48 protein-coding genes (1 of these 48 cut by a window edge) are annotated in these 57112 nt (G+C 72.5%); 26 read left to right on the top strand and 22 right to left on the bottom strand.

All coding sequences use genetic code 11. The annotated features are described in order from the left end of the window. The 7 genes from ACGFIO_RS22085 to ACGFIO_RS22055 all read left to right on the top strand — a co-directional run. Positions 1–1122 carry the 3' portion of a peptidase gene (locus ACGFIO_RS22085; protein ID WP_392828171.1) on the top strand. The gene continues 18 nt to the left of window position 1, outside the view, so 1122 of the gene's 1140 nt are visible here — the last part of the coding sequence; the start codon falls outside the window, past its left edge; the stop codon is at positions 1120–1122. A gap of 95 nt (positions 1123–1217) precedes the next feature. Then, a complete protein-coding gene (locus ACGFIO_RS22080; protein WP_392828170.1) occupies positions 1218–4832 on the top strand; it encodes a DUF4132 domain-containing protein in 3615 nt (1204 codons plus the stop codon). Then, a complete protein-coding gene (locus ACGFIO_RS22075) occupies positions 4829–6892 on the top strand; it encodes a DUF4132 domain-containing protein (RefSeq protein ID WP_392828169.1) in 2064 nt (687 codons plus the stop codon). The genes ACGFIO_RS22080 and ACGFIO_RS22075 overlap by 4 nt, the downstream gene beginning before the upstream one ends. Further along, a complete protein-coding gene (locus tag ACGFIO_RS22070) occupies positions 6889–7998 on the top strand; it encodes an AAA family ATPase (RefSeq protein ID WP_392828168.1) in 1110 nt (369 codons plus the stop codon). The genes ACGFIO_RS22075 and ACGFIO_RS22070 overlap by 4 nt, the downstream gene beginning before the upstream one ends. Before the next feature lie 3 nt (positions 7999–8001). Next, positions 8002–10323 (top strand): DUF5682 family protein, encoded by a 2322-nt coding sequence (locus ACGFIO_RS22065; protein WP_392828167.1) that lies wholly within the window; start codon positions 8002–8004, stop codon positions 10321–10323. A 205-nt stretch (positions 10324–10528) separates the two neighbouring features. After that, on the top strand, positions 10529–11599 hold the full coding sequence (locus ACGFIO_RS22060; protein ID WP_392828503.1) for a VWA domain-containing protein: 1071 nt from the start codon (positions 10529–10531) through the stop codon (positions 11597–11599). A 201-nt stretch (positions 11600–11800) separates the two neighbouring features. Further along, the gene (locus tag ACGFIO_RS22055) at positions 11801–13813 is read left to right on the top strand and encodes a hypothetical protein (protein WP_392828166.1); all 2013 of its coding nucleotides are present in this window, start codon (positions 11801–11803) and stop codon (positions 13811–13813) included. Between the two features lie 84 nt (positions 13814–13897). On the opposite strand, the gene ACGFIO_RS22050 is transcribed toward ACGFIO_RS22055, so the two are convergent. Together ACGFIO_RS22050 and ACGFIO_RS22045 are read right to left on the bottom strand one after the other, a co-directional pair. Further along, positions 13898–14824, bottom strand: a complete 927-nt coding sequence (locus ACGFIO_RS22050; RefSeq protein WP_392828165.1) for a phosphotransferase family protein — start codon at positions 14822–14824, stop codon at positions 13898–13900. 19 nt (positions 14825–14843) lie between these two features. After that, positions 14844–15608, bottom strand: a complete 765-nt coding sequence (locus tag ACGFIO_RS22045; protein ID WP_392828164.1) for a GNAT family N-acetyltransferase — start codon at positions 15606–15608, stop codon at positions 14844–14846. A gap of 118 nt (positions 15609–15726) precedes the next feature. Here ACGFIO_RS22045 and shc point away from each other — a divergent pair, with 118 nt between their 5' ends. Both shc and ACGFIO_RS22035 read left to right on the top strand, forming a co-directional pair. Continuing rightward, positions 15727–17727 (top strand): squalene--hopene cyclase, encoded by a 2001-nt coding sequence (shc, locus tag ACGFIO_RS22040; protein WP_392828163.1) that lies wholly within the window; start codon positions 15727–15729, stop codon positions 17725–17727. A gap of 86 nt (positions 17728–17813) precedes the next feature. Continuing rightward, on the top strand, positions 17814–18848 hold the full coding sequence (locus ACGFIO_RS22035; RefSeq protein ID WP_392828162.1) for a polyprenyl synthetase family protein: 1035 nt from the start codon (positions 17814–17816) through the stop codon (positions 18846–18848). Here ACGFIO_RS22035 and ACGFIO_RS22030 read toward each other — a convergent pair. Beyond that, the gene (locus ACGFIO_RS22030; RefSeq protein WP_392828501.1) at positions 18823–19539 is read right to left on the bottom strand and encodes a copper homeostasis protein CutC; all 717 of its coding nucleotides are present in this window, start codon (positions 19537–19539) and stop codon (positions 18823–18825) included. The genes ACGFIO_RS22035 and ACGFIO_RS22030 overlap by 26 nt on opposite strands. Before the next feature lie 229 nt (positions 19540–19768). Further along, positions 19769–20818, bottom strand: a complete 1050-nt coding sequence (locus ACGFIO_RS22025; RefSeq protein ID WP_392828161.1) for an aldo/keto reductase — start codon at positions 20816–20818, stop codon at positions 19769–19771. Between the two features lie 70 nt (positions 20819–20888). Between ACGFIO_RS22025 and ACGFIO_RS22020 the strand changes: the two genes are divergently transcribed. After that, complete coding sequence (locus tag ACGFIO_RS22020; protein ID WP_392828160.1) at positions 20889–21446, top strand: TetR/AcrR family transcriptional regulator; 558 nt, start codon at positions 20889–20891, stop codon at positions 21444–21446. 12 nt (positions 21447–21458) lie between these two features. Here ACGFIO_RS22020 and ACGFIO_RS22015 read toward each other — a convergent pair whose 3' ends face one another. Both ACGFIO_RS22015 and ACGFIO_RS22010 read right to left on the bottom strand, forming a co-directional pair. Further along, a complete protein-coding gene (locus tag ACGFIO_RS22015; protein WP_392828159.1) occupies positions 21459–22457 on the bottom strand; it encodes a hypothetical protein in 999 nt (332 codons plus the stop codon). 108 nt (positions 22458–22565) lie between these two features. Further along, entirely contained in the window at positions 22566–23402 is an 837-nt protein-coding gene (locus ACGFIO_RS22010; RefSeq protein WP_392828158.1) for a helix-turn-helix transcriptional regulator, read from the bottom strand. 87 nt (positions 23403–23489) lie between these two features. Here ACGFIO_RS22010 and ACGFIO_RS22005 point away from each other — a divergent pair, with 87 nt between their 5' ends. Further along, positions 23490–24251 (top strand): SDR family NAD(P)-dependent oxidoreductase, encoded by a 762-nt coding sequence (locus ACGFIO_RS22005; protein ID WP_392828157.1) that lies wholly within the window; start codon positions 23490–23492, stop codon positions 24249–24251. Positions 24252–24392: 141 nt separating this feature from the next. Here the strand turns inward: ACGFIO_RS22005 and ACGFIO_RS22000 are convergent, their stop codons facing one another. Beyond that, a complete protein-coding gene (locus tag ACGFIO_RS22000) occupies positions 24393–25001 on the bottom strand; it encodes a DUF2238 domain-containing protein (protein ID WP_392828156.1) in 609 nt (202 codons plus the stop codon). A 76-nt stretch (positions 25002–25077) separates the two neighbouring features. Continuing rightward, positions 25078–26055 (bottom strand): helix-turn-helix domain-containing protein, encoded by a 978-nt coding sequence (locus tag ACGFIO_RS21995; RefSeq protein ID WP_392828155.1) that lies wholly within the window; start codon positions 26053–26055, stop codon positions 25078–25080. Positions 26056–26176: 121 nt separating this feature from the next. Between ACGFIO_RS21995 and ACGFIO_RS21990 the strand changes: the two genes are divergently transcribed. Next, entirely contained in the window at positions 26177–30331 is a 4155-nt protein-coding gene (locus ACGFIO_RS21990) for a carboxypeptidase regulatory-like domain-containing protein (protein WP_392828154.1), read from the top strand. 55 nt (positions 30332–30386) lie between these two features. On the opposite strand, the gene ACGFIO_RS21985 is transcribed toward ACGFIO_RS21990, so the two are convergent. Together ACGFIO_RS21985 and ACGFIO_RS21980 are read right to left on the bottom strand one after the other, a co-directional pair. Continuing rightward, positions 30387–30695, bottom strand: coding sequence for a response regulator (locus ACGFIO_RS21985; RefSeq protein WP_392828153.1), 309 nt, complete (start codon positions 30693–30695; stop codon positions 30387–30389). Positions 30696–30904: 209 nt separating this feature from the next. After that, positions 30905–31459: a TetR/AcrR family transcriptional regulator gene (locus ACGFIO_RS21980; RefSeq protein ID WP_392828152.1), complete on the bottom strand. Its 555-nt coding sequence runs from the start codon at positions 31457–31459 to the stop codon at positions 30905–30907. An 87-nt stretch (positions 31460–31546) separates the two neighbouring features. Here ACGFIO_RS21980 and ACGFIO_RS21975 point away from each other — a divergent pair, with 87 nt between their 5' ends. After that, on the top strand, positions 31547–32449 hold the full coding sequence (locus ACGFIO_RS21975) for an NADP-dependent oxidoreductase (protein WP_392828151.1): 903 nt from the start codon (positions 31547–31549) through the stop codon (positions 32447–32449). A gap of 3 nt (positions 32450–32452) precedes the next feature. On the opposite strand, the gene ACGFIO_RS21970 is transcribed toward ACGFIO_RS21975, so the two are convergent. Beyond that, positions 32453–32992, bottom strand: a complete 540-nt coding sequence (locus ACGFIO_RS21970; protein WP_392828150.1) for a CGNR zinc finger domain-containing protein — start codon at positions 32990–32992, stop codon at positions 32453–32455. An 84-nt stretch (positions 32993–33076) separates the two neighbouring features. Here ACGFIO_RS21970 and ACGFIO_RS21965 point away from each other — a divergent pair, with 84 nt between their 5' ends. Beyond that, positions 33077–34666, top strand: coding sequence for an aminotransferase class I/II-fold pyridoxal phosphate-dependent enzyme (locus ACGFIO_RS21965; RefSeq protein ID WP_392828149.1), 1590 nt, complete (start codon positions 33077–33079; stop codon positions 34664–34666). Here the strand turns inward: ACGFIO_RS21965 and ACGFIO_RS21960 are convergent. Further along, on the bottom strand, positions 34614–35024 hold the full coding sequence (locus ACGFIO_RS21960) for a PLD nuclease N-terminal domain-containing protein (RefSeq protein WP_392828148.1): 411 nt from the start codon (positions 35022–35024) through the stop codon (positions 34614–34616). The genes ACGFIO_RS21965 and ACGFIO_RS21960 overlap by 53 nt on opposite strands. A 203-nt stretch (positions 35025–35227) precedes the next feature. Here ACGFIO_RS21960 and ACGFIO_RS21955 point away from each other — a divergent pair, with 203 nt between their 5' ends. Continuing rightward, positions 35228–35743, top strand: coding sequence for a DUF3455 domain-containing protein (locus tag ACGFIO_RS21955; RefSeq protein ID WP_392828147.1), 516 nt, complete (start codon positions 35228–35230; stop codon positions 35741–35743). Positions 35744–35846: 103 nt separating this feature from the next. Continuing rightward, positions 35847–37010, top strand: coding sequence for a PP2C family protein-serine/threonine phosphatase (locus ACGFIO_RS21950; protein ID WP_392828146.1), 1164 nt, complete (start codon positions 35847–35849; stop codon positions 37008–37010). Here the strand turns inward: ACGFIO_RS21950 and ACGFIO_RS21945 are convergent. Continuing rightward, the gene (locus ACGFIO_RS21945) at positions 37004–37840 is read right to left on the bottom strand and encodes a hypothetical protein (RefSeq protein WP_392828144.1); all 837 of its coding nucleotides are present in this window, start codon (positions 37838–37840) and stop codon (positions 37004–37006) included. The genes ACGFIO_RS21950 and ACGFIO_RS21945 overlap by 7 nt on opposite strands. Before the next feature lie 117 nt (positions 37841–37957). Between ACGFIO_RS21945 and ACGFIO_RS21940 the strand changes: the two genes are divergently transcribed. Then, a complete protein-coding gene (locus tag ACGFIO_RS21940) occupies positions 37958–38842 on the top strand; it encodes an alpha/beta fold hydrolase (protein WP_392828143.1) in 885 nt (294 codons plus the stop codon). A 186-nt stretch (positions 38843–39028) separates the two neighbouring features. Here the strand turns inward: ACGFIO_RS21940 and ACGFIO_RS21935 are convergent, their stop codons facing one another. Both ACGFIO_RS21935 and ACGFIO_RS21930 read right to left on the bottom strand, forming a co-directional pair. Continuing rightward, on the bottom strand, positions 39029–39808 hold the full coding sequence (locus tag ACGFIO_RS21935; RefSeq protein WP_392828142.1) for a class I SAM-dependent methyltransferase: 780 nt from the start codon (positions 39806–39808) through the stop codon (positions 39029–39031). After that, the gene (locus ACGFIO_RS21930; RefSeq protein WP_392828141.1) at positions 39805–40155 is read right to left on the bottom strand and encodes a hypothetical protein; all 351 of its coding nucleotides are present in this window, start codon (positions 40153–40155) and stop codon (positions 39805–39807) included. Before ACGFIO_RS21930 ends, ACGFIO_RS21935 begins: the two co-directional genes overlap by 4 nt. A gap of 59 nt (positions 40156–40214) precedes the next feature. Between ACGFIO_RS21930 and ACGFIO_RS21925 the strand changes: the two genes are divergently transcribed. From ACGFIO_RS21925 to ACGFIO_RS21915, 3 genes are read left to right on the top strand one after another with little or no spacing between them, the layout of a single operon-like run. Then, positions 40215–42011, top strand: coding sequence for a glycoside hydrolase family 5 protein (locus ACGFIO_RS21925; protein ID WP_392828140.1), 1797 nt, complete (start codon positions 40215–40217; stop codon positions 42009–42011). 38 nt (positions 42012–42049) lie between these two features. Then, a complete protein-coding gene (locus ACGFIO_RS21920) occupies positions 42050–42244 on the top strand; it encodes a hypothetical protein (RefSeq protein WP_392828139.1) in 195 nt (64 codons plus the stop codon). 23 nt (positions 42245–42267) lie between these two features. Then, a complete protein-coding gene (locus ACGFIO_RS21915; protein ID WP_392828138.1) occupies positions 42268–43074 on the top strand; it encodes an SAM-dependent methyltransferase in 807 nt (268 codons plus the stop codon). Between the two features lie 61 nt (positions 43075–43135). Here ACGFIO_RS21915 and ACGFIO_RS21910 read toward each other — a convergent pair whose 3' ends face one another. Further along, positions 43136–43822, bottom strand: coding sequence for a hypothetical protein (locus ACGFIO_RS21910; protein ID WP_392828137.1), 687 nt, complete (start codon positions 43820–43822; stop codon positions 43136–43138). Positions 43823–43916: 94 nt separating this feature from the next. Between ACGFIO_RS21910 and ACGFIO_RS21905 the strand changes: the two genes are divergently transcribed. Then, on the top strand, positions 43917–44060 hold the full coding sequence (locus ACGFIO_RS21905) for a hypothetical protein (protein ID WP_392828136.1): 144 nt from the start codon (positions 43917–43919) through the stop codon (positions 44058–44060). A 24-nt stretch (positions 44061–44084) separates the two neighbouring features. Then, positions 44085–46235, top strand: a complete 2151-nt coding sequence (locus tag ACGFIO_RS21900; protein ID WP_392828135.1) for an esterase-like activity of phytase family protein — start codon at positions 44085–44087, stop codon at positions 46233–46235. Here the strand turns inward: ACGFIO_RS21900 and ACGFIO_RS21895 are convergent. The 3 genes from ACGFIO_RS21895 to ACGFIO_RS21885 are packed head-to-tail and all read right to left on the bottom strand — an operon-like array spanning position 46232 to position 48904. Continuing rightward, positions 46232–46672, bottom strand: coding sequence for a hypothetical protein (locus tag ACGFIO_RS21895; RefSeq protein ID WP_392828134.1), 441 nt, complete (start codon positions 46670–46672; stop codon positions 46232–46234). The two genes, ACGFIO_RS21900 and ACGFIO_RS21895, sit on opposite strands and share 4 nt — an antisense overlap. A 46-nt stretch (positions 46673–46718) precedes the next feature. Continuing rightward, a complete protein-coding gene (locus ACGFIO_RS21890; protein WP_392828133.1) occupies positions 46719–47288 on the bottom strand; it encodes a hypothetical protein in 570 nt (189 codons plus the stop codon). Beyond that, positions 47285–48904: an MFS transporter gene (locus ACGFIO_RS21885; protein ID WP_392828132.1), complete on the bottom strand. Its 1620-nt coding sequence runs from the start codon at positions 48902–48904 to the stop codon at positions 47285–47287. Before ACGFIO_RS21885 ends, ACGFIO_RS21890 begins: the two co-directional genes overlap by 4 nt. Positions 48905–48999: 95 nt before the next feature. Here ACGFIO_RS21885 and ACGFIO_RS21880 point away from each other — a divergent pair, with 95 nt between their 5' ends. Continuing rightward, the gene (locus ACGFIO_RS21880; RefSeq protein WP_392828131.1) at positions 49000–50355 is read left to right on the top strand and encodes a DNRLRE domain-containing protein; all 1356 of its coding nucleotides are present in this window, start codon (positions 49000–49002) and stop codon (positions 50353–50355) included. A gap of 69 nt (positions 50356–50424) precedes the next feature. Here ACGFIO_RS21880 and ACGFIO_RS21875 read toward each other — a convergent pair whose 3' ends face one another. Beyond that, the gene (locus ACGFIO_RS21875; protein WP_392828130.1) at positions 50425–50886 is read right to left on the bottom strand and encodes a GNAT family N-acetyltransferase; all 462 of its coding nucleotides are present in this window, start codon (positions 50884–50886) and stop codon (positions 50425–50427) included. Positions 50887–50973: 87 nt separating this feature from the next. Here ACGFIO_RS21875 and ACGFIO_RS21870 point away from each other — a divergent pair, with 87 nt between their 5' ends. Continuing rightward, positions 50974–51831: an aldo/keto reductase gene (locus ACGFIO_RS21870; RefSeq protein WP_392828500.1), complete on the top strand. Its 858-nt coding sequence runs from the start codon at positions 50974–50976 to the stop codon at positions 51829–51831. Between the two features lie 68 nt (positions 51832–51899). Continuing rightward, positions 51900–52961 (top strand): hypothetical protein, encoded by a 1062-nt coding sequence (locus tag ACGFIO_RS21865; RefSeq protein WP_392828129.1) that lies wholly within the window; start codon positions 51900–51902, stop codon positions 52959–52961. Positions 52962–53153: 192 nt separating this feature from the next. On the opposite strand, the gene ACGFIO_RS21860 is transcribed toward ACGFIO_RS21865, so the two are convergent. Together ACGFIO_RS21860 and ACGFIO_RS21855 are read right to left on the bottom strand one after the other, a co-directional pair. Continuing rightward, complete coding sequence (locus ACGFIO_RS21860) at positions 53154–53540, bottom strand: BLUF domain-containing protein (protein ID WP_392828498.1); 387 nt, start codon at positions 53538–53540, stop codon at positions 53154–53156. Between the two features lie 123 nt (positions 53541–53663). After that, complete coding sequence (locus ACGFIO_RS21855; RefSeq protein WP_392828128.1) at positions 53664–54071, bottom strand: SgcJ/EcaC family oxidoreductase; 408 nt, start codon at positions 54069–54071, stop codon at positions 53664–53666. 436 nt (positions 54072–54507) lie between these two features. Between ACGFIO_RS21855 and ACGFIO_RS21850 the strand changes: the two genes are divergently transcribed. Further along, positions 54508–56868: a family 16 glycoside hydrolase gene (locus tag ACGFIO_RS21850; RefSeq protein WP_392828127.1), complete on the top strand. Its 2361-nt coding sequence runs from the start codon at positions 54508–54510 to the stop codon at positions 56866–56868. Positions 56869–57112: the final 244 nt, after the last annotated feature.

Here is a 57112-nt window from a genome sequence, read left to right as displayed (position 1 = left end):
GCCGCCGTCGGCATCGCCAGCGCCCTCGCGCTCGTCGTCGCCGTTCCCCCCGCCGCCGCCCTTCCCCCAGCCGGCGCCGCCGCTCCCGACCGGACGGTCCCGGCCGTCCAGTTCCCCGAGCGTTACCAGAAGCAGATTCCGCTGCAGAAGGCCGCGAGCGCGATCCGCGGCGAGATCGAGCGCGGCGGATACGCGGCCGGATACGCCGGCGTCGAACTCGCCGACGACCACGTGGTGCTCTGGTGGAAGGGCGCGCTGCCGGCCACCATGGCCGACGTCGTCGCCGCGGCCCGGGCCGGCGCACCGGTCACCGTCAGCGCCGCCGCGCACTCGCTGGCCGAGCTGCGGGCCGCCGGTTCCTCGCTCCGCGGGAAGGTGCCGGGCGCCCGGGTCAAGTACGCGGTCGACGGCAGCAAGGTGGTGCTGGCCGTGGCCTCGGCGTCGGCGCTGAAGAGCACCCCGAAGGCCGACGTGCCGGTGTCCGTCGAGGTCACCGGGGCGAAGGTGGAGACCAGCCGCCGTGACGACTGGGCGCCCTGGATCGGCGGCGCCGACGCGATCATCGGCAACGCCCGCTGCACCGGCGGATTCGCCGTCCGCAACGGCGCCAACCAGCAGTTCCTGCTGCTGGCCGGGCACTGCGGCGACAACGGCAACCAGGTCCGCGACGGCGTCGGCGAGACGATCGGCACCTTTACCGGCGACAACCCGACCCACGACCTCGCCCTGGTGTCCACCGGCTCGGTCGACAACCAGATGTACGTGGGCGGACTGGACAGCAACGCGATCCTCAACGTCGACGGCTGGGACTGGGTCTTCGCCGGCGAATACCTCTGCCAGTCCGGTGGCTCCTCGGCCCGGGACATCGGCGGGCCGGTCTGCAACCTGCGGGTCGAGAAGTTCAACACCGACCCGGGCGACGCGGTCGAGGCGCGGCAGGTCGACGGTCAGGTGGCGGTGCGTGGCGGCGACAGCGGCGGCCCGGTCTACTCCGGCTCGGCCGGCGGCGGCGCCATCGCCAAGGGCATCAACCAATACACGTACGTCGGCAACAACAACATCCTGGGCTTCCAGGACTTCGGCACGGCCACCCGCGACTACGGCATCTGGATCGCGGACTGAGTTTTGTCACACCCGGACGCTAACGTTCGCGACACCGGTGCCGGCGGCTTTCGTCCGGCACCGGTGTTGTCACGTTGGCCGGACGAAGGTGGGGCATGCGCAGTTTCGAGTTCGTCGAGGGCGGGTCGGCGAAGTTCTGGGAGATCCGGCGGGACGGTGCGGATGTCACCGTGCGGTTCGGGCGGGTCGGCACCAACGGCCAGACCAAGCTTAAGACCTTCGACGACACGGCCAAGGCCGAGGCGCACGAGACCAAGCTGATCGCCGAGAAGACCCGCAAGGGGTACGCCGAAACGACCTCCGCCCCGGCTGCCGCGCCCGCCGGCCCCACGCCCGGTCCCGGTTCTGACTCGCCGCCGACCTCGGGCGCCGAGCCGACCTCGGGCGCCGAGCCGGTCTCGGGCGCCGAGCCGGTCTCGGGCGCCGTGCCCGATTCCGCTTCCGGCGGCGTGCCCACCGATGCGGCGGGCCCGGCTCCCGCGCCGGTCGCGCGGGATGAGGACACGTTCGTGTTCCCACCGGCGTGGCACCGGCACCGGTATGCGCGACGGGACGGGCACGGTGTCAGCTCGTTCGAGCCCGACCCCAAGGCGGCGGCCGCGGTCGCCGAGATGACCTCCGTCTTCAAGCCCGAGACGGCCGGTCCGGAGTTCGCCGCCGCCCGGGCCGCGGCCGCCGCCCTCGACTGGCGGAACCGCGAACGCACGGTCGCGTTCGCCGACGACTGGATCGCCCGCTACGGCCTGCGGTTCGCCGCCGAGGCCGCCGTCCGGGTGATGACCGCGGTGGTCGTCGACGCCAAGGTGCCGGTCGTCCGGGAACTGCAGCCCGGCACCACCCGCCAGAGCCATTGGATCGACGGCCCGATGCTGATCGCCTTCCGGGTACGCCACGCCCTGGCCTCCGCCCCGGACGACGAGTACGCCTCGGTGATCGCCGCGCTCACCCCGCTGCGGGCCGGGCACGCCTACGCCCGTGCGGTCACCTCGGTGCTCGTGCCGACCCAGACCGGCTGGGTCGAGGAGGACGTGGCCGCCGCCGCCCGCGACCACGATGCCTACCGCGCCACCTTCCTGCTCGCCGCCGTCGGCTCCGCGGAGCAGTTCGCCACCCTGCTGCCGGATGTGCGGTTCTGGCCGGTGGTCGGCACACTCGCCCTGCCGACCACGCTGGCCGACGTGCTCGGGCCGGCCGTCGCGCCCGCCCTGTTCGCCTGGTTCGCCGAGGACTACGCCGACGCGGACGCCAAACGCCGCATCCTGAGCGTGCTCGCGGCGCTGCCGGGCGACGAGGTGATGCGCGGACTGATCGAGCGCGCCGATCAGAAGTTCGTTGCCCCGGCGCTGACCGACGCGGCCGCCCGCTATCCGGCCCGGGCTCTGCGGTGGCTGGCCGAGGGCGCGGGCAACCGTACCGTGGCCGATCTCCTGCGGGCCCACGTGCTCGCCCACCCCGAGGTGATCGACCCGGTCCGGCCCATGCTGAGCTCAACCGCGGCCGGGCGGGTGGAGGCGATCCGGTCGGCCGAGACCGTCCCCGAGGCGCCGGCCGGCGCGGTGCCGCCGCTGCTCGCCGACCCGCCGTGGCGCAACCGTGCCGAGGCGGCCAAGCCGGTCGTGATCGCCGGGCTGGAGTGCACCGACGCCCCGGCGATGAGCTGGGCCGGCGACGAGCGCGAGGCCTGGTTGAACACCCACCTGCACCGCTACCGCCCGGAGGGTTCGTGGGATGACGTGGCCCGGCGGGTGCAGACCGGCGAAGCCCGGTGGCACGAGCACCAGACGTTCATGGTCGAGGCGCCCGACCGGGTGGTGCGGCCGATGCTCGCCGGCTGGCGGCTGCACGACACCTGGAACGCGGGCAGCTGGATGCGGGTCGGCGTCGCGCGTTTCGAGCTGGACGCGTTCGCCTTCACGCTCGACGTCGCGCGGCGGTCGCCCACCGACGCGAAAGAGCTGCTTCTGCCGTACGCGGCCCCGGAGGTCGCGCTGCTGATGGCCGGCTGGCTGGCCCGGCTCAAGACCGCGCGCGGTGCGGCGCTGGCGTGGCTGGTGCGGCATCCCGGGACGGCGGCCCGGGCGCTGGTCCCGGCCGCGCTGCAGAAGCCGGGCACGGCCCGCCGGCAGGCCGAGAACGCGCTGTTCGCCCTGCATCACCAGGGCCACACCGCGTCGATCACCGAGGCCGCGGCGAGCTACGGCGAGGAGGCCGCGGCGGCGATCGCGGCGCTGCTCGCCACCGATCCGGCCGCCCTGCTGCCGGCCCGGCTGCCGCCGGTGCCGGCCTGGGTGACGCCCGGGCTGCTGCCGCCGGTGCTGGTGCGTGGCCGGGCCGGTGCGCTGCCCGGCGCCGCGGTCACCGCGCTGGCGCAGATGCTGGCCATGTCCCGCCTCGACGACCCGTACGCAGGCTTGGAAACCGCCACCGCCGGCCTCGACCCGGACAGTCTGGCCGAGTTTGCCTGGGGCCTGTACCAACGCTGGCAGAACTTCGGCGGCAACGCCAAGGAGAACTGGGTCCTGGACGCGCTCGGCCTGGTCGGCGACGACGAGACCGTGCGCCGGCTGACCCCGCTGATCCTGGCCTGGCCGGGTGAGGGCGGCCACGCCAAGGCGGTCACCGGCGTGACCGTGCTGGCCACCATCGGCACCGACGTCGCCCTGATGCACCTGCACGGCATCGCCCAGCGGGCCAAGTTCCGGGGCCTGAAGTCGGCCGCGGCCGAAAAGATGGACGAGGTCGCGGCCGTGCTCGGGCTGACCGCCGAGCAGCTGGCCGACCGGCTGGTGCCCGATTTCGGGCTGTCGGCTGACGGGAGCATGACGCTCGACTACGGGCCGCGGCAGTTCACCGTCGGCTTCGACGAGGCGCTCCGGCCGTACGTCATGGACAACAGCGGCAAACATCTCAAAGCCCTGCCCAAACCGGGTGTGAAGGACGACCCCGAGCTGGCCCCGGCGGCCTACAAGGCGTTCGCCGGCCTGAAGAAGGACGTGCGCACGGTGGCGGCCGACCAGCTGCGCCGGCTGGAACGCGCGATGGTGACCGGGCGGCGGTGGAGCGGTGCCGACTTCCGGCGGCTGTTCGTCGGGCATCCGCTGGTCTGGCACATCGTGCGCCGCCTGGTCTGGGGCGTCTACGACACCGAGGGCACGCTGACCGGCGCCGTGCGGGTGGCCGAGGACCGCACTTTCTCCACAGTGGAGGATGGTGAGACCGTGCTGCCCGACGATGCCGTCGTCGGTGTCGCGCACCCGCTGGAGCTGGCCGGCACGCTGCCCGACTGGGCCGAGATCTTCGCCGACTACGAGATCCTGCAACCGTTCCCGCAGCTGAGCCGGCCGACCTTCGGGCTGACGCCGGAGGAGGTCACGAGCGGCCGGCTGACCCGCTTCGAGGGCGCCACGGTCCCGACCGGTAAGGTGATCGGCCTGGAACGCCGCGGCTGGACGCGGCAGGATCCGCAGGACGGCGGCCACCAGGGCTATATCGAGCTGGAACTGGCCTCCGGCCACACCGTGGTCGTTCTGCTCGACCCGGGCATAGCGATCGGCGCGATCGAGATCTTCCCCGAGCAGAAGCTGGCGGAGATCTTCCTGTCCCGCGGCGGCGACCACTGGGGGCAGCCCGGCGGGCGACTGTCGCTGGAGACACTCGACCAGGTCGCTGTGTCCGAGGTCATCCGCGACCTGGCCGAGGTGACGCCGTGAGCCCTGCGGTGCCGCCGATGCTGGCCGACCCGCCCTGGCTCGCCCGCCGGGCCGCCGCACCGGTGGTCCTCGCCGGCCTGAGCTGCGCCGACCCGGCCACCATGGAGTGGGCCGCCGGCGAGCGGGCGGAATGGCTGGCGCAGCGGGCCGACGATCCGCTGCACCGGTCGTGGGACATGCTGATCCACCGCGTCCAGTGCGACGTGGCGTCCTGGGACGAGCAGATGTCGTTGTTCGTGCACGGCCCCGAGGATGTCGTCCGGCCGGAGCTGGCCGCCTGGCGCCCGGAACCGGGCCTGGACGGGCTTTACATCCTGCGCCGGGTGGCCGCCCGCTTCGAACAGGACGCCCTGCCGCCGGTGCTGTACGCGGCCCGGCGCCGGCCCGCCGACTTCGGCCCCCTGCTGGTGCCGTTCGCCGCGCCGGACCTGGCGCGGGTGATGGCCGAGCTGCTGGGCCGCAAGACGTCCGGTGGTGTCGCGCGGGCCTGGCTCGGGCGCCACCCGGGCCTGGCCGCCCGCGCCCTGGTGCCGGTCGCCCTGCGCAAGCCCGGTGCCGCCCGCCGCCACGCTGAGCAGGGGCTGCTCGTGCTGCACGACGACGGTCACGCCGGCGCCGTGCGGGCCGCCGCCGCCGGGTACGGCGACGAGGCCGTGGCGGCGATCGAGACGTTGCTCGCGTCCGATCGCACGGCTCCGATGCCGGTGGTTCCCCGGTGGGCCGCCCCGGGAACGCTGCCACCGGTCGAGGCGCGTGGCGGGGGCGCTCTGCCCGACGAGGCCGTGAGCCACCTGCTCCGCATGGTCGCCGCCTCCCGCCTCGACCAGCCCTACCCGGCGCTGAAGGCCGTGACCGCCGACCTGGACCGGGCCGGCCTGGCCGCGCTCGCCTGGGAACTCTTCAGGCGCTGGGACGGCCACGGCGCGGACAGCCGGGACGGCTGGGCGATGCACGCGCTCGGGCTGCTCGGCGACGACGACACGGTCCGCCGGCTGACCCCGCTGATCCTTCAGTGGCCGGGTCGCAACCATCATGCCCGGGCCGTCACCGGCGTTTCCGTGCTGGCCGCCATCGGGTCCGACCTGGCGCTGCTGCACCTGTACCGGATCTCCCGGACGGCCACCTACCCCGGCCTCAAGACGGCCGCCGGGCAAAAGATGGACGAGTTGGCGGCCGCCCTCGGGCTGACCGTGGAGCAACTGGCCGACCGCTCGGTGCCCGACTTCGGGCTGAACGCCGACGGCAGCATCACCCTCGACTACGGGCCGCGGCGGTTCACCGTCGGGTTCGACGAGCAGCTGCGACCGTACGTGCGGGATGCCGCCGGCAAGCACCTCAAGGCCCTGCCCAAACCGGGTGTCAAGGACGATCCGGCCGCCTACCAGGCCTTCACGACGCTGAAGAGGGACGTGCGTAAGGTCGCCACCGAGCAGCTGCGCCGCATGGAACGCGCCATGGTGAAGCGGCGCCGGTGGAGCGCCGCCGAGTTCCGCCGGCACTTCGTCGAGCACCCGCTCATGCTTCACCTCACCCGCCGCCTGGTCTGGGGCGTCTACGACCGGTCCGGGGCCATGACCGGCGCGGTCCGGGTGGCCGAGGATCTCAGCCTGGCCACCGTGGACGACGCCGAGACGACCCTGGCCGATGACGCCGTCGTCGGCATCGCGCATCCGCTGGAACTGGGCGACCGCCGGCCCGACTGGGCCGAGGTGCTGGCCGACTACGAGATCCTGCAACCGTTCCCGCAGCTCGCCCGGCAGACCTTCACCCCCACGGCCGAGGAGGCCGAGGCCGGTCGCCTCCTCCGTTTCGACGGCGCCGCCCTGCCCGACGGGCGGGCGCGCGAGCTCGAGTTCCGCGGCTGGACCCGCGACCAGAACCTGATCACCTTCGAGGTCGGTGCCGAGCGCACGGTGGTCGTCCGGCTAGGGTCCGACGCGTCGCTGGAACAACAGATCCTCGACATCGCCCTGACCGGGGACCCTCGGCTCCCGGTCACCTCGGCCGACCCGGTCGCCCTGTCCGACGTCATCCGCCACCTTTCGGAGGTCACCCCATGAGCCCGATCGAGGTCACCGCGCCGGTCGAGGAGGTGCAGCGGCCGCCGGCCGAGGTGCGGTACGCCGACGAGCTGGCCCGCCTCAAGGCCCGCGACGACGCCGCGCGACCGCCCGGCTGGGCGCTGAGCGTGCAGGCGGCCCGGCGGTTCGTGATCGGGGACGACCGGCTCGGCGTGACCCGCAAGTTCGTCGGCGACCCGTCGCTCATCGACCGGGCGCTGATCACCCTGGCCACCAGCCGCGGGCTGATGCTGGTGGGCGACCCGGGCACGGCCAAGTCGCTGCTGTCCGAGCTGCTCGCGGCCGCGGTCAGCGGCGACTCCACGCTGACCATCCAGGGCGGCGCGGCGACCACCGAGGACGCGATCCGGTATTCGTGGAACTACGCGCTGCTGGTCGCCGACGGGCCGTCCACCCGGTCGCTGGTCCCGGCGCCGCTGCTACGGGGCATGGCCGAGGGACGAACGGTCCGCTTCGAGGAGATCACCCGGTGCCCGCTCGAGGTGCAGGACTGCCTGCTCTCGCCGCTGTCCGACCGGGTGCTCGCGATCCCCGAGCTGACCGGGCCGGAGGCGATGGTCTTCGCCCGCGACGGCTTCAACATCATCGCCACCGCCAACACCCGCGACCGCGGCGTCAACGACATGAGCTCGGCCCTCAAGCGGCGGTTCAACTTCGAGACGGTGTTCCCGATCGCCGACTTCGACACCGAGCTGTCGCTGGTCGCCGACGAGGCCGGCAAACTGCTGCAACGCTCCGGGGTGACCGCCGAGCCGCGCCGCGACGTGCTTGAGGTCCTGGTCACCACCTTCCGCGAGCTGCGCGGCGGGGAGACCGCGCGGGGCGACTCGATGGAGCGGTTGTCGGCGGTGATGAGTACGGCCGAAGCGGTTTCCGTCGCGCACGCGGTCGGCCTGCGCGGCTGGTTCCTGCGCGGCGAGCCCGGCAACGCCGAGGACGTGGTCGCCTGCCTGGCCGGCACGGCCGCCAAGGACAGCCCGGAAGACCTGGCCAAACTCCGCCGGTACCTGTCCCAGCCGGTCGACTGGCGGCCGGGCCGGCAGTGGCAGGCCCTGCGCCAGGCCCGGCACCTGCTCCCGGGCTGAGCCGTGCCGGTCACCTTCATCGGCGTCCGCCACCACAGTCCCGCCTGCGCGCGGCTGGTCGCCGACACCATCGACGCGCTCCGCCCCGCCTACGTCCTGATCGAAGGACCGGCCGACCTCAACGACCGGGTCGGTGAGCTGCTGCTCGGCCACGAACTGCCGGTCGCGGTGTTCACCAGCTACCGCGACGACGAGCGGCGGCACGGCTCGTGGACGCCGTTCTGCGACTACTCGCCCGAGTGGGTGGCGCTCACGCACGGCTCGGCGGCCGGCGCGGAACTGCGGTTCATCGACCTCCCGGCCTGGCATCCGGCCTTCGCCGGGCGGGCCAACCGGTACGCCGACGCCGAACTGCGCTACGCCGAGGTGATAGCGCGGCTGTGCCGCGGCTTCGACGTGGACAACATCGACGTGCTGTGGGACCACCTCGTCGAGATCGCCCCGCCCGAGGGGCTGGCCGAGCGGCTGGCCACCTACTTCGACCTGGTCCGGGGCGAGTCCGCCGCGGCCGAGTCGGACACCGCGCGCGAGGAGTACATGGCTTCCTGGGTGCGGGCGGCGGAGTCCGAGGCCGGGGACCGGCCGGTGGTCGTGGTCACGGGTGGGTTCCATCGGCCGGCGCTGGTGTCGCTGTCGGCGTCGGGCCCGACGGCCTGGCCCGCGGTGCCACGGCTGCCCGAAGGCGCGCTGGGCGGCAGTTACCTGGTGCCGTACTCGTTCCGGCGGCTCGACGCGTTCGACGGATACCAGTCCGGGATGCCGTCGCCCGGTTACTACCAGGAGCTGTACGAGTACGGGGCCGAGGTGGCGGCGCGGCACCTGGTCGAGGCGGTCGCGGGCCGGCTCCGGGACCGGAAGCAGCCCGTCTCCACAGCCGACCTGATCGCGGCGCGGGCCACCGCCGACGGGCTGGCGGTCATCCGGGGCCACGCGTCCCCCGCCCGCACCGACGTGCTCGACGGTCTCGCATCGGCACTGGTGAACGAAGCTCTGGACGTACCCCTGCCGTGGTCCGACCGGGGAACCCTGCGGGCCGGCAGCCATCCCGTCGTGGTCGAGATGGTCGCCGCGCTCAGCGGAAGCCGCGTCGGGCGCCTGCACCCCCGCACGCCCGCGCCGCCCCTGGTCCACGACTTCGACGCCGAGCTGGACCGGGCCGGCCTCGACATCGTGGGCGACGTCGACCTCGACCTGACCCGCCCCGGCGACCGCTCCCGCAGCGTGATCCTGCACCGGGTACGAATCCTCGCGGTACCCGGCTTCACCCGGACCGCCGGCCCGTCGGTCGGGCTCGACCCGTCGCTGCGCGAGCGGTGGACCCTGCGGCCCGACCCCGGCCGCCTGACCGCGGTCATCGAGGCCGGCGCGCACGGCGCGACACTGGCCGACGCGTGCGCCGGCGCCCTGGCCGAACGGGCCGCCGCGGCCGGCCGCGACGTCGACGCCCTGGCGGCGATCCTGTTCGACGCCGCCCTGTGCGGCCTGACCGACGTTTCCGACCGCGCGCTGGCCGACATCGACGCCGGGGTGGCGGCCGCACCTGACCTCGGTGCGCTGGGACGCATGCTGGCCGTGATGCTCACCATGTGGCGGCACGACCGGGTCTTCGGTACGGCTCGCAGTGGCGCCCTGGGCCGGGTGGTCGAGGTCGCCGTCCGCCGCGTTCTATGGCTGGCCGAAGGAGTGCGGGGCCCGGCCGCGCCGGCCGACCTGGGGCGGATAGCGGCACTGGCGGCCTGCCGGGACGCGTTGCGCCACGCGGCGTCGGCGTTGTCCCTGGATGTAGGGGCGGCGCTGGAAACCGCGGCCCGGGTCTCCGCGGACACCTCGGCCCCACCCGACCTGCGGGGCGCGATGTTCGGCCTCCAGTGGGCCCTGGCCGACCTGGTCACCGACCTCGATCCGGTCCGGACGGTGCGCGGTGCCTTCGTGGCGGCGACGGCGGGGGACTGGCTGGCCGGGCTGTTCGCGCTCGCCCGCGAGGAGGTGCTGCACCACGAGGACGTGATCGGCTTGCTCGACGAGCTGATGTCCGGGCTGGGCGCGGACGACTTCCTGGTCGGGTTGCCGGCGCTGCGGCAAGCGTTCGAGTTCTTTCCGCCGCGCGAGCGCGAGATCATCGCCGGGCGGCTGCTGGCTCGGCGCGGGCTCAGCGGCAGCGCGCGCGGCCTGCTCCGGGGGACCGCCGACCCGCAGACCGTGGCGGCCGGCATGCGCCTGGACGAGCGGGTGGAGCACCTGCTGCGGGCGGCCGGACTGATCACCGAGAGCTCTGCTGTACGAAACAGTGTCGTTCAGTCGGTGGGGTCGGAGGGGGTGGCGTGAGTTCTGGTGTACGAAACTGTTTCGTTCAGTTGGCGGGGGTCGGTGGGCGTGGCGTGAGTTCTGGTGTACGAAACTGTTTCGTTCAGTCGGTGGGGTCGGAGGGGGCGGCGTGAGCTCACCTGTACGAAACAGTTTCGTACAGTCGGCCGGGACCGATCCGGACCTGGAGCGGTGGCGGCTGGTGCTCGGGGCGCCCGCCTCGGCCATGGGCGACCTCGGCGCCGACGGTGTGGCCCGGGACGCGGCGCTGAACTGGCTCTACGGCCGCGACGGCGAGCACGATCGGCGCGACGTGCGGCCGGGCGCGGCCGGCAAGGAGGGTGGCGACGGTCCCTCGGTGGTGACCACTGTGGACTGGCTCGACGATATCAACCGTCTGTTCCCCAAGGAGACCATCGAGCGGCTGCAGCGCGACGCGGTCGAGCTCTACCAGATCAACGACATCGTGACCGACCCGGCGGTGCTGGAGACGATCGAGCCCAATCCGTCGCTGCTGCGGGCCGTGCTGCAGACCAAACACCTGATGAACCCCGAGGTGCTGCGGCTGGCCCGGCGGATCGTCGAGGCCGTCGTGCGGGACCTGCTGGCGAAGATGGCCGTCGAGGTGCGGGCGGCGTTCAGCGGGACGCGGGCGCGGCGGCCCAGCCGGTGGAAGCAGGCCCGGGACTTCGACATGCGGCGTACGCTGCGAGCCAACCTCGGGCACTTCCGGCCGGAGGAGAAGCGGCTCTACATCGAGACGCCGCACTTCTTCTCCCGGACGCGACGGCATGTCGAGCAGTGGCAGGTGATTCTGCTGGTCGATCAGTCGGGGTCGATGGTCGACTCGGTGATCCACTCGGCCGTCACGGCGGCGTGTCTGTGGGGGCTGCCGGGTGTGCGTACCCATCTGATCGCCTTCGACACCGACGTGGTCGACCTGACCAGCGACGTCGACGACCCCGTCGAGTTGCTGATGAAGGTGCAGCTCGGTGGGGGGACTGACATCGCGCGGGCGGTGCGGTACGGCGCCGGGCTGATCGAGCAGCCGCGGCGGGCGATCGTCGCGGTGATCAGCGACTTCTACGAGGGCGGGTCGCAGTCGGTGCTGATCCGGGCGGTGCGGGAGCTGGTCGATCAGGGTACGAAGGTGCTGGGGCTGGCGGCGCTCGACGAGCAGGCCAGTCCGGCGTTCGACCGGGACATGGCCCAGAGCCTGGCCAACGTGGGCGCCTCGATGGGTGCGATGACGCCGGGCGAGCTGGCGGCGTTCGTGGCCGAGCAGGTGACCAGGTGAGCGCGGCTCTGATGAGGGTGGCTGAGCGGTCCGGGCGGGTGGCCCGGTGAGCGCGGCTCTGATGAGGGTGGCTGAGCGGTCCGGGCGGGTGATCCGGTGAACGCGGCCGAACGGTCCGGGCGGGTGATCCGGTGAGCGCGGCGGAGCGGTCCGGGCGGGTGACCCGATGAGGGCGGCCGAGCAGATTGGGTGGGTGACGCGGTGAGGGCGGATCTGCTGGCGTTGACCGAGGCGACGCTGGCCGAGCTGACCAATCGGGGGCTGGTCAAGCGCGCGGCCCGTGAGCTGGAACGTTCCACACCGGAGCTGACCGAGGACGAGGACGGGACGGTGCGGGCGGCGTTCCCGGACGGGGTGACGACGGCTCTGCCGGTCGGCGGGTTCGAGAGTGCCACCTGCGGATGCGGTGCTTCGGGCACCTGCCGGCATCTGGTCGGTCTGGTGCTGGCCTACAAGCGGATGCCGCCGGCAGCGGGGGCGGCGGACATGGACGCGGCGGGGTCCGTGGACGCGCCGGGATCCGTGGACGTGGCGGGGTCCGTGGACGCGGCGGACGTGACGGGGTCCGTGGGTGCGGCGGAGTGGTCACCGGGGGAGTTCACCGACGAGGAGCTGGTCGCCCGGCTCGGCGAGCGTCTGGTGGCGACGGCCCGGCGGGCGGCGGGAGCCGGGTATGTGGCCCGGGTGCGCCGGGGGCGGGAGGCCGACCCGGTGCCCAGTGTGGAGCTGCCCACGGCGACCGTGCGGTTCCTCGTACCCAAGGATCTGGGGTTTGCCACCACCGACACGGTCGCGGGGGTGCGGGACGACGTGATCGCGCTGGCCGTGTGGGCGTTCCGGGTGGCCGACGAGCGGGTGCCCGAGCTGGCCGACGCGCAGGTGCAGGTCGGTGGGGAAGCGGCGCCGGCCGGCGGGCCCGCGCTGGAGGCAGCGGTCGCGCTCGCGTCGACGGTCCTGCTGGAGGGGGCGGTCCAGCTCGGTGCGGGGCTGGCCGGGGAGATCGCGGGGGTACGCCGTGAGCTCGACGCCGCGCGCCTGCGGTGGCCGCTGCTCGCCCTCGACGACCTGGCCGGGCAGCTGGAGGCGTACCGGGACCGCGGCGCCCGCTACCGGCCCGAGGCACTCGCCGACCACCTCGCCGAACTGGTCGCGCGGCACCGCGCCGTCACCGGCCCGGGCGCCGAACTCCGGTCCCGGGTGCTCGGCACCGACGAGGCGGCCGAGACACCGCTGCGGCGGGCCCGGCTGGACGGGGTGGGTGCCCGGGTCAGCGCGGCCGGCGACGAGCGCGTGGTCGACCTGTTCCTCGCGCACGCTGACAGCGCCACCGTGCTCGTGCTGCGGCGGGCGTACCCGGCGGAGGAAGCCGGACCACAGCTTGCCGCACGTCGCGTCGCCGGGGTGACCGTCGGCCTGCTCGCGTCCGGCGCCGTGGTCACCGAGGCGGCGGCCCGCAGTGCCAGCCGCGCCGTCCGGCTGGGCGCGCGCCGGCTGAGCCGCACCGAGGCGATGGCCTCCCGCGGCTCCTGGCAGCATCTGCCGCCGGCCCTGCTCGCCGCCTCCCTCGACGCGCTCGCGGCCGAGCTCGACGCCCTGCCGCCCCGCCCGATCCGCGCCCGTGTGCAGGCCGAACTGGTCCGCGTGATCCCGGTGGCGTCGGTCCGCTCGATCAGTTACGCCCCCGGCGCCCAGCGTCTGGACGCGGTCATCGCCGACGCCACCGGCACCACCGCGGTCGTCCAGGCCACCCACGAGTCGTGCGCCCCGGGCCGCCTCGACAGCATGGCCGAGGCCCTGTCGGCCGGGCCGCGCTTCGTCTCGGGCACGGTCCGCCGCGGCGGTGGCGGCATCCTGATCGACCCGCTGGCCTTCGCCACCGCCGACGGTGTGGTGGTTCCCGACCTGGCGGCCGCCGCCCGCGGCACCGATCCCGGCGCCGGCCTGGCGCCGCCGGCCGACCCGCTGGCGCAGGTTATCGACGAGGCGGTGGCGCTGCTGGCCGAGGTCGCGCACCGGGGGCTGCGGCACGTGCCGTCGACGATGGGTACGCGCCTGCACGCCACGGCCGGCCGCCTGTCGAAACTGGGCCTGCGTCACGCCGCCGCGGCCGTTGAGGGGCTCAGTGACCTGCTCGGCCCCGACCCGGGTGATCCGGCCGTGTCGGCCTGGGTGGACGCCTACCTACGCACGAGCCTGGCCGCCGAGCTGCTGTAGGCCGCGTTTCGTAATCCACCCGGGGCTGCGGCGTGGGCCCAGGGCGCGCCTGACGCCAGCCACACTCTGGACCTCGCCTCGCACTCAGCCGGACTGCGGAACACGGTCTGACGCGACGAACCGGGCCTCGAGATCGTCGACCCGCTGGGCCGGCGTGCGGTGGTCGGGCAGCGGAACGCCCGCCTCGGCCCGCCACCGGGCGTCGCCGAGGACGGTGCGCAGATGCCAGGCCATGATCCGGTCGAGGTCCAGGGGTGTGCCGGTGAGCCGCTCGTACTCCCGGACCGTGGCCGTCAGCAGTTCGATCCCGCCGTCGCCGGGCAGGCAGCGCAGGTCGAACTCGGGTTCGCCCGGTCCGGCCGTCTCCAGGTCGACGACCAGCCGCAGCCGCAGCGTCCCGGGATCCCACAGGTGGTTGTCGCCGTGGAAGTCGCCGTGCACGAGTACGGTCCGGCCCGGCGTGTCCAGCACCTGGTCGGCCCAGTCGCACCAGGATCGGACCCGGTTCCGCCGATCCGGGTCGACCAGTGCGCCGAAGCGGGTGCGCAGCACGTCCGTCGGCTCGGCCGTCGGCGGCGGGCCGGACACCGTCCCGAGCCGGGCGGAGCCGTGCAGGCCGGCCAGAACCGTGGCGAGGTCACGGGCGACCTGTGGCCGCGCGCGGGCGGTGATCCGGTGCCGGACGGCGAAGAACGGCACCGCCGACGACCGGCGGGTGATCAGCATCGCGGGGTCCTCGGCGAACGCCACCACGGTGGGCAGAGGCAGCGCCGTACGCAGTGCGTCGAGCAGCCGCGCCTCCCGGCTGATCCGTCGCGCGGGCGGTTCGGCCCAGGCGAACTTCACCACGTACCGGTCGTCGATCACCGCGGTGGCCCCGGACCACTCCGGATCGTCCTCCGCCAACGGTCCGCGCGGCACGATCGTGCCCTCGGCCAGGTCGGGCGCCACCCGGCGGAGCGCGGCCCGCAGGGCGTCCACTGTCGGTTCGGCCAGCCAGGTCAACGTCATCCGCCCAGCATGCCGCCGATCAGGGTGTCCAGAGCCAGGTCTCCCGCTCGTACCGTGGCTCGAAGCCGGCCCGGATCAGGTTGCGGGCCGAGGTGTTGTAGCCGTCGGGGACGACGCCGGTCTCGGCGACCAGCACCGGGCAGCCGGCCTCGGCGGCGGCGGCGACCCGGGCGGCGATGACGGCCGATTGCGCGCCGTGCCCGCGATGGGTGCTGATCGTGGCGCCGGAGAACAGGTGGGCACCGTCGGGGTGCAGCCGGACCAGGCCGGTGGCCACGATCTCGTCGCCGTCCCAGCGGGCGTAAGCGCGAAACACCGGCTGCTTCAGCGCGGCCACGCTGATGGCGATGTTGGCCGGCGTCGACAGGCCGAAGACGCGCCACATCACCTGGGACCAGCGTTCGTGGTCGGACGGCTCGACCAGGGTCACGGCGGGCGCGGGTGCGACGTCCAGCGACGGGCGCGCGGCCAGCTTGAGGGTGCGGCCGGCTGGGGTGAGCCCGTACTTGGCGGCGATGGCGGCCCAGTCGCCGGTGCGGGCGTGCGGGGGCAGCGCGAACCGCGCCTGCTCGACGCCCCGGTCGCGGAGATGGTCGACGATCGCACCGATCAGGTCGGCCGGGGGCGGTTCCTCGAACCCGACGACCTGGCACCAGAACGAGGCGTCCGGCCCCGGCCGGGTCAGCACGGCGACGCCGTCGAAGGTCACGGCCCGGGTGTCCAGCTCCGGCGGCCCGGCCCGGACCAGGTCGAGGAAGGCGTCGGCCTCGGATCGCTCAAACACATTCGAAGCGACGGGTACGCGTGAGCAGCGTTCACGTGACAGCCGCCACACGACGCGCCACGCCCGTCGCGATGGCAAAACCTGGGCTATTTGTCCGGATTGGACTAGCTTGGTGATCATGACGGAGCTGGTCGCGCCGCGGGTGTCCGTACCCGCCGTGCTGGCCCGGGCACGCGACCACCTGCTGGCCCGGCAGGACCCGGCCGGCTGGTGGCGTGGCCTGCTCGAGACCAACGTGACCATGGACGCCGAAGACCTGCTGCTCCGCGAGATCGTCGGGATCCGCCAGCCGGACGACACCGCCGCCACCGCCACCTGGATCCGGTCCCGCCAGCGGCCCGACGGCACCTGGTCGACCTTCCACGACGGGCCACCGGACCTGTCCGCCAGCGTCGAGGCGTACCTGGCCCTCCGCCTGGCCGGCGACCCGCCAGACGCGTCGCACCTGACCCGCGCGGCCAGCCAGATCCGCGCCGCCGGCGGCCTGCCCGGCACCCGCCTGACCACCCGCTGCTGGCTGGCCATGCTCGGCCTGTGGAACTGGGACGCCCTCCCGGCACCGCCGCCGGAGCTGATCCTATTGCCGCGGTGGGCGCCGTTCAGCGTCTACCGCTGGGCCAGCTGGACCCGGCAGACCGTCGTGCCGCTGGCCGTCATCGCCGCGCACCGCCCGATCCACCGGCTGCCGTTCGACCTGCGCGAGCTCGGCGTGGGCCGGCCGCACCCGGTCCGGCACAAGCTCACCCTGGCCGGCCGCCACCCGACCCGGCCGCTGCGCCGGCTGGCCCTGCGCCGCTGCGAGTCGTGGATCCTCGACCGGCAGGAGGCGGACGGATCGTGGGGCGGCACCCGGCCCGCCACCTGCTACTCGATCCTCGCCCTGCCCGGCGGCCACCCGGCCCGCGAGCGTGCCCTGAACGGGCTCGACCGGTTCACCGTCCGCTCGGCCGAGGGCCGGTGGGTCGAGGCGTGCCAGTCCCCGGTCCGCGACACCACGCTGGCGGTCATCGCGCTCACCGACGCCGGGGTGCCCGGCGACCATCCGGCCGTCGTCGCCGCCGCCAACTGGATCCTGGCCGAGGAGGTCCGGCGGACCGGCGACTGGGCCCGGCGCCGCCCCCACGGCCGGGCCGGGGGTTGGTCGTTCCAGTTCGACAACGACCTCTTCCCGGACACCGACGACACTGCCCACGCTGTTCTCGCCCTGCTCCGGGCCCGCACCACCGGCAACGCCCGCCGGGTCGACGCCGCGGTCCGGCGCGGCTGCGAATGGCTGATCGCGATGCAGTCGACCGACGGCGGCTGGGGCGCGTTCGACGCCGACAACACCAGCCGGCTGCCCCGTACGCTGCCGTTCGCCGACGCCGGCGCGGTCACCGACCCGCCGTCGGCCGACGTCACCGCGCACGTCGTCGAGGCGCTCTGCCACGGCGGCGCGGGCGGGACCACCGCCGTCCGGCGCGGCGTCGACTGGCTGCTGCGCGCCCAGGAGGAGGACGGTTCCTGGTTCGGGCGGTGGGGCGTCAACCACGTGTACGGTACGGGCGCCGTCCTGCCCGCCCTGGCCGCCGCCCGCGCCCACGTCGACGGCGACCGCGGCGACCGGATCACCGACGCCGTCGACGGTGGCGTCGCCTGGCTGACCGCCTGCCAGCAGCCCGACGGCGGCTGGGGTGAGGACCCGCGTTCCTACCGCGACCGGTCCTGGGTCGGCCGTGGCCCCGCCACCGCCTCGCAGACCGCGTGGGGCCTGCTCGCTCTGCTGGCCGGCACCGCACCGCCTGGCACCGCATCGCCTGGCACCGCTCTGCCTGGCACCGCTCTGCCTGGCACCGCTCTGCCCCACACCGCACCGCTCGGCGCCGCACCGTCCGGCATCGCACCGGGCGGCACCGCGTTGCCTCGCACCGCACCGGGCGGTACCGGACCGGCCGAGGCGATGGGCCGCGCCGCCGAGTGGCTGGCCGCCCACCAACGCCCCGGCGGAGGCTGGGACGAACCGCACCACACCGGCACCGCCGTACCCGGCCACCTGTACGTCAACCACCACCTCCACCGCGTCGTCTTCCCGATCTGTGCCCTGGCCCGCTACGCCGCCCGTCGTCCCGGCGCGGCCTGACCCAGTGGCAGCCCTGCGCGGTATCCAGGCCTCGGATACCGCCCAGGGTTACCACTGCCGCTCACCCATCGTCACGAAGGTCGTCCATGTCACTGCTGCTCACTGGCTGGCCCGGCGCCGCCCCGATCCGGGAACGCGTCGGCGCGGCGCTCGACGTGTTCCTGGCCGGCCGGACGCTCCCGTCGACCGAGGAGTTCCGCCCGCTCCCGGCCCTGGTGATCGCCGGCTCGGCCCGCGGCGGCCGGCGGACCCGGTCCCTGGCCTGCGCGGCCGGCGCTTTCACGGGCGGTGCCGACCCGCTGTCGCCGACGCTGGTCAAGGTGGGCGCGGCGCTCGAGCTCTTCGGGGTGTACGCCGAGATCCACGCCGGCGTACGCCACCGCTCCTCGGCCGTCCAACGCGAACTCGCCGCCGCCCTGGGCGATCCGGCCTTCGGCACCTCCGGCGCGATCCTGCTCGGCGACCTGTGCCTGGTGTGGAGTCAGGAACTGCTCGAATCGGCCGGCCTCCCGCCCGCCGCCCGTCCGATCGTCTCGGCCCTGCGCACCGAGGCCATCGCCGGTCAGTACCTGGACGCCGATGAGTCCCTGCCACCCTATGACGAGGCCCGCGCCTGGAAGGTCACCCGCCTCTCGGCCTCCGTCCCGCGGCCGCTGCAGCTCGGCGCGACCCTGGCCGGGGCGCCCCGGTCGGCGCTGGCCCTGTGCGCGGCCTACGGCACCCTGGCCGGCGAGGCCCTCCAGCTGCGCGACGACCTGCACAGCGCCTTCGGCGACACCGCGGGCACCGCGCACTCCGGCGATCCGCGTGGCGGCGTCGAGGGTTCTGGCGATCTGCGTGACGGGCGGCGGACGGTGTTGATGGCGCTGGCCTGGCGGCACGCCGACGAGGCGCAGCGCCGCGTGATCTCGGCCCTGCACGGGTGCGCGGATCTCGACGACGAAGGCGTTCGTGCGCTGCGCGCCGTCATCCGGGCGACAGGCGCCGACCGGATGGTGGCCGATCTGATCGCCGACCGCACCGAGCGCGCCATGGCCGTCGTCCGCGACGCCGACCTGCCCGGACCGGCCGCGCTCGCGCTCGGCGAGCTGGTGTTCAGGGGGCCGGACGCAGGGCGGTGAGGATCCGGGTGACCTCGGCCTCGTCGGTGGTCTCGCGGGTCGCCCGGCCGTCGGCGGCGCTGCCCAGGGGCAGGCCGGTAGCGTCGGCGACGGTGCGTTTGGCGGAGGCGTGCACCGCGTCCACACCGGCCTCGATCAGGGCCTCGACCAGCGCGGGGGTCACTCCGCCGCCGGCCATGATCTCGATCCGGCCGGCCGCCGCCGACACCAGCTTGGCCAGCCCGGGCAGGCCCGACGACACGGTGCCGGGGCCGCCCGACGTGAGTACCCGGCGCACACCCAGCCCGGCCAGCGTGTCGAGGGCGCCGACCGGGTCGGGCAGCGCGTCGAAGGCCCGGTGGAACGTCACCGTGGCCGGGCCGGCCGCCTCGACCACCCGCGCCACCAGCTCCCGGTCGACGTCGCCGTCGCGCAGGCCACCGATCACCACCCCGGACGCGCCGGCCGCGATCGCGTGGCCCACATCCCGGATGGTGAGCGCGACCTCGTCCGGTGAGTAGGCGAAACCGCCGGTCCGCGGCCGCACCAGCACGTGCGCCGGAGGCCCGCCGGCCGCGGCCTCGATCAGCGCGAGGGACGGCGTGACGCCACCGAGCGGAAGGGCCGAGCACAGCTCGATCCGGTCGACGCCGAGGCGGGCGGCCACCGACAGGCCGTAGGCGTCCTGTACGGCAAGCTCGAAAGCGACCATCACGACCTGTCCATCATGTGGGCAGGCCCGGGGCGGCCGCCGGACCGGAGTCTACCGGGGCTGACTCGTAAGCTGATCAATGTCCCGGGCCGTCGACGGCAAAGGAAGCCGGTCAGGACGGTTCGCCGCGCGGTTGGTCGAGGCGATCTCGCGGGACGGCCAGCCGTGGTGGCGGCAACGCGCAGGTGATCAATTTGTCGATGGTGATGACGCGGGACGACGCGGCGCCTCACGCGGGCTGCATCTGCGGGATCCGGGCCGCGATCTCGCGCAGCCGGGCGTCGTCGGAGATGCCCTGGAAGTCGTAGCGCGGCGTGTACGGCGCTTCGAGCGTACCGATCTCGTCGTTGGTCAGATGGAGATCGGCCGCCGCCACCGCGTCGTCGATCTGGCCGGTGCTGCCCGCGCCCACCAGCGGGGCGGTGACCACCGGCTGGCTCAGCAGCCAGGCCAGCGCGACCTGGGCCCGGGACGCCCCGCGAGCCTCGGCCACCCGCCCGACCGCGTCGACGACGGCCCGGTCGGCCGCCGCGTTGGAAGCCGGGTACAGCAGGTCGGCGTAGTCGCCGTCGGTCGCCGAGCGCGCCGTCGACCGGGCGTCGTCCCAGGCCCGGGCGAGACGGCCCCGGGCCAGCGGACTCCACACGAGAGTGCCGACCCCCTCGTCCAGGCAGAGCGGGATCATCTCTCGTTCCTCTTCGCGGGCGAGCAGGTTGTAGTGGTCCTGCATGGACACGAACCGGGTCCAGCCACGCTCCCGTTGCAGGTGCAGCGCTTTGGCGAACTCCCAGGCCGGCATCGACGAGGCGCCCAGGTAGCGCACCTTGCCCGCCTTGACCAGGTCGTGCAGCGCCTCCAGGGTCTCGGCCAGCGGCGTGGCGTGGTCGTTGCGGTGGATCTGGTAAAGGTCGATGTAGTCGGTGCCGAGCCGCCGCAGCGAGTGCTCGGCCTCGGTCATGATCGCCTTGCGGCTGAGCCCCTTGCCGTTGGGTCCCGAGCGCATCGGGTGCCGCAGCTTGGTCGCGATGACCACGTCGTCCCGGTCGGCGAAGTCACGGAGCGCGCGGCCCAGGATCTCCTCGCTCGACCCGAGCGAATACAGGTTCGCCGTGTCGAAGAAGTTGATGCCCTCCTCCAGCGCGTGCCGGATCAGCGGCCGGGCCTCCTCCTCGCCGAGCGACCAGGCCGGGTGCCCGCGGCCGGGCTCGCCGTAGGTCATCGCGCCGATCGCCACGGGGGAGACATCCAGTCCGGTGGTGCCGAGCTTCACGTAGCGCATGATTACTCCTGTCCGACCCAACTCGCGGAGACCTCTCCGCTTTCTTCGAAACTAGCGGAGACTTCTCCGCATGTCGACCGAGGGACATATGACGTACGGCACTCAACGGCAGGCCGCGGCCCGCAACCGCGCGACCATCCTGGAGACCGCGCACGAGCTGCTGGCCGCGTCCCCCCGCGCCTCCATGAACGAGATCGCCAAGCGCGCCGGCGTCGGCGCCGGCACCCTCTACCGGCACTTCCCGACCCGGGAAAGCCTGCTGCTGGCGGTCTACCGCCACGACGTGGACCGCATCATCGCCGCGGTCGACGACGCACTGTCGGCGGGCCCGGCCATCGACGCGTTCGTCGCCTGGTTCGAGCAGCTGGCCGGCTACCTGCGCCTCAAGCACGGCCTGGGCGAGGCCTTCTACTCGGCGACGTCCCCCGAGCTGATCAGCGAGTCGTCCGCCTCGATCACGGCCGCGGTGGGCCGCCTGCTGGACGCCTGCGCGGCCGAGGGCTCGATGCGCGCCGGCCTCGACCCGTACGACATCCTGCTCCTGATGGGTTTCCTTTGGCGCGTCGGCACCGAGGAGGAGGGCCGCCGCCTGACCGCCCTCGTCCTCGACGGCCTGCGCCCGCGCTGACCGGGCCCGGCCTCAGTCGACCCAGAAGAGCAGGTGGGGCGGGAGGCTGCCGGCCGTCGGGGCGAGTGGGTCGTATACCGCCGGATTGAGCACGACGTAGCAGGTGGCAGGAGTGTTCGGGCTGGTGCTCAGGGCCAGGCGGGCCTCGCCGGCCGCGTTGACCGGAGTGGTCAGGGTGGTGCGGTAGCGGATCTTGGACTCGCAGACGTAGAGGTGCAGGCGGGCCGGCTGGCCCGGTGGGAAGCCGCCGATCAGCACCTCGACGGTTTCGCCGGGGGCGGCGTGTTCGGGGTTGACCCAGATCGTCGGAGCGGACGGACGCTCGATCTTGAGTTCGGTGAACGCCGTCTCCTTGTTCTGGTCGGCGCGGATGACGTACTTGCCGGTCTCGCTGCCGGGGCCGAGCCGGAAATCGATGTTGTCGAAGCCGTCGGAGGTGCCCGGCCGGGTGATCGTGGTGGGGCGGCCGCTGGGCGTGGTGACGGTCAGGGTCAGGTCGGTGTCGGCGAAACCATGGACACAGATGACGGGTACGGCGGGCACGCTACGGACGTCGGTCACGCCCACGCTCAGCGGCTCGGGCAGGAGGCCCAGGCACGACGTACCGCCGCCGGTGAAGACGCTGATCTGGTCGGCGACGCCCGCCGGCACCGGGTCGTGACGCTCGAGGGCCTTGTCCAGTGACGCGACCCCGGGGCCGTCGCCGCCCTCGCGCCGCGGCGGCGCCGGTGTGGGGGAGTGCGAGCGAGCGGGTGTGGGCCGGGACGCGGCCGGGCCTGGACGCGAGTCGGGACGCGACGACCCTGTGGTGTCGTCGACATCGGACGGATCGGACGCGGCCGGCGGCGTGGCCACCGGCGGGGAAGCGGGGGAAGGCGAAGGGGCGGGCGGCGACACGACCGGCGTGGCGGGAGGTGCCGATGGCGCGTCGGCCGGCCGGGACACCAGGTAACCGCCGGCGGCCAGCACCAGGGCGACCGGCACCGCCAGCAACCGGCGCGGAACGATCACGGGGTGCCTCCGGGCCGCCAGGACGCGACGGCGAGAAGGCGGGCCGGCAGTGCGGCGTCTCCCGTACCGGCCATCGATCGTCCTCCCCGCCCCGAATCGGCCGGGAGTCTACCGGGGAACGTCCATCCGCTGCGTTCCGATTACCGACAGGAGGCGCAGGGTTTCCTCGGCCGGCGAGCCCGGCTCGGCCGTGTAGATCACCACGTTCTGGTCGCGGTCGGCGATGTCGAGGGCGTCGCAGTTGACCGTCACCGGGCCGACCTGCGGATGCTGGAAGGTCTTGACCAGGACCGGCGCGGTGGTGACGTCGTGGGCCGACCACAGCGCCGCGAACTGCGGGCTGCCCGACCGGAGTTCGGCGATCAGCGCCGACACCTCCGGGTCGTCCGGGTAGCGGGCGGCGGCCGTGCGTAGCTTGACCGTCGCGTGCACCCGGAACTCCTCGACGTCCGACACCCCGAACAACTGGGGGCCGAGGAATGCCCGGCGGACCAGGTTGCGGTCCCGGCGCGGGACGGCCGAGAAGTCGGTCATCAGGGCGGCGGCCAGATCGTTCCAGGCGATCACCTCGAGGGTCGCCGAGGTGACGATCGCGGCGGCCTGCGGGAGGCGGTGCAACAGGTCGAGGATGCTGCGGCGGACCTCACGCGGCGGCCCGGGCGGCGGTGCGGCCGGCATCCCGGCCAGTGTGTGCAGGTGGGCGCGTTCGGCGTCGTCGAGGCGTAGCGCGCGGGTCAGGCCGGCCAGGACCTCCCGCGACGGGTGCGGGCCGCGGGCCTGTTCCAGCCGGGTGTAGTACTCGGTCGAGATGTACGCCAGCTGCGCCACCTCTTCGCGGCGCAGCCCCGGCGTCCGGCGGCGCGTCCCGGCGGGCAGGCCGGCGTCGGCCGGTGAGATCCGCTCCCGCCGGCTGCGCAGGAAGAGTGCCAGCTCACGCCGATCCATGCCGCCGAGTCTGCCGCGCCGAACGGCCGCCAGCCAGGTATCGGGCGTACCTGGATGGGTCTTCTGCTCCGGACGCAGGCTCGACGCATGGAAAATCTGCTTGCGGGAAAGGTCGCCTTCGTCTCCGGCGCGGGGCGCGGGATCGGCGCGGCGGCGGCCCGGCTGTTCGCCCACGAGGGCGCCGGGGTGGTGCTGGCCGCGCGCTCTGGTGATCAGCTCGAGGCCGTTGTCGAAGACATCAGAGCATCCGGGGGTACGGCCGACTGGGTGCAATGCGACCTGGGTGACGCGGACAGCGTACGCACGGCCGTGAACCGTGCCGTCGACCTGCATGGCCGCCTCGACGTGGCGTTCAACAACGGCGCCACCAACCAGAGTCCGGGCCCCTTGGACGAGCTGTCCGAGGACGAGTTCGACCGGCTCTACCGCGTCAACCTGCGCGGCGTCTGGCTGTCCCTGACCGCCGAGGTGGCCGCCATCCGCGCCACCGCGGGCGCCGGCGCCGTCGTCAACAACTCCAGCGTCGGCAGCCTGATGGGCAACCCGGTCCTGCCCGCCTACGGCGCGATGAAGCGGGCGGTCAACAGCCTGACCGAGTCGGCCGCGGTCACCTACGGCCCGGAGAACATCCGGGTCAACGCCATCGCCCCCGGCAACACGGCGACCGAGATGATGCGCTCGTGGGAGGCCGAGTCTCCCGGCCTCCAGCAGCGCCTCGTCGCGTCGACCCCGCTGGGCCGGGCGGCCGCCCCGGCCGAGATCGCCCAGGCCGCGGCCTGGCTCCTGAGCGACCGAGCCTCCTTCGTCACCGGCGTGGTCCTGCGCGTCGACGGCGGCGCCCGAGCCTGAGAATGGCGGCGGGCTCCGCCCATTGCGCCGTGGGCTACCACCAAGCCTCTCGGTGGTAGCCCACGGCGGTGTGATCCCGGCCAGGTCCGCGAATCCCCGACGCGCATGCCGTCCAGCGGACACCAGGTCGCCGTGACAACGTCAAGCCTCGTGCGCGGCGAGCTGGCGGTCGTGGAGGCGGGTCAGCAGCAGGAGGCTGGTGATGGCGCCGACGCCGGCCAGGAACATGTCCCACTGGGTGTCCCAGACGTCGCCCTGGGTGCCGAGGAAGTCGTCGGCCGAGGAGCCGCCGATCACCGCCGACAGCCACTCGAACAGTTCCCAGGTGGCGCTGACCGCCAGGACCACGCACACCACCAGCGCGAAGAGCCAGCGTCCGGGGCGCAATGGCGTACACCGCAGCAGCACCTCGCGGGCGACGACGGCGGGCACGAAACCCTGCGCGAAGTGGCCGAGCCGGTCGTACGGGTTGCGGTCGAGGCCGAGGGTGTCGCGCACCCAGTCGCCCGCCGGCACCTCGGCGTACGTCCAGTGGCCGCCGATCATCAGGATGATCGCCTGCGCCAGGATCAGCCGGTAGGCCAGGGGAGTGAGTGGGAACCGCCGGTAGGTGGCGACCAGTACGACGCCGGCGATCAGCGCCGCGAGCACCTCGAGGAACCAGGTGCCGAGCGACTTGGCCCCGATCGCGGAGACGACCAGGGCGACGACTCCGGCGGCGAACAGAACAGCGGGTTCACGGCGTTTCACCGGGTCAGTTTGGCCGACCGGCTCGTCGGGGCGCATGGGTACGCGTACTCGATCGGCGGTTTGTTGCCCTTGGGTTTCAGAGCCAGCCGCGGCGGACCGCCTCCATGCCCATCTGGAAGCGGGTGCGGGCGCCGAGCCGCTCGGCCAGTTCGTGGGCGTGGCGCTGGACCGTGCGGACGCTCCAGCCCAGCGTGCGGGCGATGACGGCGTCGGTGGCCCCGCTGGCCAGCAGGGACAACAACTGCCGCTGCTGGGCACCGGACGGCGCCTCGGGGTTGGGCGTGGCCCGGATGATCGGGGTGGCCCGGTCCCAGGTCGCCTCGAACAGGCCGATGGCCAGGTCGAGTATGGAGCTCTCGTGCAGGACGTACGCGATCTCCCGGCGCTGGTCCTCGGCCGAGCTGACGATGGCCGAGGTGGCGTCGGCGATGACCAGCTTGACCGGTAACCCGCTGGTGGTGCGGGCCCGCTCGCCCTTGCGGATGCCGTCCAGGATGTTGTCCATCCGGCCGGGCAGGGCCACCGACTCGGCGTCGTAGACCACCCGGTAACCGACCTGGCCGGCCGCCAGGTGCTGGCGTTCCTCCAGGTTGGGGCCGTCGTCGCCGTGTTCGCCGGGCGGGACGAAATATGGTGGCTTGTCGAACGAGCGCACCTCGGCGCGGGCCGACCGCTGGATCTCGACGAACGCCCGGTAGATCTTCGACGCACCCTCGATCAGCTCGACGTCGCGGGAGCGTTGCCGAGCGGCCCGGCCGGCCTCGAAGGCCTCGTCGAGGCGGTGCAGGTGCTGCTGGAGGCGGGCCAGCTCGTGTTCCCGCTTGGCGATCAGCACCGAGCCGGCCAGTGAGGGGGCGACGGCGGCGTACCGCACCGGCCGGCCGGGGGTGCGGGTGGCCAGGCCGCGGCCGACCAGTCCGGCCAGGGCGCGGGTCACCCGGGCCGACCCCAGGTGGGTACGCGCGGCCAGCGCCGCCACGGTGGCCTGCCCGGGCGGGATCAGCGCCTCGTACACCCGGGCCTCGACCTCGGGGATCCCGACCGTCTCCCACATCGGACCGCCTGTCGTATTCATGCCACCTGTCACAAAGCCGTATCGACAATCATCTTGTCCATCGTGACACAACTATGTCAGCGTCACTCCACATCGCACAGGTGGCCGGGAGTGAAGCAGCATGAAGTCGTCGTTACGGTTACTGGTCGCCGCCGCTCTGGTGGCGTTCACCGTCGTCCTGCCCCGGCCGGCCGAAGCCGACCCACCTCCGCCCAAGGAGGTTCCGGCCGGCTGCAACAAGAACCAGTCGACCGGCGCGGACGGCATCCCGGTGGCCCGGTGCTACGCCGTCGCCCTGGGCACCGCGACCGGTGGGACGGCCCAGCGCCGGCTCGCCGCCGGGCCGCTGCCGACCGCCCTCGGGCCGGCCGAGATCCGGCAGGCGTACCAGTTGCCCGACGCCGGCGAGGGGCAGACGGTCGCGATCGTCGACGCCTACGGCTACGAGAACGCCGAGGCCGACCTGGCCGTCTGGCGCGCGCACTACGGCCTGCCCGCCTGCACCACCGACAACGGCTGCTTCCGCAAGCTCGACCAGCGCGGCGGCACCGACTATCCGGCGCCGGACGAGGGCTGGGCGATGGAGACCGCCCTCGACCTGGACGCCGTCTCCGCGGTCTGCCCCAAATGCGACATCGTGCTGGTCCAGGGCGACTCGGCCAACATGGCCGACCTGGGCGAGGCGGTGACCACGGCGGCGGGGCTGGGTGTCACGGCGATCTCCAACTCGTACGGGATGAACTACGAGCACCCGCTCGCCGGGCAGTTCGACCAGTACTACGACCACCCGGGCATCGCGGTCACGGTGTCCAGCGGCGATGACGGCAACGTGCAGAGCTACCCGGCTACCAGTCCGTACGTGACCGGCGTGGGCGGCACCCGGCTGACCCGGGACGGCTCGGCCCGCGGCTGGAAGGAGACCGCCTGGGACGACGCCGGGTCGGGCTGCTCGCTCTACGAGTCCAAGCCGGACTTCCAGAACAACGTCGCGACCGCCTGCGACAACCGCGCCTCGGCCGACGTCTCGGCGGTGGCCGATCCGGCGTCCGGGCTGTCGGTCTACGGCACGTACGGCATGGACGGCTGGGCCCAGGTGGGTGGCACGTCGCTGTCCGCGCCCCTGGTCGCCGCGATGTACGCGCTGGCCGGCCAGCCGACGCCGGGCACCTACCCGAACCGCTACCCGTACGCGAACGGCCGCGGTCTGGCCGACATCACCGAGGGCGTCAACGGCACCTGCGGCGACGTGCTGTGCGAGGCCGGCCCGGGCTGGGACGGCCCGACCGGGCTGGGCGCCCCGCAGGGCGTGTCCGCGCTGACGCTGGGCGACAACGGCGAGATCCTGGGCACTGTCATCGCGGGCGGGAAGCCGCTGGCCGGTGCCACGGTCACGGCGGCCGGGGCGAACGGTGAGAAGTTCACCGCGACCACGGGTACGGACGGGAAGTACGACCTTTACGCGACGGTCGGCACGTACGCCGTGACGGTGGCCAAGTTCGGCTACCAGCCCGGCACAGCTGACGGTGTCGTGGTCACCACCGGTGGCCGGGTCACCGAGGACTTCACGCTCAGCACCACGGACAGCCGCACGGTCAGTGGCCGGGTCACCGACGGCTCGGGTCAGGGCTGGCCGATGCGCGCGAAGATCACCATCGACGGCTACCCCGGCGGGGCCGTCCGGTCCGACCCGTTCACCGGCGAGTACTCGGTCCGCCTGCCGGTCGGCGCCGACTACACGTTCCACGTCGAGGCGGCCGACCAGCCCGGCTACCGCACGGCGACGGCCAAGGTCACGGTGCGGGGGGTGGACGTCAAGCAGAACCTGGCGCTCCCGATCGACGCCGAGGCGTGCGACGCGCCCGGGTACGCGTACAAGAGCACGGGTTTGACCGAGAATTTCACCGGCTGGAGCGGGACGTCACCGCAGGCCGGCTGGACAGTTACTGACCAGGTCGGTAACGGGCAGACGTGGTCGTTCGGGACGCCCCGCTACACCGACACGCCGGGCGCCGACGCGTCCATGGCGATGGTCGACTCGGACGGTTACGGCGAGGGCGCCGGGCAGGACACCACCCTGGTCAGCCCGGTCGTCGATCTGACCGGGCACACCGCGCCGCAGATCAGTTTCGACGCCAGCTACATCCCGTTCCCCGACCAGGCCGGGTCGGTCGACCTCAGCCTCGACGGCGGCGCGACCTGGACCGCCTCGTACCCGATGCCGGGCGGCCTGCGGCACTTCGAGTTCGCCATCCCGGCCGCCGCCGGCCAGGCCAAGGCACGGGTGCGGTTCCACTACACCGGCAACTGGAGCCGGCGCTGGCAGCTCGACAACGTGCTGATCGGCAGCCGGTCCTGCGCGCCGGCGACCGGCGGCATCGTGGCCGGCGTCGTCACCGACGACAACACCGGCAAGCCGCTGGCCGGCGCGATCGTCACTAGCGAGGCCGACGCTACCTCGTTCGGGGTCACCGACAGCGACGGCTACTACTGGCTGCACAGTGCGCAAACCGGCTCGATCGCGCTGACCGTGACGAGCGCCTACTACCAGACGGCCAAGACCACGATTCAGGTACGCGACGGAGCGGTCAAGCGGGCCGACGTGCGCCTGAGATCGGGGCGGCTTTCCGTCGACCGCGCTGACCTGGCGTACGACAAAAAGCTGGGTCAAGCCGGAACCGAATCGCTCACCTTCACCAACGACGGCACCGAGCCGGTCAAGGTGCACCTGGGCGAGGACACCGGAGGCTTCACGCCGCTGAAGGGCACCAGCATGGCCACCGGCGCGGCCGACCAGACCGTGCCGGCCTGGGTGAGCATGGCGGAGTCGGCCGGCCCCTCGCCGGCTCCGCCGCGCCAGCCCACCCCCGCCGCCGCGCCGTGGGCCGACCTCGCCGACTACCCCCAGCCGGTGATGGACAACCTGGCCGCCACCCACGACGGCAGGGTCTACGCGGTCGGTGGCACCACCGGCCTGACCCGGTTCTCGGCCGGTTACGTCTACCAGCCGGCCACCCAGGCCTGGACCCCGATCGCCGACCTGCCGGCCGCCCTGGCCGGGCCGGCCGGTGGCTTCATCGGCGACCAGCTGTACGTGACCGGCGGCTGGACCAACGGCGGTGTGAACCGCCACACCTACGCCTACGACCCCGCGTCGAACCGGTGGACGCAGAAGGCCGACCTGCCCGGCCCCGCCGCAGTGGCCGGCAGCGCCATCGTCGGCGGGCGGCTCTACGTGGTCGGCGGCTGCACGGTCAGCGGCGGCTGCACCAACAGCGACAAGGTCTACCGGTACGACGCGGCCGCCGACACGTGGAGCACCGCACCGGCCTACCCCAGCGTGGTGGCGTTCCTCGCCTGTGGCGGGCTCGGCGACCAGGTGGTGTGCGCCGGCGGCACCGCGGGCAACGGCCACACCCTGCGTGACGTGTACGCCCTCGGCGCCACCGGCTGGGTGAAGCGCTCCGCCCTGCCCGGCGACCTGTGGGGCGGTGCGGCCGCCACGTCCAACGGCCGGCTGCAGATCGTCGGCGGCGTGGTCGCCGGCGGCACCGCGCTCACCAACCAGGCCGTCGAGTACGACCCGGCCACCGACGCCTGGACCCGCCTGCCCAACGCCAACAACGCCACCTACCGGGGCGCCGCCGCCTGCGGCCTCTACACGGTCGGCGGGGCCATCGGCGGCACCTTCTCGACGTGGTGGGTGCAGAACCTGAGCGGCTACGGCGACTGCGGCCAGGACGTGTCGTGGCTGTCGGTGAACAAGACCGACTTCACCGTGGCCGCCGGCCGCAGCGTCAGCGTCCGGGTCACCGCGGACTCGGCCCCGCTGACCCGGCTCGGCCGCTACCGAGCCCGGCTGACCGTGTCGACCGACACGCCCTACCGCGACCTCGCCCCGGTGTCGGTGACGCTGAACACCACGCCGCCGGCCGGGTGGGGCCAGATCGCCGGGTCGGTGCGCACCCCGGACGGCAAGCCGGTCGCCGGGGCGACGGTGGCCCTGTGCCCCGCGTACGACAAGGCCACCGGCACCTGCGGCCCCACGTCGTACACCCTGAAGACCGACGCGGCCGGCGCCTGGCACCAGTGGCTGGACAGCCGGACCAACCCGGTGCAGGTGATCGCCGCGAAGGACGGCTACACCCCGGCGACGCGAGTCGCCCAGGTCCGGAAGGGCGAGACGGTCACCGTCGACTTCGCCCTGGCGGCCGACCCCGACGCCACCGCGGCGGCGGTCAGCCGGTTCCTGACCGACAACCTCCACCGGAGGCGGTAGGGGGACCTCCGGAAGTAGCGGCCGGGCACTCCACCGGGTGCCCGGCCGCTCCCTCTCAACCGGGCCCTCGGCCGCCGGACCGTTCGACAACGCCAACCACTCGCTGACATGCCATTGAGACCTTCGATCGCATGTCATTCAGCGCCACCGACTCCTGCCGCAGCCGCCGGCACACCTGAAGCCCGTTCAGGACCGGCAGCATCACATCGAGCACGAGCAGGTCCGGTGCGGCCCGCAGCGCGTGGTCGAGGGCCGACTGCCCGTCGTGGACCACGGCCGCCCGGTGACCGTCGGCCTCCAGGTACTGCCGCAGCACCTCGGCCTGGCCCTCGTCGTCCTCGGCGTTCAGCACGTATGCGCACACGGCGCCACTTTAGGTAGGCATGACGGTCAATTTCGCCGTCCGGATCGTTGCCTCCGGCTAACAGGTTCCTGACGACGACGGCGGTGCGCACACCATGGAGGCCGGGCCGACGGACGTGAACCGGGCGGCCGGCTCCTTGTCCCGCGGCGTCTACACCGCGATCGTGATCGGGTAGAGATCATTTCCGGCCACGTCCCCGAGGGGGCGGCTCAGGTCACGGCGACGGCGATGAGGTCCTGACGGGCGGCGGCCAGCAGGGCGGCGAAGTCGGAGTCGTCGCCGAGGGTCCAGCGGTGGATGGCCAGGCGGAGGATCGCCGAGCCGACGTCGACGGCCAGGTACGCCGTCTGGCCGTCGTGGCCGCGGGCGGTCAGGGCGGCGACCAGCCTGCGGTTGAGGCTCACCATCTTGATCAGCTCGCGCTCCTGCAGCGGCGGGCTGGCCGCGATCACCGCCGCGCGTTCGACCACGAACTCGCGCGGGCGCAGCACGTCGGGCGTGGACGCGAACGCCGCCAGCAGCGTCGGCAGTGGCGCCTGCCGGGGCGGAGCGGCCTCGATCGACGGCAGGTAGCAGGCGGCCAGGTCGTCGTCGGCGAAGAGGACCTCCCGCTTGTCGGCGAACCAGCGGTAGAAGGAGCGCTCGGTCAGGTTGGCCCGCTCGGCGATCTGCGCGACAGTCGTGCCGTCGTAGCCCTGGTCCCGGAACAGGTCCAGCGCCGCTCGTTCGAGCCGTCCGCGCGCGTTTCCCTCCCACCGTGCCATGCGCCGATCCTAGTGATGTCAGATCCTGTCGTCACGGTGTAGCGTTGGTGACGACAGGATCTGACGTCACCTTGAGGGGGGACAACCATGCGCGCTCTTCGCTTCCACTCGTACGGTGACCCGGCCGACGTGCTGCGGCTGGACGAGACGGCACCACCGCGGCCCGGCCCGAACCAGATCCGGATCGCCGTCGAGGCGTGCGGGCTGACCCCGGCCGACTGGGCCATCTGCGGCGGGCTGCACACCGGAGACCTGCCCCGCGGCATCGGGCTGGAGGTCTCCGGCACCGTCGACGCGCTCGGCCCGGGCGCGACCGGCGTCCAGGTCGGCGACCATGTGCTCGGGCCGGCGGTGTACACCGGGCCCTCGGCCGGAGCGGCCGATCAGGCCCTGCTCGACGTCTGGGCCGCACGCCCGGCCGCGCTGGGCCCGGTCGAGGCGGCCGCCCTGCCGATGGCGGTCGAGACGGCCTACCGGGGCGTCGCCGCCCTCGGTGACGTGTCGGGCCGCACGGTGCTCATCAGCGGGGCCGGCACCACTATCGGCTTCGCGGCGGCGCAGATCGCCATCCGGCTCGGCGCCCGGGTCATCGCCAGCGCCGGAGAGACGTTCGGCGATCGGTTGCGCGCCGCGGGGGCCGACGTCGTCGCGTACGGCGAAGGTCTTGGAAAGCGTGTGACGACGCTGGCCGGCGGCCCGGTCGACCTGGTCTTCGACAGCGCACCGGCCGGAACCATGCCGGAGCTGCTGACCACTGTCACCGCGCCCGCCCACATTGTCACCGCGACCGACTTCGCCGCGCTCGAGCTGGGCGTACGCAGCACCGGCATGAACCTCCGCTATGACGTCCTCGGCGAGTACGCCGACCTGGCGGCCCGGGGCGCCTTCACGATCCCGGTCGCCGCGACCTATCCGCTCGAGAACTGGCGCGAGCCCGTGGCCGTCAGCCGCTCGGGACAGGCCCGCGGCAAGCACCTCCTGATCCCGTAGCCCTCACTCGCCGGCCGGCGGGGAACCGCGGCGCCGGGCGCGGTAGGCGGCCATCTTGGCTTGGCTCCCGCATTCCCGCATGCCGCACCAGGTGCGCCTGGCGCCCCGGGAACGGTCCAGGTAGAGCCGGGTGCAGGCCGGCTTGGCGCACTCCTTGAGCACCGCCGTGTCCTCGCTGAGCAGGGTGAGCAGGGCCCGGGCCACATCGGACAGGGCCGCGCCGGCGGGACCGGTGCGGTGCAGGCCGCCGGGGGTCAGGGTCAGCGTGACCGGCGGTGACGACGCGCACTGGTTGGCGATGGCCAGCGCGTCGCGGGGCGGGGGGCCACCGGCCGTGAGCAGGGCGTAGGCCGCCTCCCGGAGTTGCCGGGCGGTGGCCAGGTCGAAGGCGTCCGCCCCGGGCGGGGTGTCGAGTAGGCCGGCCGCGACCAGCCACGCGTCCAGGTCGTCCGGCGTGGCCAGGGTCTCCTCCGGCTCGGTGCGCCGCCACTTCAGGGTGCCGGCCAGGTCGAGCGCGACGTTGCCGCTGACGAAGACGAACATGCGCCTGACATTACCGCCTTGACCGGTAACCGGGACGGCGGGCAGACTGAGGGTTACCCCTCAGACCGGTAACCGGGAGAAGGCATGCTCAGTCGCGACGACTACCTCTACTTCGCCGACCGCGCGCTCGACGGGATGGCCGCGATCGTCACCGCCCTCGGCGACGAGCGGGCCAACCGCCGGCCGTCCGGTGGCAACTCGCCCTACGCGCTGCTCACCCACTGCCTGGGCGTGGCCGAGGCGTGGGCCGGGGGCCTGGTCGCCGGGCGCCCGATCGTGCGCGACCGGGCCTCCGAGTTCACCGCCGAGGGACCGGTCGCGCCGCTGCTCGAGCGCTGCGCGCGGGTCCGGGCCGCCTTCCACGCCGACGTGCTCGCCGCCCAGCCGCACGAGCCGCTGCGGAGCGCGCCGCCCGGCGACTTCGACGGGCCCGAGCGTGAGCTCACCCAAGGGGCGGCGTTGCAGCACGTGTACGAGGAACTGGCCCAGCACCACGGCCAGATGGAGGGGCTGCGCGACCAGATCGTGCGCGAGGTGCCGGGGCCACCGGAACGGCTGCGCGGCGGCATCGGGGCCAAGTGGCGGCTGGTCGAGCCGGATGTGCTGCCGGCCTGGGTCGCCGACATGGACCTCGGGGTGGCGCCGGCGATCGTCGACCGGATCGGCCGGATCCTGGCGCGGCAGGACCTCGGTTATCCGTACCGGCAGGAGGCGGTGGCCGAGGTGTTCGAGGGGCGGATGCGGGAGCGGTTCGGCTGGGCGCCACGGCCCGGGCGTACCCGTGTGATGAGTGATCTTCTGCAGATCCTGCAGGTCGTCATCGAGCTGACCACCGAGCCCGGCGACGGCGTCGCGCTGCACCGGCCGGCCTATCCACCGTTCGTGGCCTCGATCCGCCGCGCCGGACGGCGGATCGTGCCCCTGCCGATGCGCCGCACCGCCACCGGCTGGCAGCAGGACCTGGACGCGCTGCGCCGGAGCGACCCGAAGCTGCTGGTGCTGGTCAACCCCCAGAACCCGACCGGACGGGTGTTCACCCGGCCCGAGCTGGCCGAGCTGGCCGCGATCGCCGACGGCAAAGATCTGACCGTGCTGGCCGACGAGATCCACGCCGATCTGGTCTACGCGCCGCACGAGCACGTTCCGTTCGCGAGCCTGCCGGGGATGGCCGCGCGGACCGTGACCGCGACCTCGGCCACCAAGGCCTTCAACATCGCCGGGCTCCGCTGTGCCTTCGCTCACGTCGGGCCGGACGCGTTGGCCGCCCGGCTCGACCGGTTCCCGCTGGACTACTTCGGCACCCCGGACATCCTCGGACGGGAGGCGACAGTGGCGGCGTGGACCGAGGCCGGCCGGTGGCACGACGACCTGATGGTGCTGCTGAGGCGCAACCGGGACCGGGTCGGGGCCTGGGCCGCCGAGCACGGACTCGCCCACCACGTGCCGGAGGCGACCTACCTGAGCTGGATCGACTTCGGCACCGAGGACGCGGCCGACCGAATTTGGCGGGACGGCCGGGTGCGGCTGAGCCCGGGCGCGGAGTTCGGCGACGACTGCCGCTCGTACGCCCGGATCAACTTCGCGACCACGCCGGAAACCCTGGAGGCGGTGCTGCGCGGCGTCAGTCGGTCGGGTCGGACTCCCGTTTCCGCAGCTCCTCCTCGCGGCGCTTGAGGTCGGCCTCCCACTTCTTCATCAGCTGCTCGTCGTCCTTCAGCGACCCGGCCAGGTCGCGCAGGAACTCGGGGTCGTCGTCGGGTGCGACCGGTTGCCCGCGCCGGGGCCGCTGATCCTCTGGGAAACCGGCGCCGGGCCGCCACATCTCGCCGTTGCTCATCCGGACGGCCCGGGCCGGGCGGCCGGCCACGAACCAGGCGATCGCCCCGATCGGTGAGAACAGCAGGATGAGAAAGACCCAGGCCACCCGGGGCAGAGCGCGGATCGCGTGCTCGTCGGCCGACAGGCAGTCGATCAGGGCGATCACCAGGAGCGCGAGATCGAGGAGCACAAAGAGTGAGTAGAGCCGGAACATGGCCAGAATGCTCCCAGAAAACGTCCAGGTTCGTGGTACCTCCGAACGGACAGAGAATGCCTGGTCGAGCGGCGTGACGGCACGGTGCCCGGAAAGTGCCGGATTTTGAAGACCTTCTTAAGTACCAGCCGGTACGTGAACTACGGACGGTGAGGGCCGTCGCTGAGGTCGACAGAGCTGTCCATGCCAAGGAGTTCCCCGTCATGCCTCAACGCCGGACCAAGATCCGCGCCGTCAGCATCATCGGTGCCGCCGCCGTCGCGGCCGCCGCCTCGGCCGTGACCCTGTCGGCCTCCGCCGCCACCCCGATCGACCCGCCGGCCGGCTCGGTCAAGGTCGGCGAGTGGAACGTCGCCACCGGCATCCAGACCTACACCTGCGCCAACGGTACGTTCGTGGGCACCAACTCGGTGCCCGAGGCGCTCCTGGTCGACGCCGCGCAACAGAGCCCGCTGCACCACTTCGCCGGGCCGAGCTGGCAGTCGAGCGTCGACGGCTCGACCATCACCGCGACCAAGACCGCCGACGTGCCCAAGCCCGGCACCATCGCCGAGCTGCTGCTGACCGTGAACGGCCACAGCGGCCCCAACGGCATCCTGAGCCCGGTCAAGTACATCCAACGGCTGAACACCTCGGGCGGCGCCGCGCCGACCCGGGCCTGCACCACCGGAGACCGCGAGTCGGTCCGTTACAGCGCCACCTACGTGCTGTTCAAGTGACCGGCGGCCGCCGCCCGGGGAGTTACGCCCCGGGCGGCAGGCCGACCCCGGAGGTGGCTCCCACGGCCCGCGTGGTCGATGATGGGGGGCGATGCACTCGCCGATGGAAGCCGTACGGAGGCTTTTGGACCTGCGGCACCGCGGCCGGGCCGAAGACCTCCCCGCGGTGCTGTCCCAGGCCGCCCCGCTGCTCGGGGCCGAGACCGCGGGCGTGCTGCTGATCGACTATGCCCAGGTCGACCTGTGCCCGCTGCGTGGCACCGACCCGGGAGCGGCGGAACCCAAGCCGGTCGAGGGCACGCCGGCCGGCCTGGCGTTCACCAGCGCCAATGAGACGTGGCTGGACGGCGACGGCGACGGTGGGCGGCTCTGGCTGCCGCTGCTGCACGGCGCCGAACGCCTCGGCGTGCTGGAGCTGGGAGTCAAGGCCTACCCGGCGGAAGCGACCCGGCACGACCTCGCGGTGATCGCCGCGCTGGTCGCCGAGCTGATCGCCAGCCGGCGCTTCTACGGCGACGCGGTCGAGCACACCCGGCGCCGGCTGCCCATGCAACTCGCCGCCGAGATCATCTGGAACCAGCTGCCCCCGCTCACCTGCCAGGTCGACGGGACCCTGGTCACGGCGGTGCTCGAACCCTGCTACGACGTGGGCGGGGACGCCTTCGACTACGCCGCCAACGGCGACATCCTGCACGTCGGGCTCTTCGACACGGTCGGGCACGGGATCAGCGCGAGCGCCCTGACCACGCTGACGCTCAACACGTACCGTAACGCCCGCCGTTCCGGTCTCAGCCTGGTCGACACCTGCCGCTCGATCGACAAGTGGATCCGCGCTCAATACCCCGGCCAGTTCGTCACCGCGCTGATGGCCGAGCTCGACACCCGCACCGGCCGCTACCGCCGGATCAGCGCCGGGCACCCGCCCGAGCTGCTGCTGCGCGGCGGCCGCCGGGCGCCGTCGCTGCCCACCCCGAACGCGCTGCCGCTCGGCCTCGAACACATGGTCAAGCGGCCGCCCGAGGTGGTCGAGTTCCAGCTGGAGCCGGGCGACACGATCATTCTCTACACCGACGGCATCACCGAGGCGCGCGACGAGAGCGGGGCCCTGTTCGGACCGGACCGGCTGGCCGGGTTCATGCTCGACGCCCTGGCCCGGCGCGTTCCGGCGGCCGAGATGATGCGCCGGCTGATCCACGCCATCATCTCGTACGAGGCGGGCGAACTCCGCGACGACGCCACCGCCGCGATGCTCCAGTGGCATCACTGAGGGCGCCGGCGCATGGCCGCGGCGATCTGGTCCAGGGCGTCGAGGTTCAGCGGGCCGACGTGATCGACTGCGTACGGTGACGAGCGGACCACCGTCGTACCCGGGAACGAAGCCTTCTCGTCCGAGATCAGCCAGACGACCTCGGGATGGTGGCCCATCGCCTCGGCCCGGGTGACCTCGGCGTCGGCGTCGGTGACGTTGATGCCGCCGGCCAGCACCACCATCCCGCTGGCCAGGCTCGCGCGGCCCTCCACCTGGAGCAGGTCGTCGTCGGTGGGCACGCCGTGCACGATCAGCACGCGCTTGCCGCGGATGCCCGCCGTCGTCCGGCCGACCCGGGCGCGCATCTCGCGGATCAGCGCGTCGGCCCGGTCGACCACACCGAACGCGATGCCCACGTCCCGGACGAAGCCGTACAGGCCGCCGACGTCGTACTGCGGGTCGCCGCTGCCCAGCACCGGCGGGCACGCGGTCACCCAGGGCAGGGCGTCCGGGCCGGGCGGACGTTCGGACGACACGACCAGGTCGGCCTGGGGGCGTGGCCCGTTCAGGATCGGCAGGGCGGTCAGCTTCGCGCGCCATTCGGGGTGGTCGGCGGTCAGGCCGTCGGGGTCGCGCAGGGCGACGATCCGGTCGAGCAGGCCGAGGCGGGCCATGGTCTGTGCGGCGTACGCGTCGGTGACAATCGCCCGGCGCGGCTGGGTGTACAGGCTGAACCACTCACCCCGGCAGTCGGGCAGGCTGACCACCGGCTCCCGGGTGGCGCAGGCGGCCAGGCCGGCCAGCAGGAGCACGGCGGCCAGCATCCGGCGTACCGCATCGCATCGCATGGTTTCCGACCGTAGAGGCGATCCCGCCGCCGGTGGTGAAGATTCGGTGGAAGGACTGCGCTGAACCGACGCGTGTCCCGCCCGTCTACATTGCATAGTCTCGGGAATGGAGAGCGGATGCCTTCGGTACGCGTCAACGGGATCGACCTTTGGTACGAGACGACCGGACACACCGACGACCCGGCCCTGCTCCTGGTCATGGGTCTGGGCGAGCAGCTCATCGCCTGGCCCGACGGGTTCTGTGCCGCCCTGGCGGCCCGGGGCTTCCACGTCATCCGGTTCGACAACCGGGACGTGGGCCGGTCGGCCTGGCTCGACGATCTCGGCGTACCGGACATGCTCGGGCTGTTCGGCGGCGACCTCTCGTCGGTCCGCTACCGCCTGGCCGACCTGGTCGCCGACACCGCCGGGCTGATCGAGGCCCTGCATTTGCGCCGCCCGCACGTGGCCGGCGTCTCGATGGGCGGCATGATCGCCCAGCAGCTCGCGATCGACCGGCCCGACCTGGTGGCCAGCCTGGCCTCGCTCTCGTCGACGACCGGCGACCCGGCGGTCGGGCAGAGCACCCTGGACGACCCGTCCGCCCTGATGCCCCCGGCCGACGCCGACCGCGCGGCCGCCATCGCCGCCGACCTGGCGCTCTGGCACGTGATCGGCTCGCCCGCGTACCCGGTCGGCGACGAGGAGCTGACCCGCCTGGCCGCGGCCAAGTTCGACCGTGGCCACCACCCGGTGGGCACGGTCCGGCAGCTCGCCGCCATCCTCGCCACGCCGGACCGGACCGCCGCCCTGGGCCGGCTCGACCTGCCCGCGGTGGTCATCCACGGCGACGCCGACCGCCTGATCGACGTGAGCGGGGGACGGGCGACGGCCGCCGCGATCCCCGGCGCCGAGCTGGTGATCCTGCCCGGCATGGGACACGACCTGCCCGAGGCGGTGTGGCCCCGGGTCGTGGACGCGATCGCCGCTAACGCCGGCCGGGCCCGCGCCCTCAGCCGGTGATGGCGCGCTGGTGAAACGAAGCTGTTTCGTACAGACACGGAGGCGTGGGGCGTCTCAGTCGGTGGTGGCGCGCTGGTGAAACGAAGCTGTTTCGTACACACGCGGAGGCGTGGGGCGTCTCAGTCGGTGGTGGCGCGCTGGTGAAACGAAACTGTTTCGTACACACACGCGCGGGCGCGGGGTGTCTCAGCCGGTGATGGCGAACCCGGCGGTCGAATAGAGCAGGTGGCCGCGGACGACCATCGCCGGGTCGTTCATCAGGGCCAGCACCCGGTCGAGGTCGGCGTCGGAGAGGCCGGCGGCGCGGAAGGCGGGACGCTGCTGCGTCAGGTTGGCCGCCTGCAGCAGGGCGCCGGGGGTGCCGCCGGGCCAGGAGCGGGCGTGCACCTCGGTGCTCACGTCGGTGAGGCCGGCGTCGAGCATCGCCGCGAGCACCCGGCCGGCCCAGGTCCCGTCGTTGCCCCGGGCCGGCAGCACCTTGTCGACCAGGGCGTCGTGGAAGGCGTTGTACACCGCAGCGGCGTCCGGGTCGGGGGCCCGCAGCACCCCCTTGCGGATGGTCGACTCGAAGTCCTCGATCAACAGCAGGCCACCGGGGTTCAGCGCCGCGACCAGACGTTTCAGCACGGCGTCACGGCCGGGCAGGTGGAGCAAAACCAGGCGGGCGTGGATGAGGTCCCACGGCCCGGCCGGTACCGGCTCCTTCTCCAGGTCGTGCCTGAGCACGGCGAAGCCGCGGTCGGTGGGCAGGTGCCGGACGTCGAGGTCGGTGGCGAGCACGTCGCCGCCCAGCAGCACCAGCCGTTCGGCCAGGCTGCCGCCACCGGCGCCGAGTTCCAGGCAGCGCCGGCCGCGCACGCCGCCGAGCCCGGTGATCCGCGCGGCGGTGTAGTCGTCGAACATCGCGGCCAGGTAGCGGTGCCGGTTCGTGGCCTCGTCGTGGTCGTTGCCGAACGCGTAGCTCATCGTGGCGTCAGCGGGAACTCGGCCACCTTGTCGGCGGTCAGGCCCGGCGGCATCAGACCGGTGTCGACCAGCACGGCGATCGCGTTGGTGACGCGGGTGCGGTCGATCGCGCCGAGCGGTTGGCCGGCGGCCGTTCTGGCGTACGGGGTCATCAACGTGATCTTGCCCTTCGCGGCCCCGGCCGCGCTCGCCGGGTTCCGGTGCGGCAGATCGGCCGCCTTCTCCACGCCCGGGCGCCCGATCAGGATCCGGAGCTGGTGGGCGCCCGGCTCGGCGGGCCGGCCGGAGCCGCCGCCAAGTAGCAGAAGAATGGCGACGAGGGTAGGAAGCGCGCGTTTCCGGCTCACCCGCGACATTTAAAGCCATAGATCTTCTGTACGCCCCGGAAGTGTCCAAGAATCGACTCGTGATCGCGCCCCTGCTGAGCATCCTGCTGGTGCTCCTGCCGGCCCCGGCGCCGGCCGCACCCACCTGGGACGGGCCGCTGAGCACCCGCGGCCGCTACATCGTCGACGCGCACGGCGACCGGTTCAAGCTGAAGTCGGTCAACTGGCACGGCGCCAGTGGCACCTTCGACGGCACCGGGCACCACGCCGGCGAGGACTCGGGCCGGATCCCGCTCGGGCTCGACCGCGCGCCGCTGGACGAGATCGTCGCCGGCCTCCGGGACGTCGGCGCCAACAGCGTACGGCTGCCGTTCTCCAGCGAGATGGTCCACGATCAGCAGCCGGTCACCGACGCCGCGGTCGCCGCCAATCCGGAGCTGCGCGGGCTCACCCCACTCGCCGTCTACGACCAGGTGGTCGCCGCGCTCACCGGCGCCGGCCTCGCGGTCATCCTCAACAACCACACCAACACCACCCGGTGGTGCTGCGGCGTCGACGGCAACGAGCGGTGGAACACCTCCCAGAGCACGAGCGACTGGGAGGAGACCTGGCTGACGATGGTCCGCCGCTACCGCGACAACCGGCGGGTGGTCGGCGCCGACCTCTACAACGAGGTACGCCGCTCGGTGTGGGACGACCCGAACTGGGGGCTCGGCGACGACCACGACTGGTACGCCGCGTCCCAGCACCTCGGCGACCGGATCCTGCGCGAGGCCAACCCCGACCTGCTGATCATCGTCGAGGGCATCAACTGGACCGGCGTACCGGTGGACGGTTTCGCTCACGAACGGCCCACGCTCAAGCCGGTGCGTACGCTGTCGCACACCCTCGCGGTGTCCGGCCAGCTGGTCTACTCGGCCCACTTCTACGGCTACACCGGCCCCAACCACAGCGGCGCGACAGGCGCCGGCGAGACCACCGACCCGCGCTACCACGACCTGACCCGTACGCAGCTCTTCGACGTCCTCTACCGGGACGCCTTCTACGTGTCGGCCGAGACCGGTCGGCACTTCACCGCGCCGGTGTGGATCAGCGAGTTCGGCGTCGGCGGCAACGAACCCGCCGGCTCGGCCGAACGGGCGTGGTTCGGCAACTTCGTCGACTACCTGATCCAGGCCGACGCCGACTTCGCCTACTGGCCGGCCGTCGGCTGGGCCGAGAAGCGGGCGTCGAACGGCTGGGCGCTGCTTTACTGGGACCGGTCCGGGGCACGGTCGTCGGTCGCCTCCGACTGGCGGGCGTCCGACTGGAGCCGGCTGATCGCCGCGCCCGGTCTGGCCGGTCCCGTGCCCACGCCGGTGCGCTGGTCGATGCTCAGCCCCGACCACGGCGACTTCAACGCCTCCCGGCCGGTGACCGGCGACTGGGACGTGGGCGCGCGCAAGGCGGCCTGCCCCGACGGCCAGCGGCTCATCGGCCTGAGCCACACCGGCAACCGGGGCCTGTGCACGGACACCGGCGGCGGCATCGCCTGGACGTCGTTCGCGGTGGTCACCGACGAGCGCTACGTGACGGCCGACTGGGCGCCGGGCTACACCAAGCTGCAGTGCCCTGCCGGCGGGCGGCTGATCGGCTACGCGGTACGCGGCGCGGCGGTGTCGAGCGCGCTGTGCGCGGCGGGCACGGCCGGCGCCGCCGCGGGCCGCACGGTCTGGTTCGACCGCGGTGACAACCGGCCGGCGGGGGAGCCCGGCGGTGACTTCGCCTACGGTCGATACAAGGGCCAGTGCGCCGGTGACGAGTACGCGGCCGGCATCGCTTACACCGGCCGTTTCGGCTCCGCCCGTACCCCCGACGCCCTCTACTGCCGCGGCTGACCGCGTCCGGTCACGGCCCGCGCCCACCCTTGCCGGGGGTGATGCACCTCGGCTCCGACCTGGACCGATGCACTCTCCGCACGTCGCTCACGGGCGAGAAGTGCGGCACGGCGCCGGCCGCCGCCGGGCAGGTGGCGGAGACGACCGTGCTGCCGCTGCGCGCCGGCATCCGCGCGGAAGGCGCCGCCATCCTCGAGGTCCGCTGGCGGCTGCTCCTCAACCTGGTCGAGTGATGGCGCGCGTCTACGATGGCGCGATGCAGAGCGAGGACGGCGACGTCGCGCCCACGATCGACGTGTCGGTGCCGCATCCGGCGCGCCGGTACGACTACTGGCTCGGCGGCAAGGACAACTTCGCGGCCGACCGGGAGTCCGGTGACGCTATCGCCGCCCAGTTCCCGGGGATCCGCACGGCCGTGGTGGAGAACCGGCGGCTGCTGCGCCGGGCCGTCACCCAGCTCGCCGCCGAGCAGGGGATCCGGCAGTTCCTGGACATCGGGACCGGGCTGCCCACGGCCAGCAACACGCACGAGGTGGCGCAGCTGATCGCCCCGGAGGCACGGATCGTCTACGTCGACAACGATCCGCTGGTGCTGACCCATGCGCGGGCGCTGCTGACCAGTTCGGCCGAGGGCCGGACGGCGTACGTCGACGCCGATGTCCGCGACCCCGACAACATCCTGCACAGCCGCGAGGTGGCCGACACCCTCGACCTGAACCAGCCGGTGGCGCTCATGCTGCTGGCCGTCATGCACTTCGTGACCGACGACGAGGATCCCTACGGCATCGTCAAGCGCCTGGTCACGGCCCTGCCGCCGGGCAGCTGCCTGGTCCTGTCACACGCCACCGCCGACTGGATGCCGCCGGAGACCGCCGCCATGATCCAGTCGGGTAAGCACGGCGCCGGGCGGCTGCGCGGCCGGGACGAGGTGGCCCGGTTCTTCGACGGCCTCGAGCTGATCGAGCCCGGCGTGGTGCCGCTGGCCGAGTGGCGCTCCGAGGCCACGCCGCCGCCCGCCGCCGAGGTGGCCATGTACGCGGGCGTGGCGCGCAGGCCGAGCTAGGGCGCATCTGACGGATAACCCAGGGCCACGCCGCAGCCCGGGGTGATCCGTCAGATGCGTCCTAGACCGCTGAGCGAACGGTGGTGTATTGCTCGATCTCGGCCAGCGGCTTCCAGTCGCCGTCCTTCAGGCGTACCTGGAATCCCTCACTGCCGCGCCGCACCCCGACCGCCTCGGCCCACGCCTGCTCGCCCTTGACCCGCACGTGCACGTCGTCGAACGCACCGAACGCGGCGATCAGCTCCAGCCGCAGGTCACCGGGGGTTTCCACCGAACCCGGACCGGCGAGGTACGCCCGGGCCACGTCGGCCCGCGCAGCCGTGCGGGCGGCCGTCGCGTAGGACCGGGCCCGCAGGTCACCGGTCACGAAGTGGGCCAGCGCCAGCACCGTCGCGCTGATGATCACGGCACCGGCCGCGACCAGGGCGACCGCCATCGGTACGCCCAGCGAGTTTCGGAACGGCTCGAACGAGCTGATCAGCACACCGCTGATGGCGGCCAGCAGGCCGGCCGCGCCACCGGCTGCCCCTGCCCGCTTCAGCCACCACTTGGTCATGCTGGTCACGCCCGACTTGATCACCTGCAGGGAGCCGGGCGTGTCGGCGTCCCACCTCGTCTCCTTGACGCCCTTGGCGCGGTCCTCGTCGGTCGCCAGGAACTGCAGGGCGGTGACCAGATCGATCAGCGACACACCGTCCGGCTTCGACGGCGGCCAGGTCAATTTATCCAAAGTGTCCTTCGATGCCACGCCGGGCATGATCGCGGCTCCCGCGCTCGCTGTCCACCCTTTGGCGCCCGTGCACGTAACCATGTGTCCATGTCGATGGACGAATCTGAAGATCATGATTCGTACGCCGACCGGGTCGGTCGTGGCCGCGTTGACGATCACCCTTCGGCCCGGCGCCCCGGCCGCCACCGGCCTCCTGCTCGCCCGCAACCGCGGCACCTGTGTTAACACGCCGGGCGTGCCGTCGATGACGTCCTGATTTTCCGAACCGACAAGGAGAACTGTGTTAGGCAAACTTCTCGCACCGGCGCTTCTGCTGTTGCCGGCCACCCCGGCGCACGCGGCCGTCGACTACAGCTGCTCGCCCGACGTGTCGCTGCGCGGCTTCTCCGACGCGCTGGACAAGACCACCTTCTCCGGTACGCAGGTCGCCGGTCTCTCCGCGATCTCGCCGACCACCCGCGACCACGCCCTGGCGCTGGTCGACAACATCGGGAGCACACCGGCCCGCGTCTACGACGTCACGCTGAAGCGGCCGGCGGTGACCGGGGTGACCGTGCTGAGGCGGGCGGACGGCACCGCGTACACCGGAAGCGATTTTGACGGTGAGGGCCTTGTCGCCGAGAACCGGGGCAAGACGATCCTGGCCAGCTCGGAGCGGGAGCCGTCGATCCGCCGGTTCCGGATGTCCGACGGCAAGGAGATCGCCTCGCTGCCGGTGCCGGCCCGCTTCCAGGTCGCCCCGGCCGGCGAGGCGGCGGTCAACCAGACGTTCGAGGCGCTCGCGGCCGCCCCGGACCGGTCGGTGCTGTACGCCGGCATGGAGGGCCCGCTATCCGGGGACAACGACCCCAACTCCCGGCGGATCATCAAATACGTCGATCAGCGTCCGGTCGCCCAGCTCGCCTACCGCGCCGACGCGGGCCTCGGCCTGGTCGAGCTCCTCGCGCTCGGCGGCGACACGCTGGTCTCGATGGAGCGCGGCTTCACGGCCGGGGTCGGCAACACGGTCCGGCTCTACCAGGTGTCCACGCTCGGCGCCGCCGACGTCACCGATGTCGCGTCGCTGTCGGCCCTCACCGACCCGCGCGCCTGGGCCGGCAAGACGCTGCTGGCCGACATCGTCAACTGCCCGTCGGCCGGTGCCCCGGCCAAGCAGCCGCAACCCAACCCGCTGCTGGACAACATCGAAGGCGCCGCGCTGGGCGGCACGCTGGCCGACGGCCGCCGGATCGTGCACCTGATCTCCGACGACAACGGCAGCGCGACCCAGATCACCCGGCTTTACACCTTCGCCGTGCGGATCCGGCCCGACGTCACGCTCAAGAGCCGCGCGCTTCTGCCGGCCACTGCCTGGCAGCCCGGCCCGGTCTCGGGCACGCTGCTGCCGCCGACCACGGTCAACGGCGTCACGCCGCCGTTCCCGGGCCAGCCGATCCCCGGCTTCTCGGCGATCATCCCGCGGTTCGCCGACGACCGCTCGGGCCGGCGGCTGCTGGCCATGCCCGACAACGGCTTCGGCGCCAAGGACAACTCGGCCGACTTCCTGCTGCGGGCGTACGACATTCTTGTCGACCGCACGATCACAGTGAACGGGTTCATCAGCCTGCATGACCCGGACCGGAAGATCCCGTTCCCGATCGTCCACCAGGAAACCACCGACCGGTTGTTGACCGGCGCCGACTTCGATCTCGAATCGCTGCAGCGGGACGCCGACGGCAACCTGTGGTTCGGCGAGGAGTTCGGTCCGTTCCTGGTCAAGACCGACCCGACCGGCAAGGTGCTGCAGGCGCCGATCCCATTGCCCGACGGCACCAAGTCGCCCCAGTCGCCCTATCTGGCCCCCGGCGAGGCCGCGACCCTGCCGGCCAGCAAGGGCTTCGAGGCGATGGCGGTCAGCCGCAACGGCCGTACCCTCTACCCGATCCTCGAAGGCGCCCGGATCGCCGACCCCGACCAGCGTCGCCGGGTGATCTACGAGTTCGACGTCCGTTCTGCTTCCTACACGGGCCGGACGTGGAGCTTCGCCAACGAGGACGCGTCGCTGGCGGTGGGCGACGCCGCGATCCTCGACGGGCGGCGCATCCTGCTGATCGAGCGGGACGGCGGCATGGGCCCGGCCGCGAAGGTCAAACGCCTGATCGAGACCGACCTGGACCGCGTCGGTCCGAACGGCTACCTGCCGCGCGAGCAGGTCGTCGACCTGATGCGCATCGCCGACCCGCGCCGGATCTCGCTGCCGGCCCGCCCCGGCGAGTACGGTGTCGGCCCACTCTTCTCGTTCCCGTTGCAGTCGGTCGAGACGGTGCTGCCGCTGCCGGGCGACCGGGTGCTGGTGGCCAACGACAACAACTTCCCCGGCAACGACGGCCGCATCCCCGGCAAGCCGGACGACACCGAGATCATCACGATCGACGTGCCCCGGCTCCGTTAGCTGATTGTCGACGGTGATTCAGCGCCCCGCACCAGCAGGCGCGGGGCGCCGGTCCCGTCCGCGCGTACCTCATAGATGTCGGGTGTGCCGTCGTCCTGCCGCAGCGTGTAGGCCAGGGTCGCGTCGTCCAGCCACGCCGCCTGATCGTCCACGCTCGACGTCTCCGCGGTGTGCGTCACCCGATGGGTTTTGAGGTCGGGCACCGGTGGGTTCTTGAGATTGGGCACCGGTTGGCTGTTGAGGTCGGGCACCGGTGGGTTCTTGAGATCGGGCACCGATTGGGTCTTGAGGTCGAGGACCGACAGCCGCCAGCCCCGCGCCGGGTCCCCGCCGACCGCCTCCTTGAAGGCGATCCGCGTCCCGTCCGGCGACAACGACGGGCACTCGACGTTCTCCCTGAGCGTGACCACCTGCCGTTTCCGGAAGTCGCCGCGCACCAGATAGCGTTTTCCGCCGGTCCCCAGCGTCGCGAAGAACGTGTTGTCATCCCGGGCGAACGTGACCCCCCCAGAAGTTCACATCAACGCTCCGATAGATCTTGCCATCCCGCAAGATCACGAAATCCTCCAACGTCGTCACGGTCGCGCCGCTGGTCACGTCCAGTATTCCGGTGCGCGTCGAGAAGCCGCCGGTCGCATACGAGTCACCGCCGACAAACGTGGTCCAGGCGACCATCCGCCCGGTCGGCGACACCCGGGCGCGGTTCGGCTGGCCCGCGATCGTGAGCGTGCGCTTGGGCTTCAGGTTCGTGTCGAGCACGACCAGCTCGTTCGACCAGGGGTCGGTCGGTCGCAGGCAGACACCGGTGCCGCCCGCCGCGTAGGCGCGCAAGCACTCGACCGGGGAGACGCTGCGGGGGCCGCCCGGATCGGCCCGTTCGACCGCGGCCAGGTGCCGGTCGGTCACGGTGAGCAGGCGCGGGCCCGCTTTGAGGTCCACTTCCGCGGTGTACGCCGGAACGTCCGCGTTCTCCCGCGCCAGCGCCGCATATCCCACCGCCCCCGACGCCAGCACCACCGCGGAGCCGATCGCGATCCCGAGCCTCGCCTTCATCTCTTCCCGCCCTCTGCTGTTTCACCGTGATTGCTCTGCGTGCCGGGGGTGGTCGTCTTGCTCTGCGTACCGGGAGTTTCCACTCCGGACCTGAGCAGGCCGAACGTGCCGGCGACGGCCATCAGCGCGAGCAGCGCCGCAGCGCGGATCGCGACGTCCGGCCCCCAGAGTTGCCACGCCGCGCCGAAGAGCACCGACGACACCAGATAGGCCAGCGCCTGCCCGGTCTGCACCAGCGCCAGCCCGGTCGTCCGCAATCGCTCGGGCAGCACCGGCGCCGACAATGCCATCAGCACGCCGTCCGTGGCCGCGTAGAACAGCCCGTAACAACCCAGCACGACCGCCAGCCGCACCCAGCCGCCGCCCGACCCGGGCAGCAGCAGGTAGGTGACCGCGAGCGCCAGATAGCCACCGGCTACCACGGGCAGCCGCCCGACCCGGTCGGCGAGCCGGCCCAACGGCGCGGCCAGGACCAGGTAGGCGAGGCTGGTGCCGACCGCCAGCAGCGGGAACCACCGGGCTTCGAGGGCGGACCCGCGCTGCAACAGAAGATAGACGAAGCCGTCCCCGATGGTGGCCACCCCGAGAAGGCCGGCGGCGAGCAGGAGTCGGCGGGCGGCGGGGTCGCGCAACAAGCCGAGCGCGTCCACGGCCCGCACCGGCGCCCCGGAGCCGGCCGCACACGGTTTCGCGGAGGGCGCGACAGAAGGCGTCGTGGAATGCGGCACGGTGGGCGTCGTGGAAACCGGCACGGTGGGCGTCGTGGAATGCAGTACGGAGTGCGTCGTGGAAACCGGCACGGCGGGCGTCGTGGAAACCGGCACGGAAGGCGACGCGGAAGGCGTCGTGGAATGCGGTACGGAGTGCGTCGTGGAATGCGGCACGGCGGGCGTCGTGGAAACCGGCACGGAAGGCGACGCGGAAGGCGTCGGGGAAAGGGGAACGGAGGCCGCCGGGGAAACCGGCGTGGAGGCGGGCGCGGGCTGGGACGGCGCAGGCTGCTCGCGGACGAACAGGACCAGGACCACCACCCCGAAGGCCGCGACGCAGAAGCTGGTGACGAAGACGGCGTCGTAGGCCGTGTCGCCCGCCGCGAACAACACCCCGAGCGCCACCAACGGACCGAGGAACGCGCCGACGCTGTCCATCATCCGGTGCACGCCGAACGCCCGCCCCAGTGCCGCCGGAGGCGTCGACAGGCTGATCAGGGCGTCGCGGGGCGCCGTACGCAAGCCTTTACCCAACCGATCGGCCGCGATGACCGCGCCCAGCGCGCCCACCGACCGCCCGGCCAGCAGCAGCCCGAGCTTCATCACCGCCGACAACCCGTAACCGACACCGGCGATGAACTTGCGTGCACGCACCCGATCGGCGACGAACCCGCCCGCCACCCGCAGCACGGCCGTGGCACCGGTGTAGACGCCGTCCAGCAGGCCGAACGCCAGCGGGCTCAGGTGCAGGCCGAGGACCAGGTAGACCGGCAGGATCGCGGTGATCATCTCGCTCGAGACGTCGGTGATCAGGCTGACCGTGCCGAGGGCGAGGACGTTGGCGCCGACGCCGCCGCCCTTGGAGATGGCGGGCCGGCTCACCGTGGACAGATACACACCCGACATCGTCGGACGTCGATCAGGTGCGGCACAACGGAACTCATTCGTTGTTCACTCGAAGGCCGTGCGGTAACGCATCGACTTCCGTAGATTGAGTACCCATGCGAGCCCGCCGTGCCGTTCTTGCCCTGCTGCTCGCCGCGACCGCCTCCACGGTCACGGCCGCGTCGCCCGCCTCCGCCGCCTCCACGACCTTCACCGCCGTCGCCGACACGTACGTGCAGAACGACACGGCCGGCACCAACTACGGCACCGCGACCCAGGTGGTCGTCGACAACTCGCCGGTACGCCGCACGTTGCTGCGGTTCTCGGTCACCGGCGTCAGCGGCGCGGTCACCTCGGCCCGGCTGCGGCTGCACACGATCAGCGGCAACAGCGGCAGCCCGAACGGCGGCACGTACGCCGCGATGTCGAACACCACCTGGTCGGAGACCGGCACGACCTGGAGCAACCAGCCGGCCGTCGACGGCGCCACGCTCGGCTCGATCGGTTCGGTCAGCGCGAGCGGCTGGTACGAGGTCGACGTCACGCCGGCGGTCACGGGCAACGGCACGTTCAGCTTCGGCGGCTCGTCGGCCGACTCGGACGGCGCGTACTTCGACACCCGGGAGAGCGGCGCCAACGGCCCGCAGCTGGTCGTCACCACCGCTGCCACCGAGCCGCAGCCGGTCGACGACCCGGTCTTCGTCGGCGCCGGTGACATCGCCGACTCGGGTTCCGGCGACAGCGCGACCGCCACCCTCCTCGACGGTATCGACGGCACGGTCTTCACCACCGGCGACAACGTGTACGACAGCGGCACGGCGGCCGAGTTCACCAGCTATTACGCGCCCACCTGGGGGCGGCACCGCGCCCGCACCTACCCGACGCCGGGCAACCACGACTACGTCACCTCGGGCGCGAGCGGCTACTACGACTACTTCGGTACGCGGGCCGGCCCGAGCGGCCGCGGCTATTACTCGTACGACCTGGGCAACTGGCACATCGTCGCCCTGAACTCGAACATCAGCATGACGGCGACCTCGGCCCAGACCCAGTGGCTGCGCGCCGACCTGGCCGCCAGCACCAAGCCGTGCACCCTGGCCTACTGGCACCACCCGCTGTTCACCAGCGGCTCCAACCACGCCCCGTCGACCTCCACCCGCCCGCTCTACCAGGCCCTTTACGACTACAACGCCGACGTGGTGGTCTGGGGCCACAACCACCAGTACGAGCGCTTCGCCCCGATGAACCCGTCGGGGGCCCTCGACACCGCCCGCGGCCTGCGCACCTGGGTGGCCGGCATGGGCGGCGCCAGCCACTATTCGTTCGGCACGATCCAGGCCAACAGCGAGGCCCGCAACAGCTCCACGCATGGCGTCCTCAAATTCACCCTCCACACCAGCGGGTACGACTGGCAGTTCGTCCCGGTGGCCGGCCAGTCCTACACCGACTCCGGCACGGGCACCTGCCACTGACGCACAGGCCGTGTTTCGCAGCCCCGGCTGGACTGCGAACACAGCCTCGGTGGTGGCGGACGCGCTCGCCTACCGGACGTAGTGCCGCAGCCGCACCGCCTCGCCGCGTGGGCCGGTCCAGTCCGCGGTCGTCGTACGCGTGTAGCGCCACCCGGTGCTCTCGTAGAACGCGACAGCGGGGGAGCCCGGCTTGTCGAGGACGTTGAGGATGAGCCGGCCACCGGCCCAGATGCTCACGTGGTCGAGCAGGGTGCTGGCCACCCCCAGGCGCCGGGCCGCGGGCGCCACGAACAACCGCGTGACCTCCCGGCCGTTCTGCACGGCGACGTGCCCGACGATCTGACCGGGGGCGTTCGTGGCCACCCACGCCTGGTCGAGCTCGGGACGGTCCAGCCAGGCCCGGGGATCCGAGGGCCACTTCGCCGGATAGCCGTCGACCAGGCGCACCTGACGCAGCATGTGCACGCACTGGTCGAGGTCCGCCGCCCGCCGATCTCGGATGGTCAGGGGCCAGACAGCTAGATCAGTCACACCGCCATCATGACGCTTTCGCTTCCGCTGATGCTTCTCGGCGGGAGGCGTAGGGTCGGTCGTGAGATGAGCTAACGATCTGAGGAGCTGGGTGTGAGCACACAGCAGGCCGGTTCCGCCGGCACGATCGATGTGGGTGGGGACCTCACGGTCAACCGCCTGGGGTACGGAGCCATGCGGGTCACCGGGGACGGCATCTGGGGGCCGCCGAAAGACCGGGACCAGGCTGTCGCCGTACTGCGGCGGGTGGTGGAGCTCGGTGTCAATTTCATCGACACCGCTGACTCGTACGGGCCCGACGTCAGTGAGGAACTGATCGCGGAGGCTCTCCACCCGTACCCGGAAGATCTTGTCATTGCCACCAAGGGCGGGCTGACGCGGACCGGACCGGGGCAGTGGCCGCTCAACGGGCGACCCGAACATCTGCGCGAGGCCTGCGAGGGCAGCCTGCGCAAGCTGCGGCTGGAGCAGATTCCGCTGTACCAGTTCCACCGGCCCGACCCGAGCGTGCCGCTGGAGGACTCGATCGGGGCGATCGTCGAGCTGAAGAACGAGGGCAAGATCCGGCACATCGGGGTCTCGAACTTCGATGAGCAGCAGCTCCGGACCGCCCAGGCGCTGACGCCGATCGTGTCGATCCAGAACCGTTACAACATCGACGACCGGAGTTCAGAATCACTGGTCGACCTGTGTGAGCAGGAACGGATAACCTTCCTGCCGTGGGCCCCGATCCAGGACCACCATGGCAACGCGACAGTGCAGCGCCTGGCGCGGGAGCACGACGCGACCCCCTACCAGATCGTGCTGGCCTGGCTGCTTGCCCGTTCCCCGGCGATGCTGCCGATCCCGGGAACCGGCTCGATAGGTCACCTGGAGGAGAACGTGGCGGCCGCGGCGATCAAGCTGAGCCAGGCCGACGTCGCGGCGATCACCGGCGCGGTCTGACCTTCCGGTACGGCGTCAGCTTTCCGTACGGCGCGGGGGCGGTCGGGTACGCGTACTCACCCGAGGGGATGTGGCGCGACCTGACCGGCCTCACGTACGGGCCGAACTACTACTCCGACCACGACTACCTCACCCCGGGCTGGAAAGTCCTGCGCTCGGCCGGACCGCACAAACCGGACAAGGCCGGGCTGATCCGGTTGGCCGCCGCGCCGGACGCCCGCTACACCGCCCGGGACAAGAACGGGCACCTGCTCTCCGGCGGAAACTTCGCGTTCCACGAGCACAACGGGCGCGGCGCCGGTGGGGTCGCCGCCCAGCCGCCGTTCCACCAGTTCTGGTTCGACGACAACTGGCTGGCCCGCGTGATGGCCCGGGCGTACGGCGGCCCCGAACCGGACGGCCTCGACGACGACGACGGCCACGTCCGGTGGCGCGTTCTCTCCGGCGACCTCAACTGGACGCCGCACGACCGGGTCCGCCCGCTGCGCTCCGATCAGCCCGACCGGCTGATGCTGGACGGCCTCTACTACCTGGCCGCCGGCGACGAGGGCCGGGCGCTCCGCAAACTCGGGAAGATCCGCACCTCGTGGAACCCGGAGACCCGGCTCTACGACTATCCGGTGCTGCGCGAGAACTACCACATCGGCCTGGTCAAGATCCTGGTCGAGCAGTTGCTGACCGTGCTCGACCGGCCCGAGCTGATCCTGCACTCGGTGTCGCTGCGTAACCTGATCATCGCCAACCAGCAGCGCGAGGCGGGCACCGGCCGGCTGCTCGGCTGGACGTCGTCGGTCGAGCCCGGCGGCACCCTGATGAACATCGAGTCGCTCGCGGTCAACGCCCTCGCGCTGGGCGCCGGCGGCCTGGCCGCGTACGACCCGGACCAGACGGCGAGCCTGCCCGCCGGTTCGTTCACCGTCGAGTTCGTGATGCGCTCGCGGGGCGGGGCGGCGGCTCGCATCGACGTCGTCGACGCGCATTCCGGGGTGCCGCTGGGGGAGCGGGGCGTCTCCATCGACGACCGGTTCCAGCGGGTGGCCGTGCCGATCACCACCGCCGGCGGCACGGTGGCGTTCCGCTGGCACGCCGGGCGCAGCCCGCTCGAGGTGGCCGAGATCCGGATCCGCTAGTCGAGGCCGGCACCGGGCAGCCGCGTCGTGGTCGCCGACGGGAAGCAGGAGGACCGGCGTACCGTAACCACGTTCCGGTTCGAGCCGACCCGCTGGGGGCACAACCGGGCAGGCCGAGCACCTGAGTACGCCACGCCCGGGGAGCCGCGCCGTGTTTCGACCCGCCGCCTGCGCCGACCAGTGCCGCGGGGCCTACATGGTGGCGCCGGCCGCCCGCAAACTGTGCAATGTCTCGAGCGCCGCCGAGGCCGTCATGGCGGGCGGGTCGAACGGACCTCGGCCGAGCGTGCCGACGTCGACGGCCCCCATGCTCCAGCCGGGGAACAGCCGCTCGCTGACATCCTCGAAGGCGACCAGGGTGACTCCGCCGTGCCGCTGATCGCGGGCGATGGCCAGAAACTTGCGGGTGACCGCGTCCCGCGAGCCTTCGAGGCACTGCAGGAACCAGCGCCGGTCGAAGGCGAGAACACCGGTGATCTCCTCAGCCTTGTTCCCCGCCCGAGCCTCGTCGAGGATCCGCAGAACCCCGTGCACTCCGACGTCGCGTTCCTCGCTGAAGTAGATCAAGCGACTGAGCATCACAAACTCACGGTAACCAAGTGAACACGACCGCAAGGGGTCTTTCGGCCGTGCTCGCCGACTTTCCGCGTACCCGGGCGACGCTGTGGCCCGACGATGTCGTCACCCGCGGGCCCAGGGTGGTTACTCGTTGACCACGCTGGTGTTCTGGGCCGCGGTGAGCTGCCATGTTCCCTGCTCCTTGGCCAGGATGAACAACGGCGTGCCGACCTGCGGCCCGCCGGGGGCCTGATAGACCTGCCGAACCTTTACGGCGGCGACGTCAGGGCGGACGAACAGCACATGCTCGACCTCGAAGGTGACGGTGGTGTCCCGCATCGCGCCCGGAAGCACGCGATGGGTGAAGTCCGAGATCGCCTCCCGGCCGTACAGCCGCCGGCCGTGGCCCGTCGTCCAGATCGCGTCGGCGCGGAACAACGCGACGAACTCGTCCGGCCGCTCCTCGTTCTGGCTGCGTTCGACGGCCGCGACCAGCTGCCGGATCGCCTCGATGTCGGCCACTCGGGCCTCGTTGATCTCTGCCTCGGTCATGCGGTCACGCTAGGAGTTCAAGCTCGGTCGAGGTCAAGAGCCCGTCGACCACCGAGGCCCGCTGGCGGGTGTCCGGGCCGGGTGGGTGCGGCCGGCCCGGGTCATTTCAGCGCCGCATTGCGCGGTAGTGCTTCTCGCCCTTGACCTTCCACATATCCACGGGCAGCGTCGGTGCGACGCTGGCCTCCCGATCGTTTTCGGTCTCTGGCGCACCCCGGTCCACAGTGGTGTATGCAACGCGGGGAGTCAACGCGGCCGCAACGGATACCCGGGTGCCGCGGTGGCCGAGACCTCGTCCTTGGCCGCCGTCCACGCACGTCTCCAACCGATTCTCCGCTGTCAGAACGGCAGTCGGTCCACGACTGTGAGCGAGTTCGGCCGGAGGGATGGACTCCGGGCCATGTCCAATAAATAGATCAACGCCTATGCTTTGGGGATGCGCAGGCTGTCGCGGTGGCTGATGTCCGGTGTGCTCGTACTGGTGGTGGTGATGACCGCACCCGTGTCGCCCGCGCGGGCGGGGACGCCCGGTGAATACCCTGAGTTCCCGTACCCGGCGACGGCCTACGACGAGACCGGGCGCGGGCAGTTCCACTTCAGCTCGCGGGCCGGGTGGATGAACGACCCCAACGGCTCGTTCTGGTACCGGGGCCAATACCACCTCTTCTACCAGCACAATCCGCACGGTCTGGCCTGGGACACCATGCACTGGGGGCACGCCACCAGCCCGGACCTGGTGCACTGGACGCAGAAGCCGATCGCCCTCGAGCCGGGTGTACACCCGGGCGACCTGTGGTCGGGCAACGGCGTCGTCGACCGGGCCAACGTCACGGGGCTCAAGAGCGGCGACGATGACCCGATCCTGGTCTTCTCCGGCACCAACGGCGCGATCATCCACTACAGCCTGGACGGGGCCAAGACGTTCCAGACGTACGCCGGCGGGCGCAAGGTCGCCGTGCCCAACGGGACCAGCCGGGACCCCAAGGTCTTCTGGCACGCGCCGTCGCGGCGGTGGGTCATGGTCATGTGGTCGGACGGCGGCGGCAACGGGGCCGACTTCTACACCTCCACCGACCTGCTGACCTGGACGTGGCGCAGCCGCTACGCGGCCGGCTGGTTCTTCGAGTGCCCGGACATGTTCCAACTGCCCGTCGACGGCGACCCGGCCCGGCTGACCTGGGTGCTGACCGACGCCAGCGGCGAGTACGTGTTCGGCGACTTCGACGGCACCACGTTCCGGCCGCGGACCGGGGTGCAGCGCATGGACTGGGGGGTCAACGACGCGGGCGGCACGTTCTACGCGGGGCAGACGTTCACCGGGGACCCGGCCGGGCGGACCGTGCAGATGGCGTGGCAGCCGGCGTCGCGGGGGAGCATCTGGAGTGGCAACCTCACGTTCCCGGCCGAGCTTCAGATCAAGGGCACGACCTTGACGCGTACGCCGGTGAGCGAGATCGCCTCGCTGCGGTCGGGGACGGTGAGCGCGGCGGCGCGGACGCTCACGCCGTCGCAGCCGTACGCCATCGCCGGGGCCGACGCCTACGAGGTGACCGCCACCTTCGACACGGCCGGCGCCACGGCCACCCGGTTCGGGCTGCGTCTCAACGGCCGGGCCGTCCCCTACGACCGGGCCGCACAGTCGCTCGACGGCGCGCCGCTGGCCCCCGACAGCGGGAAGATCACCGTCCGGGCGCTGGTCGACCGGGGGCAGCTGGAGGTGTTCGGGAACGGGACGACCTCCAAGAGCGACGTCGTGACCTCCTTCGACTCGGCGGCGGGGGTGCAGGCCTGGGCCGAGGGCGGCAGCGTACGGCTGGAGTCGCTGCGCTTCGACCGGCTGGCGTCGGCGTGGGGGCGTGGCGAGCCGACGCTCGACAGCAACCTGCCCGGGACGTGGACCGCGTCCGGTGGCACCTGGACCGACGTGGCCGACGGCAAGCAGGGGTCGGCCACGGGGGACGGCTTCTACCTGAACGGGACCACCGGCGGGGACGGCACGTACGAGGCCGACGTGCGGCTGACCGGGGCGCGCGCCGCCGGCCTGACCTTCCGCGAGCACTACACGGCCGGCGTCGACACCGCCGGCCTGGTCAAGCTGTGGCGGCCCGGACGGGACATCGCGACCGCCCCCGCCCCGATCACCCGCGACCGCACCTACCACCTGAAGGTCGTCGCCGCGGGGGCCCGCCTCCGGGTCTACCTGGACCACGACACCACCCCGATCATCGACGCCACCGACACGACGTACGCCACCGGCCGGACCGGCGGGAACGTCTTCGCCGGCACCGCCGTCATCGACAACGTGCAGGTCGACGCGCCCGGCTTCGGGACCAACCTGACCGGCCCGTGGACGCCCGCCGGCGGCACCTGGACCACGCAGCCCGACCGCGTCTCCGGTCGCGGCGACGGCGACTCGTTCCTCTACAGCACTCAGACCGGAACGGATTTCACGTACGAGGCCGACGTCCGCCCGGTCAACGGCGTGGCCGGCGGCATCACCTTCCGCGACCACTACACGGCCAACGTGGACGTCAACGGCCTGGTCAAGCTGTGGCGCCCCGGCCGTGACGTGGCGACCTACGCCACCCCGGTGGTGCCCGGCCGCTGGTACCACCTCACGGTCACCGCCGCCGGCAACCGGTTCCGGGTCGCCCTCGACGGCCGCCAGGTCATCGACGCCACCGACGACGCCTACGCCACCGGCCGCTTCGGCCTCAACACGTTCGCCGGCAGCGCGCAGTTCCGCCACCCCGCCATCAACGCGCGGGGGGTTCTCGGCGGTCTGCCGCCTGGATGATCGTCCGGGTGCTCTGGGGCGCGGCCTGGCCTTGGGGCTGGGCATGCGGGGGCGGGTGCGCTTGGGGGCGCGGCCTGGCCTTGGGGCTGGGCATGCGGGGGCGGGTGCGCTTGGGGGCGCAACCAAATCTCGCACGTGGAGCGGAGCGACCTCGGCGGGAGTGCCCTGTGTCAACCGGTGGTGGGGTGTTGGGTGAGTAGGCGTTGTAGGGCGCGGTGTTCGGTGGGTTGGTAGGCGGTGTTGG

This window comes from Actinoplanes sp. NPDC049265 (genome assembly GCF_043197135.1).
Taxonomy (GTDB): domain Bacteria; phylum Actinomycetota; class Actinomycetes; order Mycobacteriales; family Micromonosporaceae; genus Actinoplanes.
The sequence above is the reverse complement of the archived record's forward strand: the minus strand, read 5'-3'. Positions and strand labels throughout refer to the sequence as shown.

Coding starts and splice junctions, on each gene's coding strand:
- ACGFIO_RS22080 (WP_392828170.1), top strand. CDS start 1,218: ATGCGCAGTTTCGAGTTCGTCGAGGGCGGGTCGGCGAAGTTCTGGGAG.
- ACGFIO_RS22070 (WP_392828168.1), top strand. CDS start 6,889: ATGAGCCCGATCGAGGTCACCGCGCCGGTCGAGGAGGTGCAGCGGCCG.
- ACGFIO_RS22060 (WP_392828503.1), top strand. CDS start 10,529: ATGGGCGACCTCGGCGCCGACGGTGTGGCCCGGGACGCGGCGCTGAAC.
- ACGFIO_RS22050 (WP_392828165.1), bottom strand. CDS start 14,824: ATGACGTTGACCTGGCTGGCCGAACCGACAGTGGACGCCCTGCGGGCC.
- shc (WP_392828163.1), top strand. CDS start 15,727: ATGACGGAGCTGGTCGCGCCGCGGGTGTCCGTACCCGCCGTGCTGGCC.
- ACGFIO_RS22035 (WP_392828162.1), top strand. CDS start 17,814: ATGTCACTGCTGCTCACTGGCTGGCCCGGCGCCGCCCCGATCCGGGAA.
- ACGFIO_RS22030 (WP_392828501.1), bottom strand. CDS start 19,539: ATGGTCGCTTTCGAGCTTGCCGTACAGGACGCCTACGGCCTGTCGGTG.
- ACGFIO_RS22025 (WP_392828161.1), bottom strand. CDS start 20,818: ATGCGCTACGTGAAGCTCGGCACCACCGGACTGGATGTCTCCCCCGTG.
- ACGFIO_RS22020 (WP_392828160.1), top strand. CDS start 20,889: ATGTCGACCGAGGGACATATGACGTACGGCACTCAACGGCAGGCCGCG.
- ACGFIO_RS22010 (WP_392828158.1), bottom strand. CDS start 23,402: ATGGATCGGCGTGAGCTGGCACTCTTCCTGCGCAGCCGGCGGGAGCGG.
- ACGFIO_RS22005 (WP_392828157.1), top strand. CDS start 23,490: ATGGAAAATCTGCTTGCGGGAAAGGTCGCCTTCGTCTCCGGCGCGGGG.
- ACGFIO_RS21995 (WP_392828155.1), bottom strand. CDS start 26,055: ATGTGGGAGACGGTCGGGATCCCCGAGGTCGAGGCCCGGGTGTACGAG.
- ACGFIO_RS21990 (WP_392828154.1), top strand. CDS start 26,177: ATGAAGTCGTCGTTACGGTTACTGGTCGCCGCCGCTCTGGTGGCGTTC.
- ACGFIO_RS21980 (WP_392828152.1), bottom strand. CDS start 31,459: ATGGCACGGTGGGAGGGAAACGCGCGCGGACGGCTCGAACGAGCGGCG.
- ACGFIO_RS21975 (WP_392828151.1), top strand. CDS start 31,547: ATGCGCGCTCTTCGCTTCCACTCGTACGGTGACCCGGCCGACGTGCTG.
- ACGFIO_RS21970 (WP_392828150.1), bottom strand. CDS start 32,992: ATGTTCGTCTTCGTCAGCGGCAACGTCGCGCTCGACCTGGCCGGCACC.
- ACGFIO_RS21965 (WP_392828149.1), top strand. CDS start 33,077: ATGCTCAGTCGCGACGACTACCTCTACTTCGCCGACCGCGCGCTCGAC.
- ACGFIO_RS21960 (WP_392828148.1), bottom strand. CDS start 35,024: ATGTTCCGGCTCTACTCACTCTTTGTGCTCCTCGATCTCGCGCTCCTG.
- ACGFIO_RS21955 (WP_392828147.1), top strand. CDS start 35,228: ATGCCTCAACGCCGGACCAAGATCCGCGCCGTCAGCATCATCGGTGCC.
- ACGFIO_RS21950 (WP_392828146.1), top strand. CDS start 35,847: ATGGAAGCCGTACGGAGGCTTTTGGACCTGCGGCACCGCGGCCGGGCC.
- ACGFIO_RS21945 (WP_392828144.1), bottom strand. CDS start 37,840: ATGCGATGCGATGCGGTACGCCGGATGCTGGCCGCCGTGCTCCTGCTG.
- ACGFIO_RS21940 (WP_392828143.1), top strand. CDS start 37,958: ATGCCTTCGGTACGCGTCAACGGGATCGACCTTTGGTACGAGACGACC.
- ACGFIO_RS21935 (WP_392828142.1), bottom strand. CDS start 39,808: ATGAGCTACGCGTTCGGCAACGACCACGACGAGGCCACGAACCGGCAC.
- ACGFIO_RS21915 (WP_392828138.1), top strand. CDS start 42,268: ATGCAGAGCGAGGACGGCGACGTCGCGCCCACGATCGACGTGTCGGTG.
- ACGFIO_RS21905 (WP_392828136.1), top strand. CDS start 43,917: ATGATTCGTACGCCGACCGGGTCGGTCGTGGCCGCGTTGACGATCACC.
- ACGFIO_RS21890 (WP_392828133.1), bottom strand. CDS start 47,288: ATGAAGGCGAGGCTCGGGATCGCGATCGGCTCCGCGGTGGTGCTGGCG.
- ACGFIO_RS21885 (WP_392828132.1), bottom strand. CDS start 48,904: ATGTCGGGTGTGTATCTGTCCACGGTGAGCCGGCCCGCCATCTCCAAG.
- ACGFIO_RS21880 (WP_392828131.1), top strand. CDS start 49,000: ATGCGAGCCCGCCGTGCCGTTCTTGCCCTGCTGCTCGCCGCGACCGCC.
- ACGFIO_RS21865 (WP_392828129.1), top strand. CDS start 51,900: ATGTGGCGCGACCTGACCGGCCTCACGTACGGGCCGAACTACTACTCC.
- ACGFIO_RS21860 (WP_392828498.1), bottom strand. CDS start 53,540: ATGCTCAGTCGCTTGATCTACTTCAGCGAGGAACGCGACGTCGGAGTG.
- ACGFIO_RS21855 (WP_392828128.1), bottom strand. CDS start 54,071: ATGACCGAGGCAGAGATCAACGAGGCCCGAGTGGCCGACATCGAGGCG.
- ACGFIO_RS21850 (WP_392828127.1), top strand. CDS start 54,508: ATGCGCAGGCTGTCGCGGTGGCTGATGTCCGGTGTGCTCGTACTGGTG.